This window comes from Mitsuaria sp. WAJ17, from assembly GCF_014174515.1.
Lineage (GTDB): Bacteria > Pseudomonadota > Gammaproteobacteria > Burkholderiales > Burkholderiaceae_C > Roseateles_B.
The window spans coordinates 57,444-112,169 of the sequence record NZ_JACJUG010000008.1; the positions used below are offsets into that span (position 1 = coordinate 57,444).

61 protein-coding genes, 6 tRNA genes and 2 pseudogenes (2 of these 69 running past the window's edge) are annotated in these 54,726 nt (G+C 63.3%); 64 read left to right on the top strand and 5 right to left on the bottom strand.

Annotated features, from left to right (window positions below; translation table 11 throughout):
• From H5407_RS08175 to H5407_RS08205, 7 genes and pseudogenes are all read left to right on the top strand, one after another.
• A protein-coding gene (locus tag H5407_RS08175) for a lantibiotic dehydratase (protein WP_183103966.1) crosses the window boundary here: on the top strand, window positions 1-94 show its end. It extends 3,080 nt beyond the left edge of the window; only the last 94 of its 3,174 coding nucleotides appear in the window; its start codon lies beyond the left edge, outside the window; it ends in the stop codon at window positions 92-94.
• Window positions 91-1,305, top strand: a complete 1,215-nt coding sequence (locus H5407_RS08180) for a lanthionine synthetase LanC family protein (protein ID WP_183103967.1) — start codon at window positions 91-93, stop codon at window positions 1,303-1,305. The genes H5407_RS08175 and H5407_RS08180 overlap by 4 nt, the downstream gene beginning before the upstream one ends.
• 72 nt (window positions 1,306-1,377) lie before the next feature.
• On the top strand, window positions 1,378-1,674 hold the full coding sequence (locus tag H5407_RS08185; RefSeq protein WP_183103968.1) for a hypothetical protein: 297 nt from the start codon (window positions 1,378-1,380) through the stop codon (window positions 1,672-1,674).
• 213 nt (window positions 1,675-1,887) lie between these two features.
• Entirely contained in the window at window positions 1,888-2,145 is a 258-nt protein-coding gene (locus H5407_RS08190) for a hypothetical protein (protein WP_183103969.1), read from the top strand.
• 42 nt (window positions 2,146-2,187) lie between these two features.
• Window positions 2,188-2,460 (top strand): hypothetical protein, encoded by a 273-nt coding sequence (locus H5407_RS08195; RefSeq protein WP_183103970.1) that lies wholly within the window; start codon window positions 2,188-2,190, stop codon window positions 2,458-2,460.
• Window positions 2,461-2,671: 211 nt separating this feature from the next.
• The gene (locus H5407_RS08200) at window positions 2,672-3,898 is read left to right on the top strand and encodes an HlyD family secretion protein (protein WP_183103971.1); all 1,227 of its coding nucleotides are present in this window, start codon (window positions 2,672-2,674) and stop codon (window positions 3,896-3,898) included.
• A pseudogene (locus H5407_RS08205) lies at window positions 3,895-6,140 on the top strand (peptidase domain-containing ABC transporter). Before H5407_RS08200 ends, H5407_RS08205 begins: the two are co-directional and overlap by 4 nt.
• Before the next feature lie 350 nt (window positions 6,141-6,490).
• Here the strand turns inward: H5407_RS08205 and H5407_RS08210 are convergent.
• Window positions 6,491-9,121 (bottom strand): TonB-dependent receptor, encoded by a 2,631-nt coding sequence (locus H5407_RS08210; RefSeq protein WP_183103972.1) that lies wholly within the window; start codon window positions 9,119-9,121, stop codon window positions 6,491-6,493.
• Window positions 9,122-9,727: 606 nt separating this feature from the next.
• On the opposite strand from H5407_RS08210, the gene H5407_RS08215 reads away from it, so the two are divergent.
• The 15 genes and pseudogenes from H5407_RS08215 (at window position 9,728) to H5407_RS24845 (ending at window position 24,819) form a co-directional block, all read left to right on the top strand.
• Window positions 9,728-9,813 (top strand) — tRNA-Tyr (locus H5407_RS08215).
• A gap of 54 nt (window positions 9,814-9,867) precedes the next feature.
• Window positions 9,868-9,941: transfer RNA gene (locus H5407_RS08220), tRNA-Gly, on the top strand.
• Between the two features lie 72 nt (window positions 9,942-10,013).
• Window positions 10,014-10,088, top strand: a tRNA-Thr gene (locus H5407_RS08225).
• A gap of 48 nt (window positions 10,089-10,136) precedes the next feature.
• Window positions 10,137-11,327 (top strand): elongation factor Tu, encoded by a 1,191-nt coding sequence (gene tuf, locus H5407_RS08230; protein WP_183103973.1) that lies wholly within the window; start codon window positions 10,137-10,139, stop codon window positions 11,325-11,327.
• 15 nt (window positions 11,328-11,342) lie between these two features.
• Window positions 11,343-11,418: transfer RNA gene (locus tag H5407_RS08235), tRNA-Trp, on the top strand.
• A gap of 127 nt (window positions 11,419-11,545) precedes the next feature.
• Window positions 11,546-11,929: a preprotein translocase subunit SecE gene (secE, locus tag H5407_RS08240; protein WP_183103974.1), complete on the top strand. Its 384-nt coding sequence runs from the start codon at window positions 11,546-11,548 to the stop codon at window positions 11,927-11,929.
• Between the two features lie 9 nt (window positions 11,930-11,938).
• Window positions 11,939-12,520: a transcription termination/antitermination protein NusG gene (gene nusG / locus H5407_RS08245; RefSeq protein ID WP_183103975.1), complete on the top strand. Its 582-nt coding sequence runs from the start codon at window positions 11,939-11,941 to the stop codon at window positions 12,518-12,520.
• Between the two features lie 181 nt (window positions 12,521-12,701).
• Entirely contained in the window at window positions 12,702-13,133 is a 432-nt protein-coding gene (rplK, locus tag H5407_RS08250) for a 50S ribosomal protein L11 (RefSeq protein WP_183103976.1), read from the top strand.
• A gap of 1 nt (window position 13,134) precedes the next feature.
• Window positions 13,135-13,842, top strand: a complete 708-nt coding sequence (gene rplA / locus H5407_RS08255) for a 50S ribosomal protein L1 (RefSeq protein ID WP_183103977.1) — start codon at window positions 13,135-13,137, stop codon at window positions 13,840-13,842.
• Window positions 13,843-14,163: 321 nt separating this feature from the next.
• Window positions 14,164-14,682 (top strand): 50S ribosomal protein L10, encoded by a 519-nt coding sequence (gene rplJ, locus H5407_RS08260; RefSeq protein WP_183103978.1) that lies wholly within the window; start codon window positions 14,164-14,166, stop codon window positions 14,680-14,682.
• 51 nt (window positions 14,683-14,733) lie between these two features.
• Window positions 14,734-15,114 (top strand): 50S ribosomal protein L7/L12, encoded by a 381-nt coding sequence (gene rplL / locus H5407_RS08265; protein WP_183103979.1) that lies wholly within the window; start codon window positions 14,734-14,736, stop codon window positions 15,112-15,114.
• Window positions 15,115-15,544: 430 nt separating this feature from the next.
• Window positions 15,545-19,666, top strand: coding sequence for a DNA-directed RNA polymerase subunit beta (gene rpoB / locus H5407_RS08270; RefSeq protein ID WP_183103980.1), 4,122 nt, complete (start codon window positions 15,545-15,547; stop codon window positions 19,664-19,666).
• Window positions 19,667-19,687: 21 nt separating this feature from the next.
• Entirely contained in the window at window positions 19,688-23,911 is a 4,224-nt protein-coding gene (gene rpoC / locus H5407_RS08275; protein ID WP_183103981.1) for a DNA-directed RNA polymerase subunit beta', read from the top strand.
• Window positions 23,912-24,287: 376 nt separating this feature from the next.
• A pseudogene (locus H5407_RS24840) lies at window positions 24,288-24,497 on the top strand (transposase family protein); the annotation flags it as partial.
• 115 nt (window positions 24,498-24,612) lie between these two features.
• Entirely contained in the window at window positions 24,613-24,819 is a 207-nt protein-coding gene (locus tag H5407_RS24845) for a transposase (RefSeq protein WP_183103982.1), read from the top strand.
• A gap of 188 nt (window positions 24,820-25,007) precedes the next feature.
• On the opposite strand, the gene H5407_RS08285 is transcribed toward H5407_RS24845, so the two are convergent.
• Complete coding sequence (locus H5407_RS08285) at window positions 25,008-25,538, bottom strand: putative toxin-antitoxin system toxin component, PIN family (protein ID WP_255501144.1); 531 nt, start codon at window positions 25,536-25,538, stop codon at window positions 25,008-25,010.
• Between the two features lie 424 nt (window positions 25,539-25,962).
• Here H5407_RS08285 and rpsL point away from each other — a divergent pair, with 424 nt between their 5' ends.
• The 38 genes from rpsL to H5407_RS08475 all read left to right on the top strand — a co-directional run bounded on the left by rpsL (window position 25,963) and on the right by H5407_RS08475 (window position 49,839).
• Entirely contained in the window at window positions 25,963-26,340 is a 378-nt protein-coding gene (rpsL, locus tag H5407_RS08290; protein WP_183103984.1) for a 30S ribosomal protein S12, read from the top strand.
• A 174-nt stretch (window positions 26,341-26,514) separates the two neighbouring features.
• Window positions 26,515-26,985 carry a 30S ribosomal protein S7 gene (gene rpsG, locus H5407_RS08295; RefSeq protein ID WP_183103985.1) on the top strand — a complete coding sequence of 157 codons (471 nt, stop codon included), beginning with the start codon at window positions 26,515-26,517 and terminating at the stop codon, window positions 26,983-26,985.
• 69 nt (window positions 26,986-27,054) lie between these two features.
• A complete protein-coding gene (gene fusA / locus H5407_RS08300) occupies window positions 27,055-29,157 on the top strand; it encodes an elongation factor G (protein WP_183103986.1) in 2,103 nt (700 codons plus the stop codon).
• Window positions 29,158-29,396: 239 nt separating this feature from the next.
• Window positions 29,397-30,587 carry an elongation factor Tu gene (tuf, locus tag H5407_RS08305; protein WP_183103973.1) on the top strand — a complete coding sequence of 397 codons (1,191 nt, stop codon included), beginning with the start codon at window positions 29,397-29,399 and terminating at the stop codon, window positions 30,585-30,587.
• An 89-nt stretch (window positions 30,588-30,676) separates the two neighbouring features.
• Window positions 30,677-30,988 (top strand): 30S ribosomal protein S10, encoded by a 312-nt coding sequence (gene rpsJ, locus H5407_RS08310; protein WP_130434746.1) that lies wholly within the window; start codon window positions 30,677-30,679, stop codon window positions 30,986-30,988.
• Between the two features lie 331 nt (window positions 30,989-31,319).
• Complete coding sequence (gene rplC, locus H5407_RS08315; protein ID WP_183103987.1) at window positions 31,320-31,991, top strand: 50S ribosomal protein L3; 672 nt, start codon at window positions 31,320-31,322, stop codon at window positions 31,989-31,991.
• Window positions 31,991-32,611, top strand: a complete 621-nt coding sequence (rplD, locus tag H5407_RS08320; RefSeq protein ID WP_183103988.1) for a 50S ribosomal protein L4 — start codon at window positions 31,991-31,993, stop codon at window positions 32,609-32,611. Before rplC ends, rplD begins: the two co-directional genes overlap by 1 nt.
• The gene (rplW, locus tag H5407_RS08325) at window positions 32,608-32,922 is read left to right on the top strand and encodes a 50S ribosomal protein L23 (RefSeq protein ID WP_183103989.1); all 315 of its coding nucleotides are present in this window, start codon (window positions 32,608-32,610) and stop codon (window positions 32,920-32,922) included. The genes rplD and rplW overlap by 4 nt, the downstream gene beginning before the upstream one ends.
• The gene (gene rplB, locus H5407_RS08330; RefSeq protein ID WP_183103990.1) at window positions 32,922-33,746 is read left to right on the top strand and encodes a 50S ribosomal protein L2; all 825 of its coding nucleotides are present in this window, start codon (window positions 32,922-32,924) and stop codon (window positions 33,744-33,746) included. The genes rplW and rplB overlap by 1 nt, the downstream gene beginning before the upstream one ends.
• Before the next feature lie 13 nt (window positions 33,747-33,759).
• Complete coding sequence (gene rpsS, locus H5407_RS08335; RefSeq protein ID WP_183103991.1) at window positions 33,760-34,035, top strand: 30S ribosomal protein S19; 276 nt, start codon at window positions 33,760-33,762, stop codon at window positions 34,033-34,035.
• Window positions 34,036-34,046: 11 nt separating this feature from the next.
• Window positions 34,047-34,376: a 50S ribosomal protein L22 gene (gene rplV / locus H5407_RS08340; RefSeq protein WP_183103992.1), complete on the top strand. Its 330-nt coding sequence runs from the start codon at window positions 34,047-34,049 to the stop codon at window positions 34,374-34,376.
• 16 nt (window positions 34,377-34,392) lie between these two features.
• Window positions 34,393-35,214 (top strand): 30S ribosomal protein S3, encoded by an 822-nt coding sequence (gene rpsC / locus H5407_RS08345; protein WP_183103993.1) that lies wholly within the window; start codon window positions 34,393-34,395, stop codon window positions 35,212-35,214.
• 2 nt (window positions 35,215-35,216) lie between these two features.
• Complete coding sequence (gene rplP, locus H5407_RS08350) at window positions 35,217-35,633, top strand: 50S ribosomal protein L16 (RefSeq protein WP_183103994.1); 417 nt, start codon at window positions 35,217-35,219, stop codon at window positions 35,631-35,633.
• Between the two features lie 14 nt (window positions 35,634-35,647).
• Window positions 35,648-35,842: a 50S ribosomal protein L29 gene (gene rpmC, locus H5407_RS08355; protein WP_183103995.1), complete on the top strand. Its 195-nt coding sequence runs from the start codon at window positions 35,648-35,650 to the stop codon at window positions 35,840-35,842.
• Between the two features lies 1 nt (window position 35,843).
• Window positions 35,844-36,113 carry a 30S ribosomal protein S17 gene (gene rpsQ / locus H5407_RS08360; RefSeq protein WP_183103996.1) on the top strand — a complete coding sequence of 90 codons (270 nt, stop codon included), beginning with the start codon at window positions 35,844-35,846 and terminating at the stop codon, window positions 36,111-36,113.
• Window positions 36,114-36,261: 148 nt separating this feature from the next.
• On the top strand, window positions 36,262-36,768 hold the full coding sequence (locus H5407_RS08365; RefSeq protein ID WP_183103997.1) for a peroxiredoxin: 507 nt from the start codon (window positions 36,262-36,264) through the stop codon (window positions 36,766-36,768).
• A gap of 312 nt (window positions 36,769-37,080) precedes the next feature.
• Window positions 37,081-37,449, top strand: a complete 369-nt coding sequence (rplN, locus tag H5407_RS08370) for a 50S ribosomal protein L14 (RefSeq protein ID WP_183103998.1) — start codon at window positions 37,081-37,083, stop codon at window positions 37,447-37,449.
• Window positions 37,450-37,474: 25 nt separating this feature from the next.
• Window positions 37,475-37,792 carry a 50S ribosomal protein L24 gene (gene rplX, locus H5407_RS08375; protein ID WP_183103999.1) on the top strand — a complete coding sequence of 106 codons (318 nt, stop codon included), beginning with the start codon at window positions 37,475-37,477 and terminating at the stop codon, window positions 37,790-37,792.
• A gap of 10 nt (window positions 37,793-37,802) precedes the next feature.
• The gene (gene rplE, locus H5407_RS08380) at window positions 37,803-38,342 is read left to right on the top strand and encodes a 50S ribosomal protein L5 (protein WP_133605052.1); all 540 of its coding nucleotides are present in this window, start codon (window positions 37,803-37,805) and stop codon (window positions 38,340-38,342) included.
• Window positions 38,343-38,350: 8 nt separating this feature from the next.
• Window positions 38,351-38,656 (top strand): 30S ribosomal protein S14, encoded by a 306-nt coding sequence (gene rpsN, locus H5407_RS08385; RefSeq protein ID WP_183104000.1) that lies wholly within the window; start codon window positions 38,351-38,353, stop codon window positions 38,654-38,656.
• Between the two features lie 23 nt (window positions 38,657-38,679).
• On the top strand, window positions 38,680-39,075 hold the full coding sequence (gene rpsH, locus H5407_RS08390; protein ID WP_133605050.1) for a 30S ribosomal protein S8: 396 nt from the start codon (window positions 38,680-38,682) through the stop codon (window positions 39,073-39,075).
• Window positions 39,076-39,094: 19 nt separating this feature from the next.
• Window positions 39,095-39,628 (top strand): 50S ribosomal protein L6, encoded by a 534-nt coding sequence (gene rplF / locus H5407_RS08395; RefSeq protein WP_183104001.1) that lies wholly within the window; start codon window positions 39,095-39,097, stop codon window positions 39,626-39,628.
• A gap of 11 nt (window positions 39,629-39,639) precedes the next feature.
• Window positions 39,640-40,005, top strand: coding sequence for a 50S ribosomal protein L18 (gene rplR / locus H5407_RS08400; RefSeq protein WP_183104002.1), 366 nt, complete (start codon window positions 39,640-39,642; stop codon window positions 40,003-40,005).
• 21 nt (window positions 40,006-40,026) lie between these two features.
• Entirely contained in the window at window positions 40,027-40,545 is a 519-nt protein-coding gene (gene rpsE, locus H5407_RS08405) for a 30S ribosomal protein S5 (protein ID WP_183104003.1), read from the top strand.
• Between the two features lie 22 nt (window positions 40,546-40,567).
• Window positions 40,568-40,750 (top strand): 50S ribosomal protein L30, encoded by a 183-nt coding sequence (rpmD, locus tag H5407_RS08410; protein WP_183104004.1) that lies wholly within the window; start codon window positions 40,568-40,570, stop codon window positions 40,748-40,750.
• A gap of 25 nt (window positions 40,751-40,775) precedes the next feature.
• Complete coding sequence (rplO, locus tag H5407_RS08415) at window positions 40,776-41,213, top strand: 50S ribosomal protein L15 (protein ID WP_183104005.1); 438 nt, start codon at window positions 40,776-40,778, stop codon at window positions 41,211-41,213.
• A gap of 20 nt (window positions 41,214-41,233) precedes the next feature.
• Complete coding sequence (gene secY, locus H5407_RS08420) at window positions 41,234-42,544, top strand: preprotein translocase subunit SecY (protein ID WP_183104006.1); 1,311 nt, start codon at window positions 41,234-41,236, stop codon at window positions 42,542-42,544.
• A gap of 59 nt (window positions 42,545-42,603) precedes the next feature.
• The gene (gene infA, locus H5407_RS08425; RefSeq protein WP_009855680.1) at window positions 42,604-42,822 is read left to right on the top strand and encodes a translation initiation factor IF-1; all 219 of its coding nucleotides are present in this window, start codon (window positions 42,604-42,606) and stop codon (window positions 42,820-42,822) included.
• A gap of 58 nt (window positions 42,823-42,880) precedes the next feature.
• A complete protein-coding gene (rpmJ, locus tag H5407_RS08430; protein ID WP_035036301.1) occupies window positions 42,881-42,994 on the top strand; it encodes a 50S ribosomal protein L36 in 114 nt (37 codons plus the stop codon).
• A gap of 34 nt (window positions 42,995-43,028) precedes the next feature.
• Window positions 43,029-43,394 (top strand): 30S ribosomal protein S13, encoded by a 366-nt coding sequence (rpsM, locus tag H5407_RS08435; RefSeq protein WP_183104007.1) that lies wholly within the window; start codon window positions 43,029-43,031, stop codon window positions 43,392-43,394.
• Window positions 43,395-43,423: 29 nt separating this feature from the next.
• Entirely contained in the window at window positions 43,424-43,828 is a 405-nt protein-coding gene (gene rpsK / locus H5407_RS08440; RefSeq protein ID WP_056194196.1) for a 30S ribosomal protein S11, read from the top strand.
• Between the two features lie 191 nt (window positions 43,829-44,019).
• Window positions 44,020-44,643 (top strand): 30S ribosomal protein S4, encoded by a 624-nt coding sequence (gene rpsD, locus H5407_RS08445; protein WP_183104008.1) that lies wholly within the window; start codon window positions 44,020-44,022, stop codon window positions 44,641-44,643.
• Window positions 44,644-44,779: 136 nt separating this feature from the next.
• A complete protein-coding gene (locus tag H5407_RS08450; protein WP_183104009.1) occupies window positions 44,780-45,769 on the top strand; it encodes a DNA-directed RNA polymerase subunit alpha in 990 nt (329 codons plus the stop codon).
• Window positions 45,770-45,970: 201 nt separating this feature from the next.
• Window positions 45,971-46,363, top strand: coding sequence for a 50S ribosomal protein L17 (gene rplQ, locus H5407_RS08455; protein ID WP_183104010.1), 393 nt, complete (start codon window positions 45,971-45,973; stop codon window positions 46,361-46,363).
• Between the two features lie 224 nt (window positions 46,364-46,587).
• Window positions 46,588-48,519 (top strand): protein-disulfide reductase DsbD, encoded by a 1,932-nt coding sequence (gene dsbD, locus H5407_RS08460; RefSeq protein ID WP_255501148.1) that lies wholly within the window; start codon window positions 46,588-46,590, stop codon window positions 48,517-48,519.
• A gap of 38 nt (window positions 48,520-48,557) precedes the next feature.
• Window positions 48,558-48,634, top strand: a tRNA-Met gene (locus H5407_RS08465).
• A 163-nt stretch (window positions 48,635-48,797) separates the two neighbouring features.
• Window positions 48,798-48,874, top strand: a tRNA-Met gene (locus H5407_RS08470).
• Window positions 48,875-49,041: 167 nt separating this feature from the next.
• Window positions 49,042-49,839, top strand: coding sequence for a ProQ/FINO family protein (locus H5407_RS08475; RefSeq protein WP_183104011.1), 798 nt, complete (start codon window positions 49,042-49,044; stop codon window positions 49,837-49,839).
• 260 nt (window positions 49,840-50,099) lie between these two features.
• Here the strand turns inward: H5407_RS08475 and H5407_RS08480 are convergent, their stop codons facing one another.
• Window positions 50,100-50,327, bottom strand: coding sequence for a hypothetical protein (locus tag H5407_RS08480; RefSeq protein ID WP_183104012.1), 228 nt, complete (start codon window positions 50,325-50,327; stop codon window positions 50,100-50,102).
• Between the two features lie 283 nt (window positions 50,328-50,610).
• Between H5407_RS08480 and H5407_RS08485 the strand changes: the two genes are divergently transcribed.
• A complete protein-coding gene (locus tag H5407_RS08485) occupies window positions 50,611-50,973 on the top strand; it encodes a helix-turn-helix transcriptional regulator (protein ID WP_183104013.1) in 363 nt (120 codons plus the stop codon).
• 79 nt (window positions 50,974-51,052) lie between these two features.
• Complete coding sequence (locus H5407_RS08490; protein WP_183104014.1) at window positions 51,053-51,616, top strand: thymidine kinase; 564 nt, start codon at window positions 51,053-51,055, stop codon at window positions 51,614-51,616.
• A 93-nt stretch (window positions 51,617-51,709) separates the two neighbouring features.
• Here the strand turns inward: H5407_RS08490 and H5407_RS08495 are convergent, their stop codons facing one another.
• The gene (locus tag H5407_RS08495; RefSeq protein WP_183104015.1) at window positions 51,710-51,949 is read right to left on the bottom strand and encodes a hypothetical protein; all 240 of its coding nucleotides are present in this window, start codon (window positions 51,947-51,949) and stop codon (window positions 51,710-51,712) included.
• 229 nt (window positions 51,950-52,178) lie between these two features.
• Complete coding sequence (locus H5407_RS08500; RefSeq protein WP_183104016.1) at window positions 52,179-52,937, bottom strand: enoyl-CoA hydratase/isomerase family protein; 759 nt, start codon at window positions 52,935-52,937, stop codon at window positions 52,179-52,181.
• Window positions 52,938-53,214: 277 nt separating this feature from the next.
• Between H5407_RS08500 and H5407_RS08505 the strand changes: the two genes are divergently transcribed.
• Together H5407_RS08505 and H5407_RS08510 are read left to right on the top strand one after the other, a co-directional pair.
• Window positions 53,215-54,249 (top strand): branched-chain amino acid ABC transporter permease, encoded by a 1,035-nt coding sequence (locus H5407_RS08505; RefSeq protein WP_183104017.1) that lies wholly within the window; start codon window positions 53,215-53,217, stop codon window positions 54,247-54,249.
• A gap of 13 nt (window positions 54,250-54,262) precedes the next feature.
• A protein-coding gene (locus H5407_RS08510) for an ABC transporter permease subunit (RefSeq protein ID WP_255501149.1) crosses the window boundary here: on the top strand, window positions 54,263-54,726 show its start. 1,315 nt of this gene lie beyond the right edge of the window; 464 of the gene's 1,779 nt are visible here — the first part of the coding sequence; the start codon lies at window positions 54,263-54,265; its stop codon lies beyond the right edge, outside the window.

Genomic DNA, 54,726 nt, shown 5'->3' on the forward strand with positions numbered 1-54,726 from the left:
CCACGAGACCCTGCTCTATGACTTCGCCCGGCGTCTGCTGCGTGGCCGTCAGGCGCGGCGCGCCCCCGTGGCCGCCGTGGAGCCCGCGGCATGAACCCGGCGGAGCTTCGCCTGATCGAGGCCGTGCGCGGGCGGCTGCGCCTGGCGCTGGACCAGGATTGGCGCGATGCCACCTACGCGCGCGGCGCCGCCGGGCAGCTGCTGGCGCTGGGTGCGCTCGACGAGCTGGCCGTGGCGCGCGGCGCGGCGCCCAGCTTTGACGCCGGCTGGCTGGTCGAGCGGCTGATGCGCCTGCTCTCCCAGCTGCCGCGCTACCCGCATGGCTTGTTCCAGGGCATGCAGGGCCTGCTGCTGGCTGCCCTGGAGCTGGATCGCGTCCACCAGCTGGACGTGGTCGAGGAGATGGCCCGGGACGCGGACGAGCACCTGCTGCACAGCCTGCACAGCGGCGACGGGCTGCCCGAGCACTTCGACCTGATCGGCGGACTCAGCGGCCTTCTGGTCTATGCAGCCTATCGCGAAGGGCAGGGCTGCGAACTGCCCCTGGCCGAATCCTGCCTCCAACGCCTGGCCGGCATGGCGCGAGCGGACGGCGCGGGAGGCCTCTCCTGGTTCACCCCCGCCGGCTGGATACGCGGCTTTCCAATGGGCGATGTGCACCCCACGGGCTGCACGGATCTCGGCGTTGCACATGGGCAGGCGGGCGTGCTCGCGGCCCTGGCCTATGCGCGGGCCTCGGGCGCCAGCGGGGCTGCGCAGGGGCGCGAGCTCCTGCTGGGCTGCCTGCAGGCGTTCAGGCGCTATGAGCAGCAGGGGGGGGCGGCGCATTTCGGTGTGGCGGCGGAAGAGCCGGGCGGATCGCGCTGCGCCTGGTGCTATGGCGACCTTGGAACGGCCGCGGCGCTGCAGCTGTCCGCGCAGGCCCTGGCGGATCCGGGCCTGGAGGCCTGGGCGGAGCGCCTGCTGGCGTCCCTGTCCCATCGTCCTGTGCCGAACCTGGGCTTCTCTGACGCATGGCTGTGCCACGGCAGCATCGGCTCGGCCTGGCTGACGCGCCAACTGGCCCCGCAGCGGGTCGCGATGGTCGCCCGCTTCCAGCGCCAGCATGCCCTGGACGGCGAAGACGGCCTCCTGGCGTCGCTGGAAACCGAGGCTGACCCGGATCTGAGCCTGCTGGAAGGTCATGCCGGCCTGGCCCTGGTCCTGGCCGAGCTGGGGCAGGGCCAGTCACCGGCGCTGCACTGGAGCCTGCCCTTCCTGGCCGGGCGCCGTGCCCTGCAGACCGTGACGCCCTTGCCGGCCTGACGAACGACGCAGTGCCTGATTTCGAGCCGCGCAGGCAGCAGTTCAAGGCGGCTCATCACCCAAGGAAGAACCATGAGCAAGAACAGCAAGCTGGGCCTGAGCACGACCTCAGTCCGGCATCTCAACGAAGGCGAGCAGCAGGGCGTGGCCGGAGGCTACACGCCGCCGATCTCGTATACCGGACCGGCCCAGCCGGGCTGTGCTGGTTGGTCCGTAGGCTGCCCTGTCAGCAACACCTGCCCCCCCGCGACCGCCGACTGCCCGCCCGCCACCGCGGGCTGCCCGCCGGCCAGTCTACCGACCTGCGTGTCGCCCACGCATGACCGCGGCTGCGCGCCCACGGGCGCCGTCTGCGTTCCCTGGGCCTGAGTCGCCCGGCGCTCGCATCCCCCGAATCCGGCGCCATGCAGGAGGGCTCGGCCGGGCCTGAATGCAAGGCGTCGATCGCGGTGCCCCGGCGCCCCCGAGCTGCACGGAGCTCCAGGGGGCGGTAGGCGCCGCCGCCCACGGGTCGCCGTGAACGACCCAGGCATTGCGCTGCTGCAGCGTCACCGCTGCTTCCCTCTCACACAAGGATCATCCATGAGCAAATCACCCAGACTGCAGCTGAGCACGACCTCGGTCCGCAGCCTTTCCTCCTCCGAAGTCGGCCAGGTGGCCGGCGCCGACGGCGGCCCGACCGGCAACACCTCGCTGTCCAACGCCTACTGCGGCCCCTGCCCGTCCAACAACCCCTGCCAGACGAATTACTGCCCGCCGCCGGCCACGGCCACCTGCCCGCCGGCCACCACCAACTGCCCTGCGCCCACGACCAACGTCACCAAGGGCTGGTGCATCTGAGCGCCGCGGCGCTTTCCACAACATCCATCAAGGAGACTGACCATGAGCAAGAAGCTGAAGCTGTCCACCACCTCGGTGCGCCAACTGGGCGCCAACGAGCTGACCGACGTGGCCGGTGGCTACACCTCGATCGCCGCCTGCGGCGACGACCCCACCAACCGCCCCTGCATGACCATCAATGCGGCCTCGGGCTGCCCGACGGGCGTGCCTGAGACGCAGACCTGCCCGCCCGCCACCGGTGCCTGCGCCACCAGCGCCTGCCCGCCGGTGTCGCGCACGCCGCGTTGCGGCGGCGGTGCCAGCTACCTGTGCTGATGCAGGCGGCCTGCCATCGGCCCGGGACCGCCTCGGTGGGCCCCGTCGCCGTCCGACAGCAGCGCTTGAGCGGCTGATGGCGGCTTGATCGCGAGTGGATGCCATCGGGCATCCACTCGCCTCCCGATTCCCCTTTCCCGCGGACGCGCGCCGGCCCCAGCGCCGGGCGTGCGGACGCCGATTCCGTCACCGACCCGAGCGAGTCCCCCACATGCTGTTTCGTCAAGCCGCCCTCGATCACCTGCGGCGCGGTCATGCGCAGGGTCAGGTCTTGCTGCGCAGCCCGCGCAGCTTCTGGTGGATGTCTTCGGCCGCGCTGGCACTGGGCCTGGGCGTGCTGGTGCTGCTGTTCCTGGGCAGCTACACGCAGCGCGCCCGCGTGAGCGGCCATCTGGTGCCGGACAAGGGCCTGGTGCCGCTGAGTGCCCTTCAGCCCGGCCTGCTGGCCGAGGTGAGGGCCAGCGAAGGTGATGCCGTGCGGCAGGGTCAGGTCTTGTTCCGCCTGCGGTCCGAGCGGCAATCGCTCAAGGGCGAGCTGAGCCAGCAGGCCGTGCGCAGCCTCCAGGAGCAGCGCAGCGGTCTTGAACGCGAGCTGAGGCTGCTGGACGCACTGGCCCAGACCCAGGCCCAGGCGCTGCGGCAGAAGCAGCGCGAGCTCGAGCAGGCGCTGCCACGCGCCCAGGCCGAGCAGGCCCTGCAGCGAAGGCGCCTGCAGTCCGCGCAGGCCACGCTGCAGCGCTACGAGGAGCTGCAGCGCACCGGCTTTGCCAGCCCCCTGCAGCTGCAGCAGCGTGCTGACGAGGTCCTGGACCAGCAGGCCCGGCTCGCGGTGCTGGAACGCAGCGAGCACGAACTCAAGGCCCAGCTGCAGGCGCTCCAGCTGGACCTGCAGGCCCAGGCCCTGCGCGACGACGGCCCCCGCGCCCAGGCCCGGCGCCAGCTGGCCGCACTCGACCAGGAACTGGCCGAGGCGCAAGGGCGGCGCGAATGGGTGCTGACCGCGCCGGTGGATGGCGTGCTGACCTCGCTGCGCGCACACCCGGGCCAGCTGGTGCAGCCCGGTCAGGAACTGGGTCTGGTGCTGCCGCAGGGCTCGCAGCTGCTGGCAGAGCTGCAGCTGCCCTCCAGCGCAGCGGCCTTCGTGCGGACGGGCCAGCGCGTGAACCTGCGCTACGCCGCCTTCCCGTATCAGAAGTTCGGCCAGCAGCAGGGCGTGGTGAAGGAGCTCGCCCGGGCGGCCGGGCAGGGCGCGGCCGCGGGCGGCGGGGAGCGCAGCTACCGGGTGCTGGTGAGCCTGCCTCGCCAGCAGGTGATGGCCTACGGTGAGCCGGTGCCGCTGCAGCCCGACATGCAAGTGGAGGCCGATGTGATGCTGAGCCAGCGGCGCCTGATCGAGTGGATCTTCGAGCCCATGCTGGCCTTGAAGGGGCGGCTGTGAACCTGATGCAGGGATTGCGATTCGGATTCGGCGCCCGGCTGCCCATGCTGCAGCAGGCCGAGACCGCCGAGTGCGGGCTGGCCTGCCTGGCCATGATCAGCTGCTTCCACGGCCGCTGGGTCGAGGTGCAGACGCTGCGCCAGCAGCTCCAGGCCTCGGCCAAGGGCATGAACCTCAAGCAGCTGATGGAGCACGCCACGGCGCAGGGCTTCTCCACGCGCGCCGTCCGCCTGGAACTGGAGGACCTGCCGCAGTTGCAGCTGCCCTGCATCCTGCACTGGGACATGAACCATTTCGTGGTGCTGCGCCGGGTCAGCGGCCGGGAACTGCTCATCCACGACCCGGCTCAGGGCGTGCGCCGGCTGGGCCTGGCCGAGGCATCGCGGCATTTCACCGGCGTGGCGCTGGAGCTGGCGCCCATGCCGGACTTCCAGCGCAGCGAACCCAAGCCGGCTGTGAGCCTCGGGCAGCTGGTGGGCCAGGTGCGCGGCCTCAGGCGCTCGGTGCTGCAGGTGCTGATGCTGTCGCTGGCGCTGGAGATCCTCGCGGTGGTCTCGCCCTTCTTCCAGCAATGGGTGCTGGACGGCGTGATCGTCCAGCATGACACCGACCTGCTCCAGGTGCTGGCGATCGGCTTCGGCATGCTGATGCTGCTGCAGCTGGCCATCAGCACACTGCGCAGCTGGATGGTGATCTACTTCTCCACCCAGCTGAACCTCCAGTGGGCGGCGGGCGTGCTGAGCAAGCTGCTGCGCCTGCCCATGGACTACTTCATGCGGCGCCATCTTGGTGACGTGATCTCGCGCTTCGGCGCCATCCAGAACATCCGGCAGACGCTGACCTCGGCAGCCCTGAATGCGGTGCTGGACGGGCTGATGGCCGGCGTGGCGCTGGTGATGATGCTGGTCTACAGCCTCAAGCTGGCCGCGGTGACCCTGCTGGCGCTGGCGGCCTATGTGCTGATTCGCGTGCTGTCCTATGAGCCCTTCAGGCAGGCCAACGAGGAGCAGATCGTCCATGCCGCGCGGCAGGACGGGCATCTGCTGGAATCCGTGCGCGGCGTGCAGTCGCTCAAGCTCTTCAACCGCGAGGACGAGCGCCTGGCGCACTGGCTCAATCTGCTGGTGAACACCAGCAACCGTGAGCTGGCCACGCAGCGGTTGTCGACGCTCTACCAGAGCGCCAACACCCTGGTCTTCGGCGCCGAGAACATCGCGGTGGTGTACCTGGGCGCCCTGCTGGTGATCCAGGGCGAGCTGTCCATCGGCATGAGCTTCGCCTACGCCGCCTACAAGACCCAGTTCAGCGGGCGCATCAGCGCCCTGGTCGACCTCGGTTTCCAGGTGCGCATGCTGCGCATCCAGCGCGAGCGGCTGGCAGACATCGTACTCAGCGAGCCCGAGCCTGCGGGGGGCACCGGCCTGCCGAGCGATGCGGTGCCCGACATCGAGCTGCGACAGGTGCGTTTCCGCTATGCCGCGAACGAGCCCTGGGTGCTGGACGGCGTGAGTCTGCGCGTGGAGGCCGGGGAGTCGGTGGCCATCGTGGGGCCGTCGGGCTGCGGCAAGACGACCCTGCTCAAGCTCATGCTGGGCCTGCTGCAGCCGACCGAGGGCGAGATCCTGGTGATGGGTCGCCCGCTGGGCGCCGTCGGCCTCAGGGCCTGGCGCGAGTGCCTGGGCGCGGTGATGCAGGAGGACCAGCTCTTTGCCGGCACCATCGCCGAGAACATCGCCTTTGGCGACCCCGAGCTGGACCTGGCCCGTGTGCAGCTCTGCGCCCGCCAGGCCGCCGTCGAGGAGGAGGTGCTGGCCATGCCCATGGGCTGGCAGACCTTGATCGGCGACATGGGGGCGGCCATCTCGGGCGGGCAGAAGCAGCGGCTGCTGCTCGCCCGGGCCCTGTACAAGCAGCCGCGCGTGCTGTTTCTGGATGAGGCCACCAGCCATCTCGACGCCCAGCGCGAGCTGCAGGTCAACGAGGCCATCCAGACCCTGCGCCTCACCCGCGTGGTGATCGCCCACCGCCAGGAGACCATCGAGCGCGCGGGCCGGGTGATCCGGCTCGCGGCGGTGGCGGCGCCGGCGCTGCGCTGAAGACCGCACCGGCGCACTGTCCGCCGGCCTGCATCGCCGCCGTGAAGGTGCCACGCTCTGCTCCGGCGTCTGCGGGTGCGTGCGGGTGCTCGTCCGCCAATAGCCCCTTGCCTGCACGCCTGCACGCCCTGAGTGGGCCGGCGTGAGCCCGTCCGAGGATGCGCTCTCGCCGGCAGCAATGTCCGGTGGCTAACGTCTGAAGTGAGGTTCCCTCTTGATGCCGGCGGGCGTACTCGACCCAAGCGCCAGGCGCTCGCCCGCACAAGCCCGGACCGGCAGCGGGCGGGGGGCTGGTCGCCCCTGATGTGCAAGGCCGGCTCGGCGCATGCAGCCAGGGCAGCTGCCGCGCCGTTCCTGTGACGGGCAGGCGGCGTCGCGGCCAGGGCTGAGGCCCTGCATCGGGCACGACATAGCGCTTGGTCAGCCGCGCAGAACGTCAGGACGAAAAAAAGCCCGGCTGAGCCGGGCTTTGAGGGGCCTACAGGCGAGGGATCGCTTAGAACTTGGCGCTCAGGCCGAGGCGGTAGGTCGTCTCGCCCATGAAGGACCAGGCCGGGTAGCCCACCTTCATGCTGCCCTTGACGTCAGGGTTGCTGGCGTCGGCGGCACCGTACTGAACGTCGTCCTTCTTCAGCAGATTGACGGCTTCGAAGGTCAGGCGCAGGTTCTTGTTGATGTTCCAGCCAGCGCTGAAGTCCAGCGAACCGTACGGATCGTGCATGCGGTAGCTGTAGTAGCCCGTCTCACGGATCATGTACTTGGAACGCCAGTTGTAGGCCAGGCGAGCGGTGTAGTTCTCCGTTTCGTAGAAGCCCACCAGGTTGACGGTGTGCTTGGACGATTGGGTGAACAGGGCCAGGCCGTCCGGGTAGCTGGAAGCGGGCGCTTTCGCGTCAGCGTAGGTGTAGCTGCCGGCGAAGCCGAAGCCGCTGTCCAGGCTGTGGTTGATCTGGGCTTCGAAGCCGTTGATCTTGCCGCCGCCGGCGTTGATGTACTGGTTGACGGTCCAGTTGTCGACCTTGCTCAGCGGATCCACCACGCCCAGCTTCTGGTTGGTCTTGACAAGGGCCGTGACGAAGTTGTCGATCGACTTGTGGAAGATCGCGGCGGACACCATATTGCCCTTGCCGTAGTAGTACTCGATGCCCAGGTCGAACTGCTTGGAGGACTGGGGCTTCAGGCCCACGGAGCCGAAGGTCATGGACTCGTTGCCGACGCGGTCATCGTTGTAGCCGGCCTGCTTGGTCAGGAACATGTACTCGAAGTTGGGGCGCGTGATGGCCTTGGAGGCGGCCAGGCGCAGCACCGTGTTCTTGTCAATGTTGTAGGCCGCGTTCAGGCTGGGCAGCCAGTCGCTGTAGCTGGCCTTTTCCTCACGGATCGTGTTGCCCCAGCCGTCGTTGTTGGGCACGTCATTGGCGGCCAGCGGCGTGCCGTCGAACTTGTAGCCGCGGCCGGTCACGTTGGTGTGGACGTAGCGCAGGCCGAAGTTGCCGCGCCAGCCGGCCTTCTCGAACTCGAACATGCCGTAGGCGGCACGGTTGTCCTCATCGATCTCGGCAAAGCTGGAACGCTGCGGCGTCCAGGAAGCGGTGTTCTTGCCATACAGGGCGGCCATGGCGTCCAGGTTGGCCTTGGGGAAGTCCCAGCCATTGGGGCCCATCTTGATGGAGCCGCTGTACAGGTCGCTGGTGTTGCCCGAGACCACGGTGGGGCTGAACTTGGCACGCAGGGCGCTCTGCTCGTACTTGTGGCTCGTGGCGCGGACGCCTGCCTTGAACGAGGTCAGGCCGTTCCAGTCGAGGTCGTAGGTGGCGTCCGCCTGGGCGAAGTTCTCCTTGTCGGCATTGGGCTGCTGCTGGTCGGTGGCCCAGCCGGTCGGCACCAGCTTGGAGGGCAGGTTGGACACCTTCACGTCCATGGGGACGGCCGGGGAAATCACGATCTGCTTGCCGGTGGCGTCGATGGTGCCCTTGAACTTGGGCAGGCTCTGGCCCTCATCCCACCAGCCCACACCGTAGTTCATGGTGTGCGAGGTGCCGCCCTTGGCCTTGGTCTGGCCGGCTACGGCATCGACCTTGAACCCGTCGGCGCGGAAGGAGCCGTTCAGCACCAGGCTGTCCGAGCTCATCTTGCCCTGGCGTGCCCAGGTCTGCATGAAGGTATTGACCGGGTCGGCATCGCCGGCAACGGCCTTCACGCACAGCCCTGCAGCATTCTTCTGCTTGCAGTTGCTGTCGTTCTGGCCCATGAACAGGTAGAGGTTGCTGTTCGTGTTGTCGCCCGTCAGGTCCAGGCTCAGGTAGTTCAGGCCCAGATCGATGTTGTCTGCGGGCTTGCCTTGCAGCGTCAGGTTCAGAGCCGTGCGCTTGCGGTCCTGCACGAACGTGGCGGGTGCCACGTCACCGGCCCAGCCGGCGTCGGACTCGATACCGCGGCGGATGTACTCGCTCTTTTCGACGGCGCCTGCGACCAGCACGCCGAAGGAGCGTGCCTCATTGCGCCAGCTGTAGAGGCCGGCGACGTCCTTGGACAGATCAGTGCTGACCGTGCCCTTGCCCAGCTTGAGGCTTGCGAAGGCGGTGCCCGCCTTGAGGTCCAGCGGCTTGCGGGTCTTGACGATCACGGTGCCACCGATGCCGCCTTCGGTCAGGTCGGCCTGGGAGGACTTGTACACCTCCATGCCGCCGATCAGTTCGGAGGGCAGCAGGGAGTAGTTGAAGGAGCGGTCCACCGTGGCCTGGTCGTACCAGCCAGTGGAGGCCACGGTCTGTCCGTTCAGGGTGGTGTAGGTCATCTGCGGATCGGAACCGCGCACCGACACCGTGGCGCCCTGGCCGAAGGCGCGACCGACCGTGATGCCGGGCAGGCGGCCCAGCGATTCGCCGACGTCCGAGTCGGGCAGCTTGCCCACATCCTCAGCGGTCACCGCGTCAACCACGGCGCTGGCATTTCGCTTGATGTTGGCTGCCGATTGCAGCGAAGCGCGGATGCCGGTGATGACCACCTGGTCCAGCTGATTGCCTTCCTTCTTGGCCGGCTCAGCCTGCTGCGCTTGCGCTGCCATGGCAACGCCCAGCAGGGCGATGGTCACCGCCGCGGCGATGGGGGTCTTTGAGACCTTCATGAACTGCTCCTCATAGTGGCCAGTGAAATCGGTCTGGCCTGTTGAAAGACTTGGCATCAGAGGACGGGGCGAGAACTCATCCCCACTGCGACACCACCAATACACACCTCAATTGCAACCAATGCCATGCCACTATAACGATCAATAGATCCACTTTGCTACCACTTTTGGGGGCGTGTTTTCCCTGCTGTGGCATTGCTGCGACCGCTGTCTGGTGGCCGGCTGGGGCGCCTTGAATGCCGGCTTTTGCGGGGGGTGCGGCAGTCTGTCTTGGTAGTTGATTGGTATTGTTGATAGACGGGTTGCGCGGGCGGCGATTCGAGTGCTGGCTTGACTCGCCGTTGGGAGGGGCTTGTGCATCCGGGCGCGAGTCCGGCGGCGCTATCTTGATGTGTCTTTGTAGAAGCTGCTATAGTCTCTGGCTCCGCTGATGCGGGTCTGGTTTGAGGTGATGTTTTGTGGCGCAAGCCGCGAGAGCTCGCCAAAAAGTGGATCGGCAGCTAGGGTGCAGTGAGTCAGTCGCTGGCGCTTGAAGGATGCTCGAAAGAGTTTTTCAAAAGTTGCTTGAGAACTTGAAAAGCTGTGCTACAGTAGCGGGCTTGCCTCGGAGGGGTGGCCGAGTGGTTAAAGGCAGCAGACTGTAAATCTGCCCGCTTATGCGTACGCTGGTTCGAATCCAGCCTCCTCCACCAAGGCAAAGCAAGCTCGATGGGCCAGTGGTTCTGGTTCAAAGAGAAAACTCCCGGGCGGGAGTAGTTCAATGGTAGAACCTTAGCCTTCCAAGCTAATGACACGGGTTCGATTCCCGTTTCCCGCTCCAGCGGCAGCTTGAAAGTCGTGTCGGCACCGGTTTGATGAAAGCGTCTTTCGTCGTCGCCAAACCCGTGTCGATGCCCATGTGGCTCAGTGGTAGAGCACTCCCTTGGTAAGGGAGAGGTCACGCGTTCGATCCGCGTCATGGGCACCACCTCCTTTCTCCCCTTCTCTTTTCTGATCTGATCGCCAGGAGCGCAAGATGGCAAAAGGCAAGTTTGAACGTACCAAGCCGCACGTGAACGTGGGCACGATTGGTCACGTTGACCATGGCAAGACCACGCTGACGGCTGCTATCGCAACGGTGCTGTCGAAGAAGTTCGGTGGCGAGGCCAAGGCCTATGACCAGATCGACGCTGCGCCCGAAGAAAAGGCTCGCGGCATCACGATCAACACCGCGCACGTTGAGTACGAGACCGCCAATCGCCACTATGCTCACGTGGACTGCCCGGGCCACGCTGACTATGTGAAGAACATGATCACCGGTGCCGCCCAGATGGACGGTGCGATCCTGGTGTGCTCGGCCGCTGACGGCCCGATGCCCCAGACCCGCGAGCACATCCTGCTGGCGCGTCAGGTCGGTGTGAAGTACATCATCGTCTTCCTGAACAAGTGCGACATGGTGGACGACGCCGAGCTGCTGGAGCTGGTGGAAATGGAAGTCCGCGAGCTGCTGAGCAAGTACGACTTCCCCGGCGACGACACCCCGATCGTGAAGGGTTCGGCCAAGCTGGCGCTGGAAGGCGACACGGGCGATCTGGGCGAGCAGGCCATCATGCGCCTGGCTGACGCTCTGGACAGCTACATCCCCCAGCCTGAGCGTGCCGTGGACGGCGCCTTCCTGCTGCCGGTGGAAGACGTGTTCTCGATTTCTGGCCGTGGCACCGTGGTGACCGGTCGCGTCGAGCGCGGCATCATCAAGGTCGGCGAGGAAATCGAAATCGTCGGTATCCGTGATCTGCAAAAGACCACCGTGACCGGCGTGGAAATGTTCCGCAAGCTGCTGGACCAAGGTCAGGCTGGCGACAACGTCGGTATCCTGCTGCGCGGCACCAAGCGTGAAGACGTCGAGCGCGGCCAAGTGCTGGCCAAGCCCGGCACCATCAAGCCGCACACCCACTTCACTGCTGAGATCTATGTTCTGAGCAAGGAAGAGGGCGGCCGTCACACCCCGTTCTTCAACAACTACCGTCCCCAGTTCTACTTCCGTACCACGGACGTGACCGGTGCCGTGGAGCTGCCGAAGGACAAGGAAATGGTCATGCCCGGCGACAACGTCGGCATCACCGTGAAGCTGATCGCTCCGATCGCCATGGAAGAAGGTCTGCGTTTCGCTATCCGCGAAGGCGGCCGTACCGTCGGCTCGGGCGTGGTTGCCACCATCATCGAGTAATCTTTGAAAGGCCACAGGGGCATAGCTCAATTGGCAGAGCGTCGGTCTCCAAAACCGAAGGTTGGGGGTTCGAGACCCTCTGCCCCTGCCAACAGTCTCTGATCAGGATTGTTGGTCTTTGTGGTCAAGCCAAGCCCGCGGGAGTTCATCTCGGCGGGCTTTGCTGCTGATGGGTCAGGATTGACCCTTGCCCGATCCGGGCGCTGAAAGCGAATCGAATGTCCAATCCTCAAGTCGAAACCGTCACCTCCGGCGCCGACAAGGTCAAGCTGGCTGGTGCCGTGCTGCTGTTGATCGGCGCGCTGGTGGCCTTCTACGCCTTGTCCAAGCAAGGCGCCCTGGCCCAGTGGGGCGCGTTGCTCGTGCTGCTGGCTGCGGCGGCGGGTGCCTTCTTTACCTCCGAGTCCGGCAAGTCGCTGATCGCCTATGGTCAGGACTCGCTGCGTGAGGTTCGCAAGGTGGTGTGGCCCACCCGCAAGGAAGCGACGCAGATGACGGGCTACGTCTTTGCCTTCGTTGTCGTGATGGCGCTGTTCCTGTTCCTCACGGACAAGACCCTGGAATGGCTGTTGTATGACCTGATCCTCGGTTGGAAGCGCTAAAGGACTGATATGAGCGAAGAGCAACAAGTTGCCTCGACCGAGGCCGTGCCGGCCGGTCTTCCCAAGCGCTGGTACGTGGTCCATGCCTATTCCGGCATGGAGAAGGCCGTCGAGCGCAATCTGCGCGAGCGCATCGACCGCGCCGGCATGCAGGACAAGTTCGGCCGCATCCTGGTCCCCACGGAAGAAGTGGTGGAGCTGAAGAACGGCAAGAAATCCGTGACCGAGCGTCGTTTCTTCCCCGGCTATGTGCTGGTGGAGATGCTCATGGACGACGACACCTGGCACCTGGTCAAGAACACCTCCAAGGTGACGGGCTTTGTGGGCGGCGCCAAGAATCGCCCCGCCCCGATCTCCGAGCATGAGGTGATGAAGATCGTCAACCAGATGCAGGAAGGCGTCGAGAAGCCCCGGCCCAAGGTCGAGTGGACCGTCGGCGAAATCGTTCGTGTCAAGGAAGGCCCATTCACCGATTTCAATGGCGCCATCGAGGAAGTCAATTACGACAAATCCAAGGTGCGCGTTTCGGTCACGATCTTCGGTCGTGCCACGCCGGTGGAGCTGGACTTCTCCCAGGTCGAGAAGGTCTGACGCCAAGAACAGGGGCCCGATGCGGCCCTTCAGGTGCTTTCAGGCATCTGGACAACGCATCCGTAGCCAGCCTGCGACGAGACGCAGGCAAGAGGAGCCAGGGTAAAGGCGCAAGCCCCAGTCCCTGGCGCTAGCACTCAGGCGCAGCGGCGAGGCCGCCGCGGCGCTTCTAGGAGAAAACATGGCCAAGAAGATTGTCGGCTTCATCAAGCTGCAAATTCCGGCTGGCAAGGCAAATCCTTCGCCTCCGGTCGGTCCCGCGCTGGGTCAGCGCGGCCTGAACATCATGGAATTCTGCAAGGCGTTCAACGCCCAGACGCAGAGCTATGAGCCGGGCCTGAAGCTGCCGGTGGTGATCACCGCCTTCGCAGACAAGAGCTTCACCTTCATCATCAAGTCGCCGCCCGCGACCGTGCTGCTGAAGAAGGCTGCCAAGATCGAGAAGGGTTCTCAGCGTCCCCATCTGGACAAGGTCGGCAAGCTGACCCGTGCCCAGCTGGAAGAAATCGCCAAGACCAAGCAGAAGGACCTGACGGCCGCCGACATGGATGCCGCCGTCCGCACCATCGCTGGCTCGGCCCGCTCGATGGGCATCATCGTGGAGGGTGTGTGACATGGCTAAGCTGACCAAGAAGCAAAAAGCTTTGCAAGGCAAGGTCGAGACCACCAAGCTGTACCCCCTGGGTGACGCTCTGAACCTGGTCAAGGAACTGGCCACCGCCAAGTTCGATGAATCCATCGACGTGGCTGTGCAGCTGGGCATCGATGCCAAGAAGTCGGACCAAGTGGTGCGCGGCGCTGTCGTGCTGCCCCATGGCACCGGCAAGACCAAGCGCGTGGCGGTCTTCGCCCAAGGTGCCAAGGCTGAAGAAGCCAAGGCTGCCGGCGCTGACGTCGTCGGCATGGAAGACCTGGCTGAGCGCGTGAAGGCTGGTGACATGCCCTTCGACGTGGTCATCGCCTCGCCGGACACCATGCGTATCGTCGGTACCCTGGGTCAGATCCTGGGTCCCCGTGGCCTGATGCCGAACCCCAAGGTCGGCACCGTGACCCCGGATGTTGCCACCGCTGTCAAGAACGCCAAGGCTGGCCAGGTCCAGTTCCGCGTCGATAAGGCCGGCATCATCCACGGCACCATCGGCCGTCGTTCCTTCGACACCGACAAGCTGCAAGACAACCTGCGTGCGCTGATCGAGGCTCTGAACAAGTCCAAGCCGGCCACCAGCAAGGGCGTCTACCTGCGCAAGGTGGCTGTGTCTTCGACCATGGGCGTCGGTGCCCGTGTCGAAATCGCCAGCATCAATGCCGCAGCCGCAGCTTAAAACACGCTGATGCGCTGCAGCCCGGCGTGAGCCAGGCTGCGAAGAATCTGCGCGGTGCGAGTCTGGCACCGCGCGACAAGATTGGTGGGGCGCCTCTGGCTTAGGTCGGAGGCGCGTCATCCAAGACCGCTGGTGTGAAGCCCTGCAGTACCGGGGCGACGCTTAATGGCCACCGCGTGTGGCAGCCAGCGCAGATGGCGAACCCGCTGAAGGGAAAGTTTTGTACCAGGCCTGTCCTGGTGTGAGTTCCTGACAGAAGGTCGCTGAATTCCGGTGTGCCGGAGGTCGCAAGACCGAAGGCATTTTTGTGAGGAGTAGACCTTGAGTCTCAATCGCAACGAGAAAGCAGCCGTCGTGTCGGACGTGGCAGCCCAGGCTGCCAAGGCCCAGACGCTGGCGCTGGCCGAGTACCGTGGCCTCACCGTTGAAGCCTTGAACAAGCTGCGCGTCACCGCGCGTGCGCAAGGTGTGTATCTTCACGTGCTGAAGAACACCCTGGCACGTCGCGCTGTGGCCGGCACCTCGTTCGAGGTCGCTTCGGAGAGCATGGTCGGCCCGCTGATCTACGGCTTTTCGGAAGATGCTGTCGCGGCTGCCAAAGTCATCGCTGACTTTGCCAAGACCAATGACAAGCTGGTGATCAAGGGCGGCGCCTATGGCGGCAAGGCCCTGGACGTCAACGGTGTGAAGGCCCTGGCCGCCGTGCCGAGCAAGGAAGTGCTGCTGTCGCAAGTGGCCGGCCTGCTCAAGTCGCCCGTGCAGCGTACCGCTGCCGTGCTGGCTGCACTGGCTCAGCAACGTGGTGGCGGCGCAGAAGCCGAAGCCCCGGCTGCCGCCTGATCGACGACGATCACCGCATCAACTGCAACTTATCTGTATTTAGGAAACATCATGGCATTCGATAAAGACGCATTCCTGGCTGCTCTGGACAGCATGACCGTTCTGGAACTGAACGACCTGGTCAAGGCCATCGAAGAGAAGTTCGGCGTGTCCGCCGCTTCCATGGCTGCTCCCGCCGCTGGCGGCGCTGCTGGCGCTGGCGCTGCTGCTGCTGAAGAAAAGACCGAGTTCACCGTGGTGCTGGCTGAAGCCGGTTCCAACAAGGTGGGCGTGATCAAGGCCGTGCGTGAAATCACCGGCCTGGGTCTGAAGGAAGCTAAGGACCTGGTCGATGGCGCTCCGAAGCCCGTCAAGGAAGGCGTTGCCAAGGCTGACGCCGAAGCCGCCAAGAAGAAGCTGGAAGAAGCCGGCGCCAAGGTCGAACTCAAGTAATTCGTACGGCGTTCGGCTACTGCGCCGGGCGATCTCGGGCTTTCGATGCTCGCCGTACCCAAGTACGGCTGCGCGTCTCAAGCCCGACCTCGACCAGCTCGCTACGCCGCCCGCCGCACGAATTCAGGTTCACCTGGATTCGAGAAGGGGTTGCCTTTGGGCTTCCCCTTTTTCGTCATTGCGGGTTTATCTTGATTGAGAACAGCTGAAAGTGCTTCGCGAGGTATCATTCGCGGTTCTTTCAAGTGTTCTCTGATCCGACTGCAGAGAGCAGGTTTGGTCGGACTCTGGTGACGCATGAGCATGCGGCCGGGGTTGTCCGCCAGCGGTTGGTAGTGGCCAACCACCAAGCTTCGGGTGCAATGCCTGAATAGCCAGTCGCCGACGCAGCCCCTGCCATGGCCAGGTGGGGGCTAGCCACGGAGTGTTTATGGCGCAAACAACCCCCTACAGCTATACCGAGCGCAAGCGTATCCGCAAGAGCTTCGGCAAGCGCGAGAACGTCCAGAACGTTCCCTATTTGCTGACCATGCAGAAGGACTCTTACGTCGCCTTCCTGCAAAAAGACCTTCCCCCCGCCAAGCGCAAGCCAGAAGGCTTGCAGGCAGCCTTCCTCTCCGCCTTCCCGATCGTGTCGCACAACGGGTTCGTGGAGATGAAGTTCCTCGAGTACAACATCGCCAAGCCGCCGTTTGACACCCGCGAGTGCCAACAGCGTGGCCTGACCTATGCAGCGGCCGTCCGCGCCCGCCTGCAGATGATCATCTACGACCGCGAGAGCCCCCAGGCCAAGACGGTCAAGGAAATCAAGGAACAAGAGGTCTACATGGGCGAAGTGCCCCTGATGACCGATTACGGTTCCTTCATCGTCAACGGCACCGAGCGTGTCATCGTCTCGCAGCTGCACCGCTCGCCCGGCGTGTTCTTCGAACACGACAAGGGCAAGACCCACTCGTCCGGCAAGCTGCTGTTCTCTGCCCGCATCATTCCCTACCGCGGCTCCTGGCTGGACTTCGAGTTCGACCCGAAGGACATCCTGTACTTCCGCGTCGACCGCCGCCGCAAGATGCCGGTCACCATCCTGCTCAAGGCTATCGGCCTGAATCCCGAGCAGATCCTGGCCCACTTCTTCGTGTTCGACAACTTCCGTCTGATGGACTCCGGTGCCCAGATGGAATTCGTGGCCGACCGCCTGAAGGGTGAGGTCGCCCGCTTCGACATCACCGACAAGAACGGCAATGTCCTCGTCGAGAAGGACAAGCGCATTACCGCCCGCCATGTGCGCCAGCTGGAGCAGTCCGGCACGCAGCACGTCACGGTGCCCGAAGACTTCCTGGTCGGCCGCGTGCTGGCCAAGAACATGGTCGACGGCGACACCGGCGAGATCATCGCCAAGGCCAATGACGAGCTGACCGACTCGCTGCTGAAGAAGCTGCGCAGCGCCGGCATCAAGGACATCCAGTGCCTGTACACCAACGAGCTGGATGAAGGCGCCTACATCAGCCAGACTCTGGCTCTGGATGAAACGACCGAGCAATTGGCTGCCCGCGTCGCCATCTATCGCATGATGCGCCCCGGCGAGCCGCCGACGGAAGACGCCGTCGAGGCCCTGTTCAACCGCCTGTTCTACAGCGAAGACACCTACGATCTGTCGCGCGTCGGCCGGATGAAGTTCAACGCCCGCGTGGGCCGCGACACGCCGGAAGGCAACATGACCCTCTCGAACGAGGACATCCTCGATGTGGTCAAGATCCTGGTCGAGCTGCGCAACGGCCGCGGTGAAGTCGATGACATCGACCACCTGGGCAACCGTCGCGTGCGCTGCGTGGGTGAACTGGCCGAGAACCAGTACCGCTCGGGCCTGGCCCGCATCGAGAAGGCCGTGAAGGAGCGTCTGGGCCAGGCCGAGACCGAAGCCCTGATGCCGCACGACCTGATCAACTCCAAGCCGATCTCTGCGGCTCTGAAGGAGTTCTTCGGTGCGTCGCAGCTGTCGCAGTTCATGGACCAGACCAATCCGCTGTCCGAAATCACGCACAAGCGGCGTGTCTCGGCACTGGGCCCGGGCGGTCTGACCCGTGAGCGCGCCGGCTTCGAAGTCCGCGACGTGCACCCCACCCACTACGGCCGTGTCTGCCCGATCGAAACGCCGGAAGGCCCGAACATCGGTCTGATCAACTCGCTGGCTCTGTACGCCCAACTGAACGAGTACGGCTTCCTGGAGACGCCCTACCGTCGCGTGGTCGATGGCAAGGTGACCGACCAGATCGATTACCTGTCAGCCATCGAGGAAGGCAAGTACGTCATCGCCCAGGCCAATGCCACGCTGAACCAGGAAGGCCAGCTGGTCGATGAACTGGTGTCTGCCCGTGAGAACGGCGAATCGGTGCTGACCTCGCCGGAGCGCATCCAGTACATGGACGTGGCGCCGACGCAGATCGTGTCCGTTGCTGCCTCGCTCGTGCCCTTCCTCGAGCACGACGATGCGAACCGCGCACTGATGGGCGCCAACATGCAGCGTCAGGCTGTGCCAACCCTGCGCCCCGAAAAGGCCTTCGTCGGTACCGGCGTGGAGCGCGTGGCGGCCAAGGACTCGGGCACTGTCGTGGCAGCCCGCCGCGGCGGCATCGTGGACTACGTCGATACCAACCGCATCGTGATCCGCGTCAATGACGAGGAAACGGTGGCCGGTGAAGTCGGCGTCGATATCTACAACCTGATCAAGTACCAGCGTTCCAACCAGAACACCAACATCCACCAGCGCCCCATCGTGCGCCGGGGTGACAAGGTGGCTGCCGAGGACATCATTGCCGACGGCGCCTCGACCGACATCGGTGAACTGGCCCTGGGCCAGAACATGCTGGTCGCCTTCATGCCCTGGAACGGCTACAACTTCGAAGATTCGATCCTGATCTCCGAACGCGTGGTGGCCGAAGACCGCTACACCTCGATCCACATCGAGGAGCTGGTGGTCATGGCCCGCGACACCAAGCTGGGTTCCGAGGAAATCACCCGCGACATCCCGAACCTGTCCGAGCAGCAGCTGGCTCGTCTGGACGAGTCCGGCATTGTCTACATCGGCGCTGAAGTCGGCCCCGGCGACGTGCTGGTCGGCAAGGTGACTCCGAAGGGCGAAACCACACTGACCCCGGAAGAGAAGCTGCTGCGCGCCATCTTCGGCGAGAAGGCGTCCGACGTGAAGGACACCTCGCTGCGCGTGGACCAGGGCACCTCCGGCACCGTCATCGACGTGCAGGTCTTCACCCGTGAAGGCATCCAGCGTGACAAGCGCGCCCAGCAGATCATCGACGACGAGCTGAAGCGCTTCCGGCTGGACCTGAACGACCAGCTGCGCATCGTGGAGGCCGACGCCTTTGACCGTATCGAGAAACTGCTGAACGGCAAGGTCGCCAATGGCGGCCCGAAGAAGATCGCCAAGGGCACGGTCATCACCAAGGAGTATCTGGCCGAGGTCGAGAAGTTCCACTGGTTCGACATTCGTCCCGCCGAGGACGATGTCGCCAACCAATTGGAATCGATCAAGAACTCGCTGGAGCAGACCCGTCACAGCTTCGACTTGGCTTTCGAAGAGAAGCGCAAGAAGCTGACGCAAGGCGACGAGCTGCCCGCCGGCGTGCTGAAGATGGTCAAGGTCTACCTGGCCGTCAAGCGCCGCCTGCAGCCTGGTGACAAGATGGCCGGCCGTCACGGCAACAAGGGCGTCGTGTCCAAGATCACCCCGATCGAAGACATGCCTTACATGGCCGACGGCACGCCCGCCGACATCGTTCTGAACCCGCTGGGCGTGCCCTCGCGGATGAACGTGGGTCAGGTCCTGGAAGTGCACCTGGGTTGGGCCGGCAAGGGCATCGGCCAGCGCATTGGGGACATGCTCCAGCAGCACGCTGCCGTCAGCGAGCTGCGCAAGTTCCTGGACGAGCTCTACAACAAGAGCGGTGGCAAGCCCGAGAACCTGGAAGAGCTCAGCGACAAGGAAGTCGTCGAGATGGCCCAGAACCTCTCCAAGGGTGTTCCTTTCGCGACCCCGGTCTTCGACGGTGCCAAGGAAGAGGAAATCCGCGGCATGCTGAAGCTGGCGTACCCGGACGATATCGCCGCCCGCAAGGGCCTGACCGAGACCCGCACGCAGGCCTACCTGTATGACGGCCGCACCGGCGAGCAGTTCGAGCGTCCGACGACCATCGGCTACATGCACGTGCTGAAGCTGCACCACTTGGTGGACGACAAGATGCACGCCCGTTCGACCGGCCCGTACTCGCTCGTCACGCAGCAGCCGCTGGGTGGTAAGGCGCAATTCGGTGGCCAGCGCTTCGGTGAAATGGAAGTGTGGGCCCTGGAAGCCTATGGCGCGTCCTACGTGCTGCAGGAAATGCTGACCGTGAAGTCCGATGACGTGAATGGCCGTACCAAGGTCTACGAGAACATCGTCAAGGGCGAGCACGCCATCGACGCCGGCATGCCGGAGTCGTTCAACGTGCTGGTGAAGGAAATCCGTTCGCTCGGTATCGACATCGAGCTCGAGCGCAACTAAGAGACGGAACAGGAGAAACACATGAAAGGTTTGCTGGACCTGTTCAAGCAGTTCACGCCCGACGAGCACTTCGACGCGATCAAGATCGGGCTGGCCTCGCCCGAGAAGATCCGTTCGTGGTCCTTCGGCGAGGTGAAGAAGCCCGAGACCATCAACTACCGGACCTTCAAGCCGGAGCGTGATGGCCTGTTCTGCGCCAAGATCTTCGGCCCGATCAAGGACTACGAGTGCCTGTGCGGCAAGTACAAGCGCCTGAAGCACCGCGGCGTGATCTGCGAGAAGTGCGGCGTCGAAGTGACCCAGACCAAGGTGCGCCGCGAGCGCATGGGCCACATCGACCTGGCGGCTCCCTGCGCCCATATCTGGTTCCTGAAGTCACTGCCTTCGCGCCTGGGCCTGGTGCTGGACATGACGCTGCGCGACATCGAGCGCGTGCTGTACTTCGAAGCCTATGTGGTTGTCGATCCCGGCATGACCCCGCTGAAGAAGTTCTCGATCATGAGCGAGGACGACTACGACGCGAAGCGTGCCGAGTACGGTGACGAGTTCATCGCGCTGATGGGCGCCGAGGGCATCAAGAAGCTGCTGGAGGAGATGGATCTCGACATCGAGATCGATCGCCTGCGCAACGACATGACCGGCTCGGAGCTCAAGGTCAAGAAGAACTCCAAGCGCCTCAAGGTCATGGAGGCCTTCAAGAAGTCGGGCATCAAGCCGAACTGGATGGTCATGGACGTGCTGCCCGTGCTGCCGCCGGACCTGCGTCCGCTGGTGCCGCTGGACGGTGGCCGCTTCGCGACCTCTGACCTGAACGACCTCTACCGTCGCGTCATCAACCGCAACAACCGTCTGGCTCGTCTGCTGGAGTTGAAGGCCCCTGAGATCATCGTGCGCAACGAAAAGCGCATGCTGCAGGAAGCCGTTGACTCCCTGCTGGACAACGGTCGCCGCGGCAAGGCCATGACGGGCGCCAACAAGCGCGCCCTGAAGTCCTTGGCCGACATGATCAAGGGCAAGAGCGGTCGCTTCCGTCAGAACCTGCTGGGCAAGCGCGTGGACTACTCCGGTCGTTCCGTGATTACCGTCGGCCCAACCCTGAAGCTGCACCAGTGCGGCCTGCCGAAGCTGATGGCGCTTGAGCTGTTCAAGCCTTTCATCTTCTCGCGCCTGGAGGCCATGGGCATCGCCACGACCATCAAGGCGGCCAAGAAGGAAGTGGAATCCGGCACCCCTGTGGTGTGGGACATCCTAGAAGAGGTGATCAAGGAGCACCCGGTGCTGCTGAACCGCGCACCGACCCTGCACCGCCTCGGCATCCAGGCCTTTGAGCCCGTGCTGATCGAAGGCAAGGCCATTCAACTGCACCCCCTGGTCTGCGCGGCCTTCAACGCCGACTTCGACGGTGACCAGATGGCCGTCCACGTGCCCCTGTCCATCGAAGCGCAGATGGAAGCCCGCACCCTGATGCTGGCCTCCAACAACGTGCTGTTCCCGGCCTCCGGCGAGCCCTCCATCGTCCCGTCTCAAGACGTGGTGCTGGGCCTGTACTACGCCACCCGCGATCGCATCAACGGGAAGGGCGAAGGCATGGTCTTCTCCGACGTGTCGGAGATGCTACGTGCGCTGGAAAACGGCGTGGTGGAAATCACCGCCAAGATCAGCGTGCGCCTGACCGAGTACACCAAGGACAAGGACACGGGCGAGTGGATCCCCGAGACCAAGCTGGTGGACACGACCGTCGGCCGCGCCCTGCTGTCCGAGATCCTGCCCAAGGGCCTGCCATTCTCGAACATCAACAAGGCGCTGAAGAAGAAGGAAATCTCGCGCCTGATCAACACCTCCTTCCGCAAGTGCGGCCTGAAGGAAACCGTGGTGCTGGCTGACAAGCTGCTGCAGTCCGGCTTCCGTCTGGCCACGCGCGCCGGCATCTCGATCGCCATCGACGACATGCTGGTCCCCAAGCAGAAGTACGAGCTGATCGAGCGCGCCGAGAAGGAAGTCAAGGAAATCGAGCAGCAGTACGTCTCGGGCTTGGTGACCGCTGGTGAGCGCTACAACAAGGTGGTGGACATCTGGGGCAAGACCGGTGACGAAGTCGGTAAGGTCATGATGTCGCAGCTGTCCAAGCAGAAGACCATCGACCGCAACGGCAAGGAAGTGGATCAGGAGTCCTTCAACTCCATCTACATGATGGCTGACTCCGGTGCCCGCGGTAGCGCGGCCCAGATCCGCCAGCTCGCCGGCATGCGGGGGCTGATGGCCAAGCCGGACGGCTCCATCATCGAGACGCCCATCACCGCGAACTTCCGCGAAGGCCTGAACGTTCTGCAGTACTTCATTTCCACCCACGGCGCCCGTAAGGGTCTGGCGGATACGGCACTGAAGACCGCGAACTCGGGCTACCTGACTCGTCGTCTGGTCGACGTGACCCAGGATCTGGTGGTGGTCGAGGACGATTGCGGCACCGACAACGGCATCAACATGCGTGCGCTGGTCGAGGGTGGTGAAGTCATCGAGTCCCTGCGCGACCGCGTGCTGGGCCGCGTGGCTGCCATCGATGTCGTGCATCCGGAGACGCAGGGCGTGCTGTTGACCGCCGGCAACATGCTGGACGAAGACACGCTGGACGTGCTGGAACAAGCCGGCGTGGACGAGATCAAGGTTCGCACTCCGCTGACCTGCGGCACCCGTTTCGGTCTGTGCGCCAAGTGCTATGGCCGCGACCTCGGCCGTGGCGGCCTGGTCAACACCGGCGAGGCCGTGGGCGTGATCGCAGCGCAGTCCATCGGTGAGCCGGGTACCCAGCTGACCATGCGTACCTTCCACATCGGTGGTGCTGCATCGCGTGCTGCCGTCGCTTCGAGCGTGGAAGCCAAGTCGGACGGCATCATCGGCTTCAATGCCACGATGCGCTACGTCACGAATGGCAAGGGCGAACTGGTGGTGATTTCCCGTTCCGGTGAAATCATCATCGCCGACCAGCACGGCCGCGAGCGCGAGCGTCACAAGGTGCCTTACGGCGCGACCCTGAACGTCAAGGCCGACCAGACCCTCAAAGCAGGCACGGTGCTGGCGAACTGGGACCCGCTGACCCGCCCGATCATCACGGAATTTGCCGGTCAGGCGAAGTTCGAGAACGTCGAGGAAGGCGTCACCGTGGCCAAGCAGGTCGACGAAGTGACCGGTCTGTCCACCCTGGTGGTGATCGATCCGAAGCGCCGTGGCGCCGCCAAGGTGGTGCGTCCGCAGGTCAAGCTGCTGGATGCCAATGGCCAGGAAGTGAAGATCCCCGGCACCGACCACTCGGTGACGATCGGCTTCCAGGTCGGCGCGCTGATCCAGATCCGCGATGGTCAGGATCTGGCTCCCGGTGAAGTGCTGGCCCGTATCCCGGTCGAAGGTCAGAAGACCCGAGACATTACCGGCGGTCTGCCTCGTGTGGCAGAACTGTTCGAAGCTCGCTCGCCCAAGGACAAGGGCGTGCTGGCCGAGCAGACCGGTACCGTCTCCTTCGGCAAGGAAACCAAGGGCAAGGTTCGTCTGCAGATCACCGATCCGGACGGCAAGGTCTGGGAAGAACTCGTGCCCAAGGAAAAGAACATCCTGGTGCACGAAGGCCAGGTGGTCAACAAGGGTGAAGGCATCGTCGATGGCCCGGCCGATCCGCAGGACATCCTGCGCCTGCTGGGCATCGAGGAACTGGCTCGCTACATCGTCGATGAAGTGCAGGACGTCTACCGCCTGCAGGGCGTGAAGATCAACGACAAGCACATCGAGGTGATCGTTCGCCAGATGCTGCGCCGCGTGCAGATCGTCAACCCGGGTGACTCGACCTACATCATCGGCGAGCAGGTCGAGCGCTCTGAGCTGCTGGACACCAACGACCGCCTGCGCGGCGAGGGCAAGCTGATCGCCACGCACGCCGACGTGCTGCTGGGCATCACGAAGGCCTCGCTGTCGACCGACTCCTTCATCTCGGCTGCTTCCTTCCAGGAAACGACCCGCGTGCTGACCGAGGCTGCCATCATGGGCAAGCGCGACGAGCTGCGTGGTCTGAAGGAGAACGTGATCGTGGGTCGCCTGATCCCCGCCGGTACCGGCATGGCCTTCCACCAGGCCCGCCGAGCCAAGGAGGAAATGGACGACGCCGAGCGCCGTGCCATCGCCATGCAAGAAGCCGAGGAAATGGCTGCCGTGCAACTGGCTGCTCTGGACGAGCCGGCTGGCGAAGGTTCCGCCGAGTAAGGCTGAACGCGAGGGCCGGTGCAAGCCGGCCTGCGCCCCGACAAGCCGCCGCACCCGCAAGGGGCGGCGGCTTTTTTGTGGTTCTTCACAGAACTCCGGGGTGCCGGAAGGTATGCCCCAAATGGAAGAGCGGTGACTTCTCAGAGATGATGTTTGTGCGACCAATCATCAAATCCGAGCGCATCGCCCCATGGGCAAGGATGCTGCCTGGAGTCCGTTCTGGGAGGGCGTCAGCGTTGCTGACGCCCTAGTCGGCGAGGATCACGTTCGTTTCGAGTTGATTCCGTCAGCAGGCGTCGTGCCTCGATGTGGTCGTTGCTGCGAGCCGGTGAGTGCCGTTCACGAGCGAGTGGGCCGCTGCATTCGCGACCTGCCGATGCTGGGACTCAAGTTCCTGCTGGCGGTGGAATTACTGCGCCTGGCGTGCCCGCGCTGCGGGCAGTGCCTTCGGCATGCGAGATGGCTGGATCGACATTGCAGGAAGAGCCGGCGCATGGCTCAGACGGTGGCAGATTGCTGCAGCCACATGCCGCTGAAGTGCGTGGTCGAGATGTTCGGCTTGCACTGGTCCACCGTAAGGGAGCTGGATCACCGGCGCCTGCAGGCTATCGTGCAGGCGTTGCCGCCCGCGCAGCCCACGCAGTTGATCATGGACGAGTTCGCGCTGTTCAAGGGCCACCGCTATGCCAGCGTCATCTTGGATGCCGAACAGCGGGCGCGTTCTGCATGCGGCCCAGGGGCGCAGCCGAGCGGCGGTGAGGCCGTTCTTCCAGACGCTGGGGCGGCAGGGCTGCGCACGCATCCAGACCGTGGCCACCGGCATGAACAGCGCCTTCGATTTGGAGGTGCGTCACTTCTGCACGCGCGCCCGTATCGTCTATGACCTGTTCCACGTCGTGGCCACGTGAGGCCGAGAGGTGGTCTCGCGCGTGCGCGTCGATGCGGCCAATGAGCTTCGCCACGACAAGCCGGCCCGACGCGTCGTCAAGCAGGCCCACAGGCGCTTGCTCCGCAACCGAGGCGATCTCGATCCGGGCAGTGCTTCTCGGAATCCGTGAAGAACCTATTTTGTCCGGAAGGGGCGTTGGCGGGCGGCTTACGAAGCTGCGCCGGGGGTGGGGGCGCGCCGATTCAGCTCCAGCCACTGTTCAGGCCTCAAGATGGCCAGCCCCTGCTTGCGGGCACGCTTGGCCAGGGCCAGCACATCGCTGTCCCGGCTGATCAGGGCATCGACCTTCTGGGCCAGCGCCAGGTCGATGAACTTCTGATCATCCTTATCCCGGCATCTGAGAAGGGGCAGGGGGGCCTCCTCCGCATGAGGCTCGGGCATTTGGCACAGGCGCGCGAACACGGCCGCGATGCCGGCTGGATCCGGACTCCAGCGCGCGGCCACGCCCCGCGACAGCACATGCAGCAGTTCATCCCGCATGGCCACGCTGCCGATCCAGACCCAGTGGCCGGCCTCGATGGGTTCGACCAGCGCGCGGATGCCGGCGTCCCGGAACACCAGCCACTCCATGACCACCTGGGTGTCAAGCACCAGGCGTGGCACCTGGGCGGCAAGCACGCCTTGAGTGGCTTCGGCGCGGCCCTGGCCGGCGATCGTAGAGTCTGTGGAGGGAGTCAAGGGCAAGATGGGCATCACGGTTGAGCGAAGGGCGTCGGGGCAGAGTGACTGCAGTCGGTACGGGCCCTGGCTGGCGAATCGGCCGACTCCTGTCCTGAACAGGCCCAGGTTTCCGTCCCAAGGCGAGCCAGCGGATGACCTAGGGCGGCTCATTTTCCCAGCAAAGCCCCTGCCCATCGGCTTTGCGGGCGGGGCCGCTTGTGCAAAAGACGGCCGCTGGCATACAATCGAGGGCTCTCTAGTTGGTCTAGCTGCGCCCATAGAGGTGCAGGCAGCTTGAATTCAGCGTGCGGCGCTTAGGCGTTGCGCGCTTTTGTGCTTCCTTCAGAAGCATATCTGACAGGGTTTCGAGCGGTGTTTTGCCAGGTGGTAAAGCGCGCCGGGCCGCTAGAGGTCTGTGACTTCAAACGGGAACAAGTTACTTATGCCAACCATCAACCAGCTCGTGCGCCAAGGTCGTGAGACCGAGGTCACGAAGTCCAAGTCGCCTGCCATGCAGGCATGCCCTCAGCGTCGTGGCGTGTGCACCCGCGTGTACACCACGACCCCCAAGAAGCCGAACTCCGCTCTGCGTAAGGTCGCCAAGGTGCGTCTGACCAACGGCTTCGAGGTGATTTCCTACATCGGCGGTGAAGGCCACAACCTTCAAGAGCACAGCGTCGTGCTGGTGCGCGGCGGCCGTGTGAAGGATCTGCCGGGTGTTCGTTACCACATCGTCCGCGGTTCGCTGGACCTGCAAGGCGTCAAGGATCGCAAGCAGTCCCGCTCCAAGTACGGTGCCAAGCGCCCGAAGAAGGCCTAATTGAGTTGTCACGACCGGCCTTCAGGCTCTGGTCGGATGTTTTTGCGGAGCGCATGACCCCGTCGAGGGCACAGCGGCCGAGTAAGTGGATGTCCCGAATGCGTGGTCATCCCCGGTTGCGGCAAATGGCAGCAAGCCATTGCCAGACCAACTGAAGCGAAGAAGGAAATACCCATGCCACGTCGTCGCGAAGTACCCAAGCGCGAGATCCTGCCTGATCCCAAGTTCGGTAGCGTTGATCTGTCCAAGTTCATGAACGTCATCATGGAATCGGGCAAGAAGGCTGTCGCCGAGCGCATCATCTACGGCGCCCTCGAGCAAGTCGAGAAGAAGGCCGGCAAGGATCCGCTGGAAGTGTTCATGATCGCCTTGAACAACGTGAAGCCCATGGTCGAAGTGAAGTCCCGCCGTGTTGGCGGTGCGAACTACCAAGTTCCCGTGGAAGTTCGTCCCGTCCGCCGGATGGCTCTGGCCATGCGCTGGCTGAAGGAATCGGCCCGCAAGCGTGGCGAGAAGTCCATGGCTCAACGCCTGGCCAACGAACTGCTGGAGGCCTCGGAAGGCCGCGGCGGCGCCATGAAGAAGCGTGACGAAGTCCACCGTATGGCTGATGCCAACAAGGCGTTCTCGCACTTCCGCTTCTAAACACGACTTTTCTGGCCGCCTCGGGTTTCTACTGACCCGCTGGCGGCTCACTGCATCTGGAGCAAGATCATGGCCCGCAAGACCCCCATCGAGCGCTACCGCAATATCGGTATTTCGGCGCACATCGATGCCGGCAAGACCACGACGACCGAGCGCATCCTGTACTACACCGGTGTGAACCACAAGATCGGTGAAGTGCATGATGGCGCCGCCACCATGGACTGGATGGAGCAGGAGCAGGAGCGTGGCATCACGATCACTTCCGCTGCAACCACCTGCTTCTGGAAGGGCATGGACATGTCCTACCCGGAGCACCGCTTCAACATCATCGACACCCCGGGGCACGTGGACTTCACCATTGAGGTGGAGCGTTCCATGCGCGTGCTGGACGGTGCCTGCATGGTCTATTGCGCCGTGGGCGGCGTGCAGCCCCAGTCGGAAACCGTCTGGCGCCAGGCCAACAAGTACAAGGTGCCGCGTCTGGCCTTCGTGAACAAGATGGACCGTACCGGTGCCAACTTCTTCAAGGTCGTCGACCAGATGAAGACGCGCCTTAAGGCCAACCCTGTGCCCATCGTGATCCCCATCGGCGCTGAAGACAACTTCAAGGGCGTCGTGGACCTGCTGAAGATGAAGGCCATCATTTGGGACGAAGCTTCCCAAGGCATGAAGTTCAGCTACGAAGAGATCCCGGCTGATCTGGTCTCCGTTGCTCAAGAGTGGCGCGAGAAGATGGTCGAGGCTGCCGCCGAGGCCACCGAAGAGCTGATGAACAAGTACCTCGAGACGGGTGACCTGTCCGAGGAGGAGATCAAGCTCGCCCTGCGCACCCGCACGATTTCCACCGAAATCCAGCCGATGCTCTGCGGCACCGCCTTCAAGAACAAGGGTGTGCAGCGCATGCTGGATGCCGTGATCGACTTCCTGCCCTCCCCGGTGGATATCCCCCCGGTGACCGGCACCGACGAAGACGAGCAGCCGGCCACCCGCAAGGCTGACGACAGCGAGAAGTTCGCGGCCCTGGCCTTCAAGCTGATGACCGACCCGTACGTCGGTCAGCTGACCTTCGTTCGCGTGTACTCGGGTGTGCTGCAATCCGGCGCTACCGTGTACAACCCGATCCGTGGCAAGAAGGAGCGTATCGGCCGTATCCTGCAGATGCACGCCAACCAGCGTGAAGAAATCAAGGAAATTCTGGCCGGTGACATCGCTGCCTGCGTGGGTCTGAAGGACGTCACCACCGGCGAAACGCTGTGCGACCCGGAATCCGTGATCACTCTGGAAAAGATGGTCTTCCCTGAGCCTGTGATCTCGCAGGCCGTGGAACCCAAGACCAAGGCTGACCAGGAGAAGATGGGCCTGGCTCTGGGCCGTCTGGCAGCGGAAGATCCCTCGTTCCGTCTGCGTACCGACGAAGAGTCCGGTCAGACCATCATTTCCGGCATGGGCGAGCTCCACCTGGAAATCATTGTCGACCGCATGAAGCGCGAGTTCGGCGTGGAAGCCAACGTGGGCAAGCCGCAAGTGGCCTACCGCGAAACCATCCGCAAGACCGCCACCGACGTCGAAGGCAAGTTCGTTCGCCAGTCGGGTGGTAAGGGTCAGTACGGTCACGTCGTGCTGACGGTCGAGCCGCAAGAAGCCGGCAAGGGCTTCGAGTTCGTCGACGCCATCAAGGGCGGCGTGGTGCCTCGCGAGTACATCCCCGCGGTGGAAAAGGGCATCATCGACACCCTGCCGAACGGCGTGCTGGCCGGCTACCCCGTGGTGGACGTCAAGGTCACCCTGACCTTCGGTTCCTACCACGATGTGGACTCGAACGAAAACGCCTTCAAGATGGCTGCTTCGATGGGCTTCAAGGATGCTTGCCGCAAGGCCAGCCCTGTGATCCTCGAGCCCATGATGGCCGTGGAAGTGGAAACGCCGGAAGACTACGCAGGCTCGGTGATGGGCGATCTTTCCAGCCGTCGCGGCATGGTTCAGGGCATGGACGACATGGTTGGTGGCGGCAAGATCATCAAGGCAGAGGTTCCTCTGTCTGAAATGTTCGGCTACTCGACCACCCTGCGTTCGATGTCGCAAGGCCGCGCCACGTACACCATGGAGTTCAAGCACTACAGCGAAGCTCCGAAGAACGTGGCTGACGCGATCATTACCGCTCGCGCCAAGTAAAGACCATCCCCTACCGCCTGCGGCGGCCCCCTCAAGGGGGCGAGCTCGTAGGACCGGCGAAGCCGGATCCTCGGGCTCCATGCGGAGGACGGCCCTTCGGGCGTCCGTCTCGTGGCCAGGTGGTTGGGGCATGAATCGTCTTCGTCGAGAGTCTCCTGCTTGCCAGCCGGCAGGGATCAAGGCCTCGGCGGAAACGCTAAACCATCAGACTGGATGAATGCTCTTTTTGGAGAATTGAAATGGCAAAAGGTAAGTTTGAACGTACCAAGCCGCACGTAAACGTGGGCACGATTGGTCACGTTGACCATGGCAAGACCACGCTGACGGCTGCTATCGCAACGGTGCTGTCGAAGAAGTTCGGTGGCGAGGCCAAGGCCTATGACCAGATCGACGCTGCGCCCGAAGAAAAGGCTCGCGGCATCACGATCAACACCGCGCACGTTGAGTACGAGACCGCCAATCGCCACTATGCTCACGTGGACTGCCCGGGCCACGCTGACTATGTGAAGAACATGATCACCGGTGCCGCCCAGATGGACGGTGCGATCCTGGTGTGCTCGGCCGCTGACGGCCCGATGCCCCAGACCCGCGAGCACATCCTGCTGGCGCGTCAGGTCGGTGTGAAGTACATCATCGTCTTCCTGAACAAGTGCGACATGGTGGACGACGCCGAGCTGCTGGAGCTGGTGGAAATGGAAGTCCGCGAGCTGCTGAGCAAGTACGACTTCCCCGGCGACGACACCCCGATCGTGAAGGGTTCGGCCAAGCTGGCGCTGGAAGGCGACACGGGCGATCTGGGCGAGCAGGCCATCATGCGCCTGGCTGACGCTCTGGACAGCTACATCCCCCAGCCTGAGCGTGCCGTGGACGGCGCCTTCCTGCTGCCGGTGGAAGACGTGTTCTCGATTTCTGGCCGTGGCACCGTGGTGACCGGTCGCGTCGAGCGCGGCATCATCAAGGTCGGCGAGGAAATCGAAATCGTCGGTATCCGTGATCTGCAAAAGACCACCGTGACCGGCGTGGAAATGTTCCGCAAGCTGCTGGACCAAGGTCAGGCTGGCGACAACGTCGGTATCCTGCTGCGCGGCACCAAGCGTGAAGACGTCGAGCGCGGCCAAGTGCTGGCCAAGCCCGGCACCATCAAGCCGCACACCCACTTCACTGCTGAGATCTATGTTCTGAGCAAGGAAGAGGGCGGCCGTCACACCCCGTTCTTCAACAACTACCGTCCCCAGTTCTACTTCCGTACCACGGACGTGACCGGTGCCGTGGAGCTGCCGAAGGACAAGGAAATGGTCATGCCCGGCGACAACGTCGGCATCACCGTGAAGCTGATCGCTCCGATCGCCATGGAAGAAGGTCTGCGTTTCGCTATCCGCGAAGGTGGCCGTACCGTCGGCTCGGGCGTGGTTGCCACCATCATCGAGTAATTCCTGCGTGACTCTCGGGCGGCCCTATGGGCCGCCTGTCATCACCATTTACGCGGCGTCACCGCCGCATGCTCTTTGAAGGAACAGTCATGCAAAAGCAAAAGATCCGCATCCGCCTGAAGGCCTTCGATTACAAGCTGATCGATCAGTCGGCTCTGGAAATCGTGGACACCGCCAAGCGTACCGGTGCCATCGTCAAGGGTCCTGTGCCCCTGCCGACCCGCCTGGAGCGTTTCGACATCCTGCGTTCGCCGCACGTCAACAAGACCTCGCGCGACCAGTTCGAAATCCGCACCCACCAGCGTCTGATGGACATCGTCGACCCGACCGACAAGACGGTTGACGCCCTGATGAAGCTGGATCTGCCGGCTGGCGTGGACGTGGAAATCAAGCTGCAGTAATGCGGCCTGGTGTGAGTGGTCCTTGAGGCCATTCCGCCTCCCAAGCGTGAGAAGGGCAACCTCCAGGTTGCCCTTTTTTCTTGACCCTGATGTGACGCCGCTTGCGGCCCGCTCAGGGTTGACGCTATACTCGCAGACTTTTCCGCGCTGGTTTACGCCAGTGCGGCTTTAGTGCATCGCCTGGATGCGTGCCTTGGGGCGCCTTTACCGGCCCGAGGGATGAGTTCCAAGCGGTGTTTGGTCAGCCCGACCAATCGTTGTCGGGTGTGTGTAAATGGCTCTTGGAGCTGCGGGGCTTTGGCCTGGCGGCAAAAGGGGCTGGAGAAAAAACATGAGTCTTAGCAATCGTCTCGGATTGCTGGGCCGCAAGGTGGGCATGATGCGCATCTTCACGGACGATGGCGACGCCATTCCCGTGACCGTGCTGGACGTGTCCAACAACCGCGTGACCCAGGTCAAGACCGAAGAGACTGACGGCTACAGCGCCATCCAAGTGGCGTTCGGTGCACGCAAGGCCTCTCGCGTGACCAAGCCGGAAGCCGGCCACCTCGCCAAGGCGGGTGTGGAAGCCGGTGAAATCCTCAAGGAATTTCGCGTCGCAGCTGACGTCGCCGCCGAATACAAGGCTGGCGCTCAGGTGCCCGTGACCCTGTTTGCCGCCGGCCAGAAGGTCGATGTGCAGGGCACTTCGATTGGTAAGGGCTTCGCCGGCACCATCAAGCGCCACAACTTCGGTTCGCAGCGCGCTTCCCACGGTAACAGCCGTTCGCACAATGTCCCGGGCTCCATCTCGATGGCGCAGGATCCGGGTCGCGTGTTCCCGGGCAAGAAGATGTCCGGCCACATGGGCGACGAGACCGTGACCACCCAGAACCTCGACATCGTGCGCGTTGACGAAGCTCGTCAGCTGCTGCTGGTCAAGGGTGCCGTGCCGGGCGCCAAGAACGGCCACGTGGTCGTGCGTCCCGCTGTCAAGGTCAAGGTCAAGAAGGAGGCCAACTGATGCAGCTCGAGCTTCTGAACGAGCAGGGTCAGGCCACCTCCAAGGTGGACGCGCCTGACACCGTCTTCGCTCGCGAATACAACGAAGCCCTGGTGCACCAGGTGGTCGTGGCCTTCCAGGCCAATGCCCGCCAAGGCACCCGCGCTCAAAAGGACCGCGAACAGGTCAAGCACTCGACCAAGAAGCCTTTCCGCCAGAAGGGCACCGGCCGCGCTCGCGCCGGTATGACTTCCTCGCCTCTGTGGCGTGGGGGTGGTCGCATCTTCCCGAACCTGCCGGAAGAAAACTTCTCGCACAAGCTGAACAAGAAGATGTATCGCGCCGGTATGGCCGCCATCCTCTCTCAGCTGGCCCGCGAAGGCCGTCTGGCCGTGGTGGACTCGATCTCTGTCGAAGCCCCCAAGACCAAGCTGCTGGCTGCCAAGTTCAAGGCCATGGGTCTGGAATCCGTGATGCTGATCGCTGATCAGGTGGATGACAATCTGGCGCTGGCTTCGCGCAACCTGGCCAACGTGCTGGTCGTCGAGCCCCGTTACGCCGATCCCCTGTCGCTGGTCTTCTACAAGAAGGTGCTGGTGACCAAGGCCGCAATGGAGCAACTCAAGGAGATGCTGGCATGAGCGCCCCGAAGTTTGCAGAAGGCCGTCTGGCCCAGGTGCTGCTGGCTCCCATCGTGTCCGAAAAGGCCACCCTGGTTGCCGAGAAGCACAACCAAGTGTTGTTCAAGGTCCTGCGTGACGCCACCAAGCCCGAGATCAAGGCTGCCGTTGAACTGATGTTCAAGGTTGAAGTCGAATCGGTGAGCGTGGTGAACACCAAGGGCAAGGTCAAGCGCTTTGGCGGCCGTGTCGGCCGTCGCGACCACGTCAAGAAGGCGTATGTGTCCCTGAAGGCTGGCCAAGAGCTCAACTTCTCCGGGGAGGCTGCGTAATGGCCGTCGTTAAAGTCAAGCCGACCTCGCCTGGCCGCCGTGCCGTGGTGAAGGTGGTGCATAAGCACCTGCACAAGGGCGCTCCCGAAGCTTCGCTGCTGGAGCCGCAAAAGCAAAAGTCTGGCCGTAACAACAACGGTCACATCACGATGCGCCACAAGGGCGGTGGTCACAAGCACCACTACCGTGTGGTGGACTTCCGCCGCAATAAGGACGCGATCCCGGCCAAGGTTGAGCGCATCGAGTACGACCCCAACCGTACGGCCCACATCGCTCTGGTGTGCTATGCCGACGGCGAGCGTCGCTACATCATCGCTCCGCGTGGCCTGGAAGTCGGTTCGACCATCCTGAGCGGCGCTGAAGCTCCGATCAAGGCTGGCAACACCCTGCCCATCCGCAACATCCCCGTGGGTTCGACGATCCACTGCGTGGAAATGCTGCCGGGCAAGGGCGCCCAGATCGCACGTTCCGCCGGTGCTTCCGCCGTGCTGATGGCTCGTGACGGTGTCTACGCCCAGATCCGCCTGCGTTCGGGTGAAGTCCGTCGTGTCCACATCGACTGCCGCGCCACCATCGGTGAAGTGAGCAACGAAGAGCACAGCCTGCGTCAATACGGCAAGGCCGGCGCCATCCGCTGGAAGGGCATCCGCCCGACCGTCCGTGGTACCGCCATGAACCCGGTTGATCACCCGCACGGTGGTGGTGAAGGCCGTACCGGTGAAGGCCAGGCGCCTGTGTCGCCGTGGAACACCCTCACCAAGGGCTACCGCACTCGTAACAACAAGCGCACGCAGACGTTCATCGTTTCGCGTCGCAAGAAGTAAGGGGTAGACCAACATGGCTCGTTCCCTCAAGAAGGGTCCGTTCGTGGACCATCACCTGCTGGCCAAAGTCGACAAGGCTGTGGCCAACAAGGACAAGAAGCCCATCAAGACCTGGTCGCGCCGCTCGACGATCCTGCCCGAATTCATCGGTCTGACGATCGCGGTGCACAACGGCAAGCAGCACGTGCCGGTCTATGTGTCGGACCAGATGGTCGGTCACAAGCTGGGTGAGTTCGCGCTGACCCGCACCTTCAAGGGTCACCCTGGTGACAAGAAGGCCAAGAAATAAGGATTGAGACGATGGAAACCCGTGCAATCGTTCGCGGTGTCCGCCTGTCGGCCGACAAGGGCCGTCTGGTGGCGGACCTGATCCGCGGCAAGAAGGTGGACCAGGCGCTCAACATCCTGGAATTCACCCAGAAGAAGGCGGCACTCATCATCAAGAAGGCGCTGGAAAGTGCCATCGCCAACGCCGAGCACAATGACGGCGCTGACATTGATGAGCTGAAGGTCACCTCGATCTATGTGGAGCAAGGCACCACGCTGAAGCGCTTCTCGGCTCGCGCCAAGGGCCGCGGCAACCGCATCAGCAAGCCCACCTGCCACATCTTCGTGTCGGTCGGTAACTGAGGCCAAGAGGAAGACTATGGGACAGAAAATCCATCCGACCGGCTTCCGCCTGCCTGTCACCCGTAACTGGGCTTCGCGCTGGTATGCGAACAACCAGAACTTCGCCACGATGCTGGCCGAAGATCTGCAAGTTCGTGAATACCTGAAGCAGCGCCTGAAGAATGCCGCCGTGTCGCGCATCCTGATCGAGCGTCCCGCGAAGAACGCCCGCATCACCATTTTCTCGGCTCGTCCGGGCGTGGTGATCGGCAAGAAGGGCGAGGACATCGAAAACCTGAAGGCCGAACTGACCAAGCGTCTGGGCGTGCCGGTGGCCGTGAACATCGAAGAAGTGCGCAAGCCCGAAATCGATGCTCAGCTGATCGCCGACTCGATCACCCAGCAGCTGGAAAAGCGCATCATGTTCCGTCGCGCCATGAAGCGTGCGATGCAGAACGCAATGCGTCTGGGCGCCCAGGGCATCAAGATCATGTCCGCCGGCCGTCTGAACGGCATCGAAATCGCTCGTACCGAGTGGTATCGCGAAGGCCGCGTGCCTCTGCATACCCTGAAGGCCGACATCGACTATGGCTTCTCCGAGGCCAAGACGACCTATGGCGTCATCGGTGTGAAGGTGTGGGTGTACCGCGGTGACCGCCTGGCCAATGGCGAGGCTCCCGTGATCAACACGCCCCCTGGCGCTGAAGATGATCGTCGTCCGCGTCGCAACGCCCGTCCGGGCGCTCCGGGTGGCCGTGGCCGTCCCGGCGCTGACAAGCCCGCCGACGGTGGCGACAAGCCCGGCGCTAAGCGCGTGGTCCGCAAGGCCCCCGCAGCTGGCGAGGCCAAAGGAGAATAAACATGCTGCAACCCGCTCGTCGCAAATTCCGCAAAGAGCAGAAGGGTCGTAACACTGGCGTGGCCACTCGCGGCGCCAATGTGTCGTTCGGTGACTTCGGCCTGAAGGCCACTGAGCGCGGCCGTCTGACGGCTCGCCAGATCGAAGCGGCTCGTCGTGCAATCTCGCGCCATATCAAGCGCGGTGGTCGTATCTTCATCCGCATCTTCCCGGACAAGCCCATCTCCCAGAAGCCCGCCGAAGTCCGTATGGGTAACGGTAAGGGCAATCCGGAGTACTACGTCGCTGAAATCCAGCCCGGCAAGGTGCTCTACGAGATCAACGGTGTGCCGGAAGCCCTGGCTCGCGAAGCGTTCACGCTGGCTGCTGCAAAGCTGCCCCTGCGTTGCACCTTCGTGGCGCGCCAGGTCGGCCTCTGATTGGAGAGATCACCATGAAAGCATCTGAACTGCGTGGCAAGGATGTCGCTGCCCTGGAAAAGGAAGTGACCGATCTGCTCAAGGCCCACTTCGGCCTGCGCATGCAAAAGGCCACCCAACAGCTGAGCAACACCACTCAGCTGGGCAAGATCCGTCGCGACATCGCTCGCGTCAAGACCGTGCTGGCCGAAAAGAAGAAGGGGGCCTGATATGACGCAAGCTCAAGAAAAGAACACCCGCACCCTGGTGGGTCGCGTGGTGAGCGACAAGCGCGCCAAGACCGTCACGGTCCTGGTTGAGCGTCGCACCAAGCACGAGCTCTACGGCAAGATCGTGGCCCGTTCCCGCAAGTACCACGCCCACGATGAAAAGGGCGAGTACAAGATGGGTGATGTGGTCGAGATCGCCGAAGGCCGTCCTCTGTCCAAGACCAAGAGCTGGGTCGTGACCCGCCTGGTCGAAAAGGCAGAAGCCGTCTAAGGCCTCTTTGGTCAAAGGCGCAGGATCCCTGGGGTCTTGCGCCGCAGGCCCTGCAAACGGTCGGATCGCTGGTGATACTGGCGACCGACCGTTTTTTACTTTCTGCCCGGCCGCGCCTGCGCCGGGCTTTGCTTTTGAGGAGACTCTCATGCTGAAGATCGGCGACAAGCTGCCCAGTGCCACCGTGCAGGAATACGTGGAAGTGGAGGGCAATGGCTGCTCCATCGGTCCGAACGGTTTTGATTCCGCCGCTGCCGCTGCGGGCAAGACCATAGCCGTCTTCGCGCTGCCGGGGGCCTTCACGCCGACCTGCTCGGCCCAGCATGCGCCTGGCTATATCCAGCAGGCGGACGCACTCAAGGCTGCTGGCGCCGATGAGATCTGGTGTGTCTCCGTCAATGACGCCTTCGTCATGGGTGCCTGGGCTCGCGAGCTCGGCGCGGCTGGCAAGGTGCGCTTCATTGCTGATGGCAGCGCTGACTTCACGCGCGCAACCGGACTGACTCTGGATCTGCAGGCGCGTGGCATGGGCCTGCGTTCGCAGCGCTACAGCATGCTCGTGGTCGATGGTGTCGTGAAGACGATCAATGTCGAGGCGCCAGGCAAGTTCGAAGTCAGCGGCGCTGACACCATGCTCTCGCAGCTCAAGGCCTGATCTCCCACGGTAGCGCAAGGCTGCCATGGCAGATCAAAACCGGGCGCCCTACTGTTTAGAGGGGGCGTCCAAGTTTCAGTGCGGTGGGTGCTTGACATTGCTTCTGCTTCACTGGCACAATCTAATGCTTCGCCGAACGTTGGGCGCATCATGCGGTGCGTCTCGGCCTCGGATCCGCCCTCAACCGCTGAAGGCGCTGGCTGGCACACAAGCTGTGTTGGTGAGTGCTAAAGGCTTACGGGCCCAAGACTGACCGGTTTGATTTGTTGCGATGGTCGCAGCAGGTCGAGGCGGGAAAAGTTGGGGACAGACATGATTCAAATGCAATCGCGACTGGATGTCGCGGACAACACTGGCGCCAAGTCCGTTCAGTGCATCAAGGTGCTTGGTGGTTCCAAGCGTCGGTATGCCGGCATTGGCGACATCATCAAGGTCAGCATCAAGGAAGCTGCTCCGCGAGGCCGCGTCAAGAAGGGCGAGGTCTATAGCGCTGTGGTCGTGCGCACCGCCAAGGGCGTGCGTCGCCAAGACGGTTCGCTGGTGAAGTTCGACGGCAATGCCGCCGTGCTGCTGAACGCCAAGCTGGAGCCGATCGGCACCCGTATCTTTGGCCCGGTCACGCGTGAGCTGCGTACCGAGCGCTTCATGAAGATCGTGTCGCTGGCGCCCGAGGTGCTGTAAGCCTCGTCAAGTCAAAGGTACTGCCATGAACAAGATTCGTAAGGGCGACGAGGTCATCGTGCTGACCGGCCGCGACAAGGGCAAGCGGGGCGTCGTCGCTTCGCGTGTCGATGCTGACCACCTGATCGTGGAAGGCGTGAACGTCGTGAAGAAGCACGCCAAGCCCAACCCCATGAAGGGCACCACCGGCGGCGTGGTCGATAAGACGATGCCGATCCATCAATCCAACGTGGCGATTTTCAACGCCGCTGCCGGCAAGGCCGATCGCGTGGGCATCAAGCAGCTCGACGACGGCAAGAAGGTGCGCGTCTACAAGTCGACCGGCGAAGAGATCAAGGCTTAAGAGGTTCGACATGGCTCGTTTGCAAGCGTTTTATCGCGAAAAAGTCGTTCCCGGCCTGACCGAGAAGTTCGGCTACAAGTCCGTGATGGAAGTGCCGCGCATCACCAAGATCACCCTGAACATGGGTGTGAGTGAAGCCGTGGCGGACAAGAAGGTCATGGACCACGCCGTGGGCGACCTGACCAAGATCGCCGGTCAGAAGCCTGTGGTCACCAAGTCCAAGAAGGCCATTGCTGGCTTCAAGATTCGTGACGGCGTGCCCATTGGCTGCATGGTGACCCTGCGTGGCGTCCAGATGTACGAATTCCTGGATCGCTTCGTGACCATCGCCCTGCCGCGTGTGCGCGACTTCCGTGGTATCTCCGGTCGTTCCTTCGACGGCCGTGGTAACTACAACATCGGCGTCAAAGAACAGATCATCTTCCCCGAAATCGAGTACGACAAGGTGGATGCTCTGCGTGGTCTGAACATCAGCATCACGACGACTGCCAAGACGGACGACGAAGCGAAGGCCCTGCTGGCCGCGTTCAAGTTCCCGTTCAAGAACTGAGGTGACCCGTGGCAAAACTCTCGATTAAGCAACGTGAGCTGAAGCGCGAACAACTGGTCGCCAAGTTCGCCAAGAAGTATGCAGAACTGAAGGCCATCATCGACGACTCCAAGAAGTCCGATGAAGAGCGCTATGCCGCTCGCCTGGAGCTGCAGAAGCTGCCCCGCAATGCCAACCCCACTCGTCTGCGCAATCGCTGCGAGCTGACTGGCCGTCCCCGTGGCACCTTCCGCAAGTTCGGTCTGGCCCGTAACAAGATTCGTGAACTGGCTTTCAAGGGCGACATCCCCGGTGTCGTCAAGGCAAGCTGGTAATCGGCAGGTTTAGGAGATTTCGTATGAGCATGAGTGATCCTATCGCCGATATGCTGACTCGCATTCGCAACGCCCAAAGCGTTGAGAAGGCCAGCGTCGTGATGCCTTCCAGCAAGCTGAAGGTTGCGATCGCCAAGGTCCTCAAGGACGAGGGCTATATCGACGGTTTCGCGGTGCGTGGCGATGCAGCCCGTCCCGAGCTCGAGATCGCGCTGAAGTACTACGCCGGTCGTCCGGTGATCGAGCGCATCGAACGCGTGAGCCGTCCCGGCCTGCGCATCTACAAGGGCCGCCACGACATTCCGCAGGTCATGAATGGCCTGGGTGTGGCGATCGTCACCACCCCCAAGGGTGTGATGACCGACCGCAAGGCACGTCAAGCCGGTATCGGCGGCGAAGTGCTCTGCTACGTCGCCTAAGCGCAAGGAGAGACAGACAATGTCCCGCGTTGGAAAAATGCCGGTCGCACTCCCGCAAGGCGTGGATGTGACGATCTCCGCTGAGCAGATCAGCGTGAAGGGCGCCCTGGGTACGCTGGTTCGTGCAGCCAACCCCCTGGTCGCGATCAAGAACGAAGGCGGCAAGCTGAGCTTCAGCCCGGCTGACGCTTCTGCTGAAGCTGACGCCATGAGCGGCACCTTCCGCGCCCTGGTGGCCAATATGGTCAACGGCGTGAGCAAGGGCTTCGAGAAGAAGCTGAACCTGGTTGGCGTGGGTTACCGCGCCCAGGCTCAAGGCCAGAAGCTCAACCTGCAGATCGGTTTCTCTCACCCCGTGGTGAAGGACATGCCGGCTGGGATCAAGGTGGAATGCCCGACCCAGACCGAAATCCTGATCAAGGGTGCCGATCGCCAAGTGGTGGGTCAGATTGCCGCCGAAGTGCGCGCCATCCGTCCTCCCGAGCCCTACAAGGGCAAGGGCATCCGCTACGCCGATGAAAAGGTCTCCCTCAAAGAGACCAAGAAGAAGTAAGGAGCCGCGCAATGTTGACCAAGAAAGAACAGCGCATCCGTCGTTCGCGCCAGACCCGTGCCCGCATCGCAGTGCAGCGCGTCGCCCGCCTGACGGTTTTCCGCTCCAACCTGCACATCTACGCCAGCGTCATCTCCGAAGATGGTACTCGCGTCCTGGCCAGCGCCTCGACGGCCGAGAAGGACGTTCGCGCCCAGCTGGGTGGCGAAGGCAAGGGTGGCAATGTGGCCGCTGCCACGCTGATCGGCAAGCGCATCGCCGAGAAGGCCAAGGCTGCTGGCGTCGAGAAGGTGGCGTTCGATCGCGCCGGTTTCGCCTACCACGGCCGTATCAAGGCCCTGGCCGAAGCTGCCCGCGAAGCCGGCCTGCAGTTCTAAGCGCATAAAGGATTGATGAACATGGCAAAGTTTCAACCCCGCGTGCAGGACGAAGGTCGTGACGACGGTTTGCGCGAGAAGATGATCGCGGTGAACCGCGTGACCAAGGTGGTGAAGGGCGGCCGTACGCTGTCGTTCGCAGCGCTGACCGTGGTCGGCGACGGTGATGGCCGTATCGGCATGGGCAAGGGCAAGGCGAAGGAAGTTCCGGTTGCCGTGCAGAAGGCCATGGAATCGGCTCGCCGCAACATGGTCAAAGTGAACCTGCGTAACGGCACCATCCACCACAACGTGGTGGGTGAGCACGGTGCTTCGCGCGTCATGATGGCTCCGGCTCCCGCCGGTACCGGTGTGATCGCCGGCGGCCCGATGCGCGCCGTCTTCGAAGTGATGGGTGTGACCGACATCGTGACCAAGAGCCACGGTTCGACCAACCCCTACAACATGGTTCGTGCCACCCTGGACGCCCTGAAGCGCTCGACGACGGCCGCTGAAGTCGCTGCCAAGCGCGGCAAGACCGTTGAAGATATCTTCAACTGAGTCGCCAGGATTGGAGAGACAGATGTCTGACAAGAAAACTCTGACGGTCAAGCTCGTGCGCAGCCCGATCGGCTGCCGTGCCTCGCACCGCGCCACCGTGACCGGTCTGGGCCTGCGCAAGATGAACAGCACCCGCGTCCTTGAGGACACGCCTGCTGTGCGCGGCATGATCAACAAGATCGCCTACCTCGTGCAGGTGCTGTAAGCACGGCGCGAACTGAGGACTAGAAATGCAACTCAACACCATCAAGCCTGCCGCTGGTGCCAAGCACGCCAAGCGTCGCGTGGGCCGTGGCATTGGTTCCGGTCTGGGCAAGACTTGCGGCCGTGGCCACAAGGGCCAGAAGTCGCGTGCTGGCGGCTTCCACAAGGTCGGCTTCGAAGGCGGCCAGATGCCTCTGCATCGTCGCCTGCCCAAGCGTGGCTTCAAGTCGCTGACGCTGCCGTTCAATGCCGAGATCACCCTGAGCGATCTGCAAGGCCTGGCCGGCGACGAAATCGACCTGCTGACGCTGAAGGCGGTCGGTCTGGTGCCCGAGCTGACGAAGGCCGTCAAGGTCATTCTGTCGGGTGAGATCAGCCGCAAGGTCACGCTGAAGGGCGTGGGTGCTACGGCTGGCGCCAAGGCCGCGATCGAAGCCGCCGGCGGCTCCGTCGCAGCTGAGTAAAGCTCAAGGATCAGGCAACAGTGGCTACCAACCCGAATCAACTGGCTAAGAGCGGCAAGTTCGGTGACCTGCGTCGCCGCCTTGTGTTCCTGTTGCTGGCTCTGGTCGTCTACCGTATCGGGGCGCACATCCCCGTGCCCGGCATCGACCCGGTCCAGTTGCAGCAGTTCTTCAAGGGCCAGCAGGGTGGCATCCTGAGCCTGTTCAACATGTTCTCTGGCGGTGCGCTGTCGCGCTTTACCGTTTTCGCGCTGGGCATCACGCCCTACATCTCGGCCTCCATCGTGATCCAACTGATGGGTTATGTGGTTCCGAGTCTAGAAGCGCTGAAGAAGGAAGGCGAAGCCGGTCGTCGCAAGATCACGCAGTACACGCGCTATGGCACGCTGGGCCTCGCGATCTTCCAGAGCCTCAGCATCGCGCTGGCGCTGGAAAGTTCACCTGGTCTGGTGCTGGCTCCCGGTTTTGGCTTCCGCCTGACCGCTGTCAGCAGCTTGGTGGCTGGCACCATGTTCCTGATGTGGCTGGGTGAGCAGATCACCGAGCGTGGCCTGGGCAATGGCATCTCGATCCTGATCTTCGGCGGTATCGCTGCAGGTTTGCCGGGTGCCATCGGTGGCCTGCTGGAACTGGTGCGTACCGGCGCCATGTCGATCTTCTCCTGCCTTGTGGTGGTGGCGATCGTCATCGGTGTGACTTGGCTGGTGGTCTTCGTCGAACGTGGTCAGCGCAAGATCTTGGTGAACTATGCCAAGCGCCAGGTGGGCAACAAGGTGTACGGTGGTCAATCGTCGCACCTGCCGCTCAAGTTGAACATGTCGGGTGTGATTCCGCCGATCTTCGCATCGTCCATCATCCTGCTGCCGACCACGCTTGTGAGCTGGTTCGCAACGGGTGACAGCATGCGTTGGTTGAAGGACATCGCGGACATGCTGCGTCCGGGTCAGCCGATCTACGTGCTGCTCTACGCATCTGCGATTGTCTTCTTCTGCTTCTTCTATACGGCGCTGGTTTTTAACAGCCGTGAGACAGCAGACAACCTGAAGAAGAGCGGCGCCTTCATCCCTGGGATTCGTCCTGGTGAGCAGACCGCGAAGCACATCGACAAGATCCTCTCGCGTTTGACCATGGCTGGCGCCATCTACATCACGGGTGTGTGCTTGCTGCCTGAGTTCCTGACACTGAAGTACAACGTTCCCTTCTATTTCGGTGGCACGTCGCTGCTGATTATTGTGGTGGTGACGATGGACTTCTGGGCCCAGGTGCAGTCTTACGTGATGAGTCAGCAGTACGAGTCGCTGCTGAAGAAGGCAAATTTCAAGGCCAACTGAGTCGCAACTCGGTGGAGCCAATCCATTAACAACCGTACCAACTGAAGCGGCAACGAGGCATGGCGAAAGACGACGTCATTCAAATGCAGGGTGAGATTCTCGAGAACCTGCCCAATGCCACGTTTCGAGTGAAGCTGGAGAACGGTCACGTCGTTCTCGGTCACATCTCCGGCAAGATGCGTATGCACTACATCCGCATCCTGCCTGGCGACAAAGTGACCGTGGAACTGACGCCGTACGATTTGAGTCGTGCTCGCATCGTGTTCCGGGCGAAGTGAGCGAATTTGTCCCCCGGACGCGCTGTTTGAGCGAATAGATTAGGTCAAGGAGCAGACCATGAAAGTTTCGGCATCCGTCAAGAAGATGTGCCGCAATTGCAAGATCATCCGTCGCAAGGGCGTGGTGCGTGTGATCTGTACCGATCCGCGCCACAAGCAGCGCCAAGGCTGATTGCTGCACGACACGAGCGAATTAGAGGACGCAAATGGCACGTATTGCTGGTATCAACATTCCGCCGCAAAAGCACACGGAGATCGGTCTGACCTCGATCTACGGCATTGGCCGTACGACCGCGCAGAAGATCTGCACCGCTTGCGGTATTCCGTTCGACAAGAAGGTCAAGGACCTCAATGACTCCGATCTGGAAAAGATCCGTGAGGAAGTGGGCAAGCTGACCATCGAAGGCGACCTGCGCCGTGAGATGTCGATCAACATCAAGCGTCTGATGGACCTGGGTTGCTACCGTGGTTTCCGTCACCGCCGTGGCCTGCCCATGCGCGGCCAGCGCACGCGCACCAATGCCCGCACCCGCAAGGGTCCGCGCAAGGCCGCGCCGACCGGCAAGAAGTGATCCTGCGGCAACCCTGAAGAGAGCTCACCATGGCAAAAGCACCTAACAACTCGGCTGCCCAGCGCGTTCGCAAGAAGGTTCGCAAGAACGTGGCTGACGGCATCGCCCACGTTCACGCTTCTTTCAACAACACCATCATCACCATCACCGACCGTCAAGGCGGCGCCCTGTCCTGGGCTTCGTCGGGTGGTCAGGGCTTCAAGGGCTCGCGCAAGTCGACCCCCTTCGCTGCCCAGGTGGCGGCTGAAGTGGCTGGTCGCGCTGCTCAAGAGCAGGGCATCAAGAACCTGGACGTCAAGATCAAGGGCCCCGGCCCGGGTCGAGAGTCTTCCGTTCGCGCTCTGGCAGCGCTGGGCATCCGCATCAATTCCATCTCGGATGTGACGCCTGTCCCGCACAATGGCTGCCGTCCGCAAAAGCGTCGTCGCATCTAAGGCGATTTTGCTGCGATAATCGCGGACTCATTTCCCGCGCCGGCGGGCACGAAAGTGCCGCGCCGGCTGTTTTGCTGAGTGCAACTTCGGTTTGCGCTCATGAAGCCCACCGTTCGAGCCTAAAAAAACACGGGCCGGACTCGCGCAGGCACCGCTTGGAGCTTGCGTCAGATTGAACAAGGACACGCAAAGTGGCACGTTATCTCGGCCCCAAGGCCAAACTTTCCCGCCGTGAAGGTACTGACCTGTTCCTGAAGAGCGCACGCCGCGCCATCAGCGACAAGGCCAAGTTCGACACCAAGCCCGGCCAGCATGGTCGCACTTCCGGTCAGCGCACCTCCGACTTCGGCCTGCAACTGCGTGAAAAGCAGAAGGTCAAGCGCATGTATGGTGTGTTGGAGCGTCAGTTCCGTCGCTACTTCGCTGAAGCTGAGCGCCGCAAGGGCTCCACCGGCGTGAATCTGCTGACCCTGCTGGAATCGCGCCTGGACAACGTCGTGTACCGCATGGGCTTCGGCTCGACCCGCGCTGAGGCACGTCAGCTGGTTTCGCACAAGAGCATTACCGTCAACGGTGAGGTGGTGAATATCGCTTCCTACCTGGTGAAGGCCGGTGACGTTGTGGCAGTGCGCGAAAAGGCCAAGAAGCAGCTGCGTATCGTGGACAGCCTGAAGCTGGCCGAGTCCATCGGCATGCCGGCTTGGGTGCAGGTCGATGCCTCCAAGATGGAAGGTGTCTTCAAGAAGACCCCGGATCGCGATGAATTCGGCGCTGAAATCAACGAATCGCTGATCGTTGAGTTGTACTCGCGTTAATTCTTTCGTGCTTGCCGAGCGGCCCTTCCTGGGCCTGCTCGGCTTTTCCTCGTCCGGGTCTTGTGTTGTCGCAGGATCCGGTTGGTCCCTCAGCCTTATCGGTGTAACGAACCGAGGGTATTGAAAGAAAGACCTCATGCAAACCAATCTGCTCAAACCCAAATCCATCAATGTGGAGCCCCTGGGCGGTCATCGCGCCAAGGTCACCCTGGAACCGTTCGAACGCGGTTATGGCCACACCCTGGGCAACGCCCTGCGCCGTGTGTTGCTGTCCTCGATGGTGGGTTATGCGCCGACGGAAGTGACGATCGCTGGGGTGCTGCACGAGTACTCGGCCATCGACGGCGTGCAGGAAGACGTGGTTCACATCATGCTGAACCTCAAGGGCGTGGTGTTCCGTCTGCACAACCGTGAGGAAGTGACTTTGGTGCTGCGCAAGGAGGGCGAAGGCCCCGTTACCGCTGCAGATATCCAGACTCCGCACGACGTCGAGATCATCAACCCCGAGCATGTCATCGCCCACTTGTCGCAAGGCGGCAAGCTGGACATGCAGATCAAGGTCGAGAAGGGCCGCGGCTATGTGCCCGGCACGATGCGCCGCTACGGCGACGAGCCGACCAAGTCCATCGGTCGCATCGTTCTGGACGCCTCGTTCTCGCCGGTCAAGCGTGTCAGCTACGCTGTTGAGAATGCTCGCGTGGAGCAGCGTACCGACCTGGACAAGCTGGTGATGGAGATCGAAACCAACGGCGCCATCTCGCCTGAGGAAGCGATCCGCGCATCGGCCAAGATCCTGGTTGAACAGCTGGCGGTTTTCGCCCAGTTGCAGGGTACCGACCTGGTCGATGCCTTCGATCAGCCCGCCCAGCGTTCCAGCACCTTCGATCCGATCCTGCTGCGTCCTGTGGACGAGTTGGAGCTGACGGTGCGTTCGGCCAACTGCTTGAAGGCCGAGAACATCTATTACATCGGCGATCTGATCCAGCGCACCGAGACGGAGCTGCTCAAGACCCCCAATCTGGGTCGCAAGTCGCTCAACGAAATCAAGGAAGTGCTGGCCTCGCGCGGTCTGACCCTGGGCGCTCGCCTGGAAAACTGGCCGCCGCAAGGTCTCGACAAGCGCTGAACAGGTTCTCCGCCCTGCGCAGTAACGTGCATCCCCTTCGGGGCAAGCTTCCAAGGCCGACAAAGCCGGACCCTGAAGCCTTGCAGAGGGAGAGTGGCGAAGAGTTTTTGAAGAAAGGGTGGGGTGTTGACAAGCCCCGCCCGGTGCCCCGGCAGTACCTGATACGGCTGCTGGTATTACATAGTAGGAAAGGAAAGCACCATGCGTCATCGTAACGGCCTCCGCAAGCTGAACCGCACCAGCGAGCACCGCAAGGCAATGCTGCGCAACATGGCAGTCTCGCTGCTGCAGCACGAAGCCATCAAGACCACCGTCCCCAAGGCCAAGGAACTGCGCCGCGTCGTCGAGCCGCTGATCACCTTGGCCAAGGAGCCCACGCTGGCCAATCGTCGCCTGGCGTTCGACCGCCTGCGTGATCGCGACATCGTCAGCAAGCTCTTCAATGAGCTGGGCCCCCGGTTCGCCACCCGTCCGGGCGGCTACACCCGTATTCTGAAGATGGGTTTCCGCGTGGGCGACAACGCTCCGATGGCCTACGTCGAGCTGGTGGACCGCGCCGATGAGGCTGCCGAGGCTACTGCCCAGGCTGAATAAGCCCTGGCTGCAGCAGTAGTGCTGCATGCGTTCAATAAGGCCGGCTTATGCCGGCCTTTTTTGTGCCCGCCCGCCTTGCGGGCGCAAGGCGGCCCTGCAATTCCGTGGCCTATCGCATCCCTGCTGGCGGGGTGCAGGCGCAACCGCTAAGCTGCGCGCTTCCCAATCGGCGCCGTCATCGCTGCCTACCTGACAGGGCGCGCACGACGCAACGAGAACTGACCATGAACATGATCAAGCAGGCGGTCCCGGGCTGGCTCAGGCCTTGGCTCGCGTCGTTATTCCTGATGCTGAGCCTGCTGGGTACCACTCAAGCGCTGGCCGATGATTTTCTCGAGCCCGAGCAGGCTTTCAAGCTGGCGGTCCGGGTTCTGGACGACAGGAGTGTCGAGCTGCGCGTGAGCATCGCACCGGGTTATTACATGTACCGCGAGCAATTCCAGTTTGTCGCGGACGGCGTGCAGTTGCAGGCCCGGGTGCCCGACGGCAAGAAGAAGTTCGACGAGACCTTCCAGAAGGAAGTGGAAGTCTACCGCGATGGCCTGAGCATCCGGCTGGACATAACCCACGCGCCCCCTGCCTTCGAGCTGAAGGTCACTGGGCAGGGCTGTGCCGACAAGGGACTGTGCTATCCACCAATGACGCGCCCTGTCCAGGTCCAACTGAAGGGCTTCGGCGGTGCGGGGCTGGCGACGCTGCTGCCTCCAGGTGAGGGGCTGGGCAGCTTCGGCGACGGGGAGGCGATTTCAGTGTCGTCTTCCGAGGCCAAATCGTCCGTGTTCCCCGCCGCTCCTGGCAAGGAGGCGATCCAGTCTGATGCAGGTCCTGCTGGCAAGGATTCGGGGGGGGGGCTGGAGGCAGCCCTGCAGTCTGGGCGTTTCTGGCTCGTCGTGGGCCTGTTCTTCATTGGCGGGGTGGGGCTCTCGTTGACCCCCTGCGTTCTGCCCATGGTGCCGATCCTGGCCTCCATCATTGTCGGGGGCGGGCAGCAGGTGTCGCGTGGTCGTGGCTTCGCCCTGGCGCTGGCCTATTCGCAGGGGATGGCCCTCGTCTATACCTCCCTGGGAATTGCAGCCGGTCTGGCGGGGGAGGGCCTGGCGGCCTACTTCCAGTCGCCCTGGGTGCTGGGCTCCTTCGGCCTGGCGCTGTGCCTCTTCGCCCTGTCAATGTTCGGTGCCTATGAGCTGCAACTACCTAGCCGCTTTGCCAACCGACTGAACGATGCGTCGCAGCGGCTCCAGGGCGGGCGTCTGTTCGGTGTATTTATGATGGGCGCCCTGTCAGCCCTGCTGGTGAGCCCTTGTGTGACTGGGGTTTTGGCCAGTGCCTTGCTGTATCTCAGCAAGACGCATGATGTCGTGCTGGGGGGCTCGGCGCTTTATGCCATGGCCAACGGCATGAGCGTGCCGCTGTTGCTTCTGGGACTCTCTGCAGGCTCCCTGCTGCCTCGCGCCGGCGCCTGGATGGACGGTGTGAAGCACTTCTTCGGCATGCTGCTGCTGGGCGTGGCCTTATGGACGGTCCAGCCGCTGCTGCCGGATGCTGCGACTCAGCTGATGATGGGTGCGCTGGCGGTGGCTACGGCCCTTGCGCTGGGGCTTTTCAAGAGCTGGCATCCGCATGCGGGGCCGCGTGCCTGGCTTGGGAAGACGGCGGCCCTGGCGGCCCTGGTCTTCGGCCTCTTGCAGTGGGTAGGGGCGGCTGCGGGCGGCACGGATCCGCTCAAGCCGTTGCGAGGTGTCTTCGGTATGCCGAGCGGGCAGGTCGCAGCTACGCTGGGCGGGAGCCCGGTAGGACAGGGCCTGGTCTTCCGGAAGATCCATAGCGTGGCTGAGCTCGACGCTGCGCTGAAGAGCGCCGGCCGGCCTGTCATGCTCGATTTCTATGCCGACTGGTGCAAGTCCTGCAAGGAGATGGACCGCTTTACCTTCAGCGATGCGCAGGTCCAGCAACGGCTTGGCAAGGCTCTGCTGCTGAAGGCCGATGTCACGGCAAACAGCGCCGACGATCGTGAGCTTCTCAAGCGCTTCAAGCTCTTCGGTCCGCCGGGCACCATCTTCTTTGATGAGCGCGGGGAGGAGCTGCTGGACAAGCGGGTCATCGGTTTTCAGGATGCAGCCACCTTCATCCAGTCACTCGAGGCTGCTGGCATTTGAGCAGAGTGGCAAAAACGTGCTATACTCTCAGCTTCAGTCGCGGGGTGGAGCAGTCTGGTAGCTCGTTGGGCTCATAACCCAAAGGTCGTAGGTTCAAATCCTGCCCCCGCAACCAGCTTTAGTAAGCCATGAGGCTTGCAAGCCAGCCGCTGGCAGCCCGGGTCCTTTTAACAGCCTTGGCGACAGGCGGCTTGTTTTTCCCTGGAGTCCAGCCGGGGCGATGCCTGCCAGTGCAGGAACTGCAGTTTCGGCGCAGCAGACATCGGCGACAGATCAGTCGCGGGGTGGAGCAGTCTGGTAGCTCGTTGGGCTCATAACCCAAAGGTCGTAGGTTCAAATCCTGCCCCCGCAACCAAGTTTGGAAGTGAAGGCCTGTGAGTCGTGCGCTCATGGGCCTTTTTCTTTTGCCCCGGCGCTCCTCGAGGTTCTCGGTGGAGCTTTGTGCCCTCTTGCATCATGTGCCATGCGGCATTGCGGCCGAGACTTGGCACAATCCACCTTTTGCACCTTTGAATCGAACCCATGTCTGAACCGACCTCTCAGCCGGGCGCTGAACAACAAGCCCTGCAGGCGGCCTGTGCCGAGCAACTCAAGGCGCTGTTTCCCGCCCTGTTCGCTGGTGCACCAAAGCCGGTTAAGTTGCGCATTCAGGCCGACATCCAGGAGCGTGCACCGGGTCAGTTCAGCAAGCAGCAGCTCTCAAGCTTTCTGCGTCGCCATACCGGTAGTACGGCGTATCTCAATGCCGTCATCAAGTCCACGCATCGCTTCGACCTGGATGGTAAGGAGGCGGGCGAGATCACGGCCGAGCACAAGCAGGTCGCGCGAGACGAGCTGACCCGCCGTCGCGCCAAGCATCAGGAGCGGCAAGCGCAGGAGGATGCCGCCCAGCGCCAGCGCTTCGAGCTGCTGCGCGCCTTCGAGACGACAACGCTGACGCGGGCCAATTTCTGTGCGCTGAAGGGCCTCGCAGAAGAACAGCTCGACGGCTTGTTGGCCCAGGCTCGGGAAGAGGCAAAGGCCTGGGCGGCGCGGCCGCGGCCGTCGGAAGGGGGGCGAGGAGGCGCGCCAGGCGATCGTCGCGGCGGGCCGGGCCCGGACCGTCGGGGACCTCGCCAAGGTCGGCCGGATGATCGGCGGCCTGGGCGCGGTGCCGCCGGCAAGGGCGCTGTCCAGGGGCGTCCGCAAAGTGGCCGTCCTGCGTCAGCGCGACCGGCATCGGCCGAGTCCCGGCCTTCGGGGGACGCCGCGATGGCGGCCGCTCCGGTTGAGGCTGGCATGCCGCCTTCCGGCACGGACGGGGCTCAAGGCGAGGCCTGATCGCAAAGCCTGACATTCGCGGCGCTGCCGTGCGGCGAGTGTGATGCGGGGGAGGGGGCCTCCACCGCTGCAGCCGTGGGCGGCCCAACCGCGGGCGCTGTAGCTGGGCCTCGCCGAGTTCCGCGGCCTTAGTCGGGCTGATGGGAGTCGTCGGCAGGCCTGTTGGTCTCCCGGCCTGATGAGTGGCGGCGCCCCGCCGGCGAGCCTGTCAGCTGCCGGTTTGACGGGGATTCAAGACGGCCGCTGGGGGCAATAGCCGCTCAAAGCGAGGATTTGACGCCCGTTCGGGTGTCCGCAGCGCATCCGGGTTTGCAGACCACCTCATTGCGCCCGAGGATGCGCTTGGACTGCAGAGCGCTTGGTGGCCGATGCTTGCCGCACTTGAAGCATGACCGGGTGTGGCCGCTGCCGAGGAAGGGCGAGCCGCCCAGCTTGGACTCGTAGCGCAGGCCGTCTTCGCTGACGGCCGTGTATGTATCTTTGCTCATTCTTGTCCTTGTCCTGGCCCACCTCTTGCCATGCTCAGCGAGGGTGAAGGGCGAACCGAGAATGTCGAAATCCCTCAACACTCATTTAGGCACAGGCCGGGCGCTGCCGCTACCTCGCAAACCCACGCTCTTGTCACAAAGCGCATCGTTGAGCGGCAATGCGCCCCCGTGAACACGGGGCGATGGCACAGGGCCGCTTGCTCAGGTGGGCCTGACTCCCGTCGGCAGTCGCCTTTTGATGCATCATGGAGGCTCCTGATTCCCCTGTCCTCCCATCCCGTCCATGCAAGACCTGCCGCCTGAAGCGCTCCAGCAGATCGCCGCTTACTTCCAGGTGCTCGCTGAGCCCACGCGGCTCAAGCTGCTCAACGCCCTGCGGGATGGCGAGCGCAATGTCGGTGAGCTGGCTGCCTTGTGCGCCTCCACCCCTGCCAATGTCTCCCGCCATCTCTCTCAACTGGCAAAGCAGGGGCTGGTGGAGCGGGAGGGGCGCGGCAACAGCGTCTACTACCGCATGGCCGATGACTCGGTCTATGCCCTGTGCGATCTGGTCTGTGGCAATATCGCTCGTCGCTTCGAGCGCGAGGTCCAGTCCAGGGAGTTGTTTCGCGCCACTGGCGTGAGCGAGCGCGCCAAGACAGACTGAGGCGGGGAGTTGCGTGAGCGCCCGGGCCGGGCAGTCGGCGTGACGCAAAATCCCGGCTTTCTCTGCGCCCGATCTCGCTATGGCCAAACTGTTCTTCCGCTACGCCGCGATGAATGCCGGCAAGTCCACCGCCTTGCTGCAAGTGGCTCACAACTACGAGGAGCGGGGACACCGGGTGCGCATCTTCACGGCGCAGCTGGACGATCGCTACGGGCGCGGCTATGTAACCTCGCGCCTCGGACCGCAGCGGGCAGCCGAAGTCTTTACCCCAGACACCGACTTCCTGGTCCTGATGGCAGCGGATCCTGGCATCGCCTGCATCCTGGTCGATGAGGCCCAGTTCCTCAGCAAGGCCCAGGTTCACGCGCTGCATGAGATTGCGCATTTGCACAATCTGCCGGCCATCTGCTACGGCCTGCGAACCGACTTCAAGGGCGAACTCTTTCCGGGGTCAGCCAGTCTGCTGGCTCTGGCGGACGAGATGGATGAGATGAAGACCATCTGCGACTGTGGCCGCAAGGCGACCATGAACATGCGCGTCGATGAGGGCAACCGCAAGGTCACCGAGGGAGCGCAGGTCGAAATCGGCGGCAATGCTCGTTACCGGGCCGTGTGCGGCCGTTGCTTTCGCCAGCCGGCCTGAGCCGCGGAGCCCGCCGCGGATAAAAAAAACGGCCTGGGCGACGCCTCAGGCCGTGGCTGGCTCCAGCACGGGGAGCCTTGCGGCTCCGCCCGCTCAGCTCTTGCTGCTGAGCTGCTCCTCCAGCTCCTTGCAGGAGGGCGCGCAGACGGGCTGGGACTTGCCCAGCAGCTTCTTGGACTTCAGCATGGCCCGGGGGCGATGCTTACCGCAAAGAAAGCACGACATGGTGGCCGCGCCGAAGGAAGAGGTGGCCGCGAAAGGCGAGCCGGGAGCTTTTGATCGGTAGCGCAAACCATCGGCGTCGATGGTCGTCTTGGTACTGTCCTTGGCCACGCTGGTCCTGACTGGTAAGTGAACGACGGGGATCCGGTTCTCAGGCTTCCTCTGCCCGAGAAACCGGCCTTTCTACACCCCGTATTTTCCATCATCAGGCGCTGTTCGGCACGGCCCGGGGGCGAGAATTTCGCCGCAGTCCCTTGCTCATGGGGCCCGATCGGGCCGCGGCCCAGGGCTTGCGGGATCGCATACCAGTCTGTTCATGGTGAATTCGCGGTGAACAGGTTCAATGGCCCGTGAAGCGCGGCGGCCGACGCTCCTGCCAGGCGCGGACGCCCTCGGCCAGGTCTTGCGAGCCCGCCGCGCGGGCGATGTCGGCCGCCAGAAGCGCGCTGTCCAGTTCATGCCGGGCCAGCGCATTGAGGTGCCGCTTCATGCCCGCCAGGGCCAGGGGGGCCAGCTCGCACAGGGACTGTGCCAGGGTCAGGGCCTGGGCTCGCAGCTGCGTCTCGTCCTCGTACAGGTGGTCAAGGAAGCCGCAGTTCTGCATGGCCCGGGCATCCAGGGTTTCGCAGGCGAGCAGGATGCGCTTGGCCATGCCCAGTCCCAGGCGGTTCACATAGCGAGTCATGCCGCCGCGGTAGAAATGCAGGCCCAGCCGGGCGGCTGGCACGAACATTTCGCAGGCGCTCGTGCCCAGGCGGAAATCACAGGCCAGGGCCAGATCCGTGGCTCCGCCGTACACGCCCCCCTGGATGGCGGCAATGGTGATGGGGCGGGCGTTCTCCCAGGCGTCGGTCAGGCGTTCAAAGAGTGCGCCAGCGTCCACGCCGGGCACCGCGCCGATATTGAATCCGCTGCAGAAGTATCGACCTTCCGCCTCCAGCAGCAGAACGCGCACCTCGGTCTGCGCATTCACCACGTCCAACTGCTGCTCCAGGATCTGCAGGTCCTCGACTTCCAGGCGGTTGGCCACCTTCGGCCGGCGCAGGGTGATGCGGGCGAGGTGTTGCTCGATCTGCAGGCGAGGGGCGAGGGTGGGCATGACGTGGCGCGCTGGCGGAGGGCGTTGCCAGTGTAGGGGTGACTTCCAGAGCGAGATTCCCAGAGTGCCCCACTGGGATATTGGGCAGTTGGCAGGCCGCGTGAGCACAGGCGAATGTCCACGCGGCGTCAAAGTCGATGCTAAGTAGAGCGAATTCGGTGCGGGAATTTATCTACCGACCGGTCGGACTATTTCTTGAGCCTTGTCAATGCGCGTTGCCACGAAGCGTCGTGTCAGGCGCTTTGTTTAGAGTGGGCCGCAACAAGAGGCGGTGTCCATGGATTTCACGATTGCAGGCATTCTCGCGCTGGACGGGCTCACGAACGGCGCCATCTACGCGCTGCTGGCCCTGGCCACGGTCCTGGTCTTCGCGGTGACCAGGGTGATCTTCATCCCGCAAGGCGAGTTTGTGGCCTTCGGTGCCCTGACCCTGGCCGCGCTGCAGCAGGGCCAGACGCCGGTCACGGTGCACTTTCTGCTGGTGATGACTGCCCTGGTGGCCTTGCTGGATGGCTGGGCGGCCTGGCGCGGCGGCCAAGGGGGGCGAGGATTGCGCCGGGTCATGATGCAGGCCCTGCCGGGTCTGTTGATCGGCCTGGTGGCCTTGTGGGCGGCGCCTTTGCAGTGGCCATTGCCCATGCAGGCCGCGCTGAGCCTTGCCATCGTGACGCCTATGGGAGCACAGATCTACCGCCTGGCCTACCAGTCGCTGGCAGACGCCTCGGTGCTGGTGCTGCTGATCGTTTCCGTGGGCGTTCATTTCGCGCTGACCGGCCTGGGCCTGGTGTTTTTCGGCGCGGAAGGCTCGCGCAACCCGGCCTTCTGGGACGCGAGCTTCTCGGCCGGGGCGCTGAGTCTCTCCGGCCAGACGGTGATCATCATGGCGGCCGCCCTGGCGCTGATCAGCGCCCTGTGGCTGTTCTTTGAGCACAGCCTGCGCGGCAAGGCTTTGCGCGCCACGGCGGTGAACCGGCTTGGCGCGCGCTTGATGGGCATTTCCAGCACGGGGGCGGGCCGGCAGGCCTTCACGCTGGCGGCCTTCATCGGGGCACTGTCGGGGCTGCTGATCAGCCCCACGACCACCATCTTCTACGACAGCGGCTTCCTCATCGGCCTCAAGGGCTTCGTGGCGGCCGTATTTGCCGGGCTGGCGAGCTACCCGGGCGCGGCCCTGGGCGCCGTGCTGGTTGGGCTGCTGGAATCCTTCAGCTCCTTCTGGGCCAGTGCCTACAAGGAAGTCATCGTCTTCACCTTCATCCTGCCTGTGCTGCTGTGGCGCTCCCTGCGCGACCCGCATGGCGAAGAGCACTGAGCAGGAGGCCTTCATGTCGCAAAGCAAAGTACTGCCCGCCCTCGCGCTGCTGATCTTCTTCCTGCTGCCGGCCCTGCCGGTGCCGGAGTTCTGGATCACGCAGCTCAACTACATCGGCATGTTCGCTCTCGTGGCGCTGGGCCTGGTGCTGCTGACAGGTGTCGGCGGCCTGACCTCCTTCGGCCAGGCCGCCTTCGTGGGCCTGGGGGCCTACACCACGGCCCTGCTGTCCACGCGCTATGGCCTGTCCCCCTGGCTGGGCCTCTTTGCGGGCCTGGCCATTACGGCGGCGGTGGCCATGCTCCTGGGCCTGCTGACCCTGCGCATGTCCGGGCACTACCTGCCGCTGGCCACCATCGCCTGGGCGCTCAGCCTCAACTACCTGATCGCCAATACCGAGTTCCTGGGCAAGTACGATGGCCTGCTGGGCCTGCCGGCCCTGGAACTGGGCGCGGTCTCCCTGGCCAGCGGGCGGGC

Coding starts and splice junctions, on each gene's coding strand:
- rpsE (WP_183104003.1), top strand. CDS start 40,027: ATGGCAAAGTTTCAACCCCGCGTGCAGGACGAAGGTCGTGACGACGGT.
- rpsQ (WP_183103996.1), top strand. CDS start 35,844: ATGACGCAAGCTCAAGAAAAGAACACCCGCACCCTGGTGGGTCGCGTG.
- H5407_RS08180 (WP_183103967.1), top strand. CDS start 91: ATGAACCCGGCGGAGCTTCGCCTGATCGAGGCCGTGCGCGGGCGGCTG.
- H5407_RS08505 (WP_183104017.1), top strand. CDS start 53,215: ATGGATTTCACGATTGCAGGCATTCTCGCGCTGGACGGGCTCACGAAC.
- rplP (WP_183103994.1), top strand. CDS start 35,217: ATGCTGCAACCCGCTCGTCGCAAATTCCGCAAAGAGCAGAAGGGTCGT.
- tuf (WP_183103973.1), top strand. CDS start 10,137: ATGGCAAAAGGCAAGTTTGAACGTACCAAGCCGCACGTGAACGTGGGC.
- rpoB (WP_183103980.1), top strand. CDS start 15,545: ATGGCGCAAACAACCCCCTACAGCTATACCGAGCGCAAGCGTATCCGC.
- infA (WP_009855680.1), top strand. CDS start 42,604: ATGGCGAAAGACGACGTCATTCAAATGCAGGGTGAGATTCTCGAGAAC.
- H5407_RS08210 (WP_183103972.1), bottom strand. CDS start 9,121: ATGAAGGTCTCAAAGACCCCCATCGCCGCGGCGGTGACCATCGCCCTG.
- rpsK (WP_056194196.1), top strand. CDS start 43,424: ATGGCAAAAGCACCTAACAACTCGGCTGCCCAGCGCGTTCGCAAGAAG.
- rplO (WP_183104005.1), top strand. CDS start 40,776: ATGCAACTCAACACCATCAAGCCTGCCGCTGGTGCCAAGCACGCCAAG.
- H5407_RS08490 (WP_183104014.1), top strand. CDS start 51,053: ATGGCCAAACTGTTCTTCCGCTACGCCGCGATGAATGCCGGCAAGTCC.
- H5407_RS08190 (WP_183103969.1), top strand. CDS start 1,888: ATGAGCAAATCACCCAGACTGCAGCTGAGCACGACCTCGGTCCGCAGC.
- rplV (WP_183103992.1), top strand. CDS start 34,047: ATGGAAACCCGTGCAATCGTTCGCGGTGTCCGCCTGTCGGCCGACAAG.
- H5407_RS24845 (WP_183103982.1), top strand. CDS start 24,613: ATGCCGAACAGCGGGCGCGTTCTGCATGCGGCCCAGGGGCGCAGCCGA.
- rpsH (WP_133605050.1), top strand. CDS start 38,680: ATGAGCATGAGTGATCCTATCGCCGATATGCTGACTCGCATTCGCAAC.
- rplL (WP_183103979.1), top strand. CDS start 14,734: ATGGCATTCGATAAAGACGCATTCCTGGCTGCTCTGGACAGCATGACC.
- rpoC (WP_183103981.1), top strand. CDS start 19,688: ATGAAAGGTTTGCTGGACCTGTTCAAGCAGTTCACGCCCGACGAGCAC.
- fusA (WP_183103986.1), top strand. CDS start 27,055: ATGGCCCGCAAGACCCCCATCGAGCGCTACCGCAATATCGGTATTTCG.
- nusG (WP_183103975.1), top strand. CDS start 11,939: ATGAGCGAAGAGCAACAAGTTGCCTCGACCGAGGCCGTGCCGGCCGGT.
- H5407_RS08475 (WP_183104011.1), top strand. CDS start 49,042: ATGTCTGAACCGACCTCTCAGCCGGGCGCTGAACAACAAGCCCTGCAG.
- rplE (WP_133605052.1), top strand. CDS start 37,803: ATGGCTCGTTTGCAAGCGTTTTATCGCGAAAAAGTCGTTCCCGGCCTG.
- rpsS (WP_183103991.1), top strand. CDS start 33,760: ATGGCTCGTTCCCTCAAGAAGGGTCCGTTCGTGGACCATCACCTGCTG.
- rpsL (WP_183103984.1), top strand. CDS start 25,963: ATGCCAACCATCAACCAGCTCGTGCGCCAAGGTCGTGAGACCGAGGTC.
- rpsJ (WP_130434746.1), top strand. CDS start 30,677: ATGCAAAAGCAAAAGATCCGCATCCGCCTGAAGGCCTTCGATTACAAG.
- rplR (WP_183104002.1), top strand. CDS start 39,640: ATGTTGACCAAGAAAGAACAGCGCATCCGTCGTTCGCGCCAGACCCGT.
- secE (WP_183103974.1), top strand. CDS start 11,546: ATGTCCAATCCTCAAGTCGAAACCGTCACCTCCGGCGCCGACAAGGTC.
- H5407_RS08200 (WP_183103971.1), top strand. CDS start 2,672: ATGCTGTTTCGTCAAGCCGCCCTCGATCACCTGCGGCGCGGTCATGCG.
- tuf (WP_183103973.1), top strand. CDS start 29,397: ATGGCAAAAGGTAAGTTTGAACGTACCAAGCCGCACGTAAACGTGGGC.
- rpmC (WP_183103995.1), top strand. CDS start 35,648: ATGAAAGCATCTGAACTGCGTGGCAAGGATGTCGCTGCCCTGGAAAAG.
- H5407_RS08195 (WP_183103970.1), top strand. CDS start 2,188: ATGAGCAAGAAGCTGAAGCTGTCCACCACCTCGGTGCGCCAACTGGGC.
- rplQ (WP_183104010.1), top strand. CDS start 45,971: ATGCGTCATCGTAACGGCCTCCGCAAGCTGAACCGCACCAGCGAGCAC.
- rplF (WP_183104001.1), top strand. CDS start 39,095: ATGTCCCGCGTTGGAAAAATGCCGGTCGCACTCCCGCAAGGCGTGGAT.
- H5407_RS08480 (WP_183104012.1), bottom strand. CDS start 50,327: ATGAGCAAAGATACATACACGGCCGTCAGCGAAGACGGCCTGCGCTAC.
- rpsG (WP_183103985.1), top strand. CDS start 26,515: ATGCCACGTCGTCGCGAAGTACCCAAGCGCGAGATCCTGCCTGATCCC.
- H5407_RS08185 (WP_183103968.1), top strand. CDS start 1,378: ATGAGCAAGAACAGCAAGCTGGGCCTGAGCACGACCTCAGTCCGGCAT.
- dsbD (WP_255501148.1), top strand. CDS start 46,588: ATGAACATGATCAAGCAGGCGGTCCCGGGCTGGCTCAGGCCTTGGCTC.
- rplX (WP_183103999.1), top strand. CDS start 37,475: ATGAACAAGATTCGTAAGGGCGACGAGGTCATCGTGCTGACCGGCCGC.
- rplA (WP_183103977.1), top strand. CDS start 13,135: ATGGCTAAGCTGACCAAGAAGCAAAAAGCTTTGCAAGGCAAGGTCGAG.
- rplC (WP_183103987.1), top strand. CDS start 31,320: ATGAGTCTTAGCAATCGTCTCGGATTGCTGGGCCGCAAGGTGGGCATG.
- rpmD (WP_183104004.1), top strand. CDS start 40,568: ATGTCTGACAAGAAAACTCTGACGGTCAAGCTCGTGCGCAGCCCGATC.
- H5407_RS08500 (WP_183104016.1), bottom strand. CDS start 52,937: ATGCCCACCCTCGCCCCTCGCCTGCAGATCGAGCAACACCTCGCCCGC.
- rplK (WP_183103976.1), top strand. CDS start 12,702: ATGGCCAAGAAGATTGTCGGCTTCATCAAGCTGCAAATTCCGGCTGGC.
- rpmJ (WP_035036301.1), top strand. CDS start 42,881: ATGAAAGTTTCGGCATCCGTCAAGAAGATGTGCCGCAATTGCAAGATC.
- rpsM (WP_183104007.1), top strand. CDS start 43,029: ATGGCACGTATTGCTGGTATCAACATTCCGCCGCAAAAGCACACGGAG.
- H5407_RS08485 (WP_183104013.1), top strand. CDS start 50,611: ATGCAAGACCTGCCGCCTGAAGCGCTCCAGCAGATCGCCGCTTACTTC.
- rplB (WP_183103990.1), top strand. CDS start 32,922: ATGGCCGTCGTTAAAGTCAAGCCGACCTCGCCTGGCCGCCGTGCCGTG.
- H5407_RS08450 (WP_183104009.1), top strand. CDS start 44,780: ATGCAAACCAATCTGCTCAAACCCAAATCCATCAATGTGGAGCCCCTG.
- rpsC (WP_183103993.1), top strand. CDS start 34,393: ATGGGACAGAAAATCCATCCGACCGGCTTCCGCCTGCCTGTCACCCGT.
- rplN (WP_183103998.1), top strand. CDS start 37,081: ATGATTCAAATGCAATCGCGACTGGATGTCGCGGACAACACTGGCGCC.
- rplD (WP_183103988.1), top strand. CDS start 31,991: ATGCAGCTCGAGCTTCTGAACGAGCAGGGTCAGGCCACCTCCAAGGTG.
- H5407_RS08365 (WP_183103997.1), top strand. CDS start 36,262: ATGCTGAAGATCGGCGACAAGCTGCCCAGTGCCACCGTGCAGGAATAC.
- rplW (WP_183103989.1), top strand. CDS start 32,608: ATGAGCGCCCCGAAGTTTGCAGAAGGCCGTCTGGCCCAGGTGCTGCTG.